The sequence below is a fragment of the Pseudobutyrivibrio xylanivorans DSM 14809 genome, from assembly GCF_900141825.1.
GTDB classification, from domain to species: domain Bacteria; phylum Bacillota; class Clostridia; order Lachnospirales; family Lachnospiraceae; genus Pseudobutyrivibrio; species Pseudobutyrivibrio xylanivorans.
This window is the reverse complement of sequence record NZ_FQYQ01000006.1, coordinates 1-57,671: the sequence shown is the minus strand read 5'-3', so window position 1 is coordinate 57,671 and position 57,671 is coordinate 1. Positions and strand designations below refer to the sequence as shown.

The window sequence follows — 57,671 nt, the reverse complement described above, 5'->3', positions numbered from 1 at the left end:
ATCTTGTCATAAGTATTAAGTCTTCTAATGTAATGATGTGCGTAAAGGCACATGAGCTTATTGCGGATAAGACTAGTCATCCACTTCATGTTGGTATCACAGAGGCAGGTACACTTAGAGCTGGTAATATCAAGAGTGCTGCAGGTCTTGCAATGATTCTTTCACAGGGGATTGGAGATACAATTCGTGTTTCTCTTACAGGTGCTCCTGTAGAGGAAATCAAGACAGCAAAGCTTATACTTCGTACACTTGGCTTACGTCAGGGTGGTATCGAGGTTGTATCTTGTCCTACATGTGGTCGTACTCAGATTGATTTAATTGGACTTGCAAACAAGGTTGAGACGATGGTAGAAGAGTTCTCAGATCTTAACATAAAGGTTGCAGTTATGGGTTGCGTTGTTAATGGACCTGGTGAAGCAAAGGAAGCAGACCTTGGTGTAGCCGGTGGTATTGGAGAAGGACTCCTTATCAAGCATGGCGAAATTATACGTAAGCTTCCTGAAAACCAGTTGCTTGAAGCGTTGCGAGATGAACTCATAAACTGGCCTCGTAACTAAGAAAAAATTCTTTATTATATTTTAATTATTTTACATCTTATATATTTAGATGAGCTAGTAGTAAACAATCTCTTAGATTTCTTAAGCGAACCGTTTTTAGGTGAGCGGAGAAATACTAAGGATTGTTTACGTAACTAGCGGTCTTTTTATTTGGAGAATTTGGTTATGGATCAAATGGGATTTTATGAAGTATTCCCAAATATGAATGCAGATAATGATTTGTCAACTGCCCTTAGTGATGCCACAATCACTAAGGTCAGTACAGGTCGTTCAAAAGACGATATTCGTATATACGTTACTTTCAACACACTTATTCCTAAGCGCCGTATTTGGAAATTAGAAAAGTCTATTAAGAAACAATTCTTTGCAAACAACGGTGTTTCCATTCGAATTTTGGAGGACTTTGATTTATCAAGTCAGTACACTCCAAAGAATTTAATTTCATCATATAATGACAGTATTTTAGAAGAGCTGGAAGCAAGAAGTGCTCTTCTTTTTAACATATATAAAAAAGCAGATTTGGATATTACAGAAGACGGAAATGTCAAGGTTACTATTGAAGATACAGTCATTGGTAGAGAGAAGGAGCATGAATTATTTGATTTGCTCCATAATATTTTATGCAATCGCTGCCATATGTCTGGTTCAATTTTCTTTGAATATAAAGAACCTGTTAAGAGTAAGTATCTTGAAAATGCTGAGCGTGAAATTGAGCAGAGAATAGCATCTATAACTGCCAAGACTGCCGCTGTAGAAGAATCAGAAGAACAGCCTGCAGAGGAAAAGGCAGAGGCTAAGGCAAATAATAAGAGCAAAGAAAAAGACAGTAAGTCTGAGAATCAGGAACCAGAAAAGAAATTTGTTCGTCCTCTTACAAAATCTGATGACCCAGATATCATTATGGGTTCTGAAATTGCAGAAGATGCTACACCTATGGAAGATATTAATGGTGAACTACTTGGCTCTATTGTTATAAAAGGTCAGCTTAATGCTCTTGAGTTTAGAGAGACTAAAAAGGGCGGCTACTTTGGTACTGGTACTATGACTGATTTTACAGATTCTATTTCTGTAAAATTCTGGTTTAGTGATGCTGATCAGGGTAGAGAGCTTGAGTCTAAGCTTAAAGTAGGTGGTTTCTACAAAGTTCAGGGTAAGTTGGATGAGGATACCTTCTCTAAAGAACTTACTGTCGGAAGAATTACTTGTATTCAGAAGATTAAAGATTTTAGAGTTGTTCGTCAGGATACAGCCGTAGAAAAGCGCGTTGAACTTCACTGCCACACAAAAATGTCTGAGTTTGATGGTGTATCAGAAATTACATCTATCATTTCCCGTGCGAAAGACTGGGGACACAAGGCACTTGCAATTACAGATCACGGTGTTGTTCAGGCTTTTTGTGATGCGGATCACATGAAGGGGCTTGGAGATTTTAAGGTTATTTACGGTTGTGAAATATATCTTGTTGATGATACTAAGCGTCCTGTTGTAAACGACAGAGGACAGTCACTTAGAGATACCTATGTTGTATTTGATATTGAGACAACAGGTCTTAATCCAAAGCGACATAAGATTATTGAAATCGGTGCTGTAAAGGTTGTCAATGGAGAAATTGTAGATAGATTTTCGGAGTTTGTTAATCCACAGGTGCCTATTTCATTTAAGACAACGTCACTTACATCTATAACAGATGATGATGTAATGAATGCTCCTCTTATTGATGAAATACTACCTAGATTTATGGAATTTTGTGAGGGTAGTATTCTTGTTGCACATAATGCGACATTTGATACCGGCTTCATTCGTTACAATTGTAAGAAGCTGGGGCTTCCATATGATTATACTCATGTAGATACAATGGAGGTGGCTAGATACCTGCATCCTAATATGGCTCGTTTTAATCTTGATGCTGTGTGTAAGGCAGAAAAGCTTGTTAATGAACATCATCATAGAGCTGTAGCAGATGCTGAGGTTACCGCTAAAATTTTCCTTAGATTTATAGAGAAGCTTGAAAATGAAAACACAACAAATCTTACTCAGCTAAATGAGAAGAGTAAATTGACTCCAGAACAGATTAAGAAGATGCGTGCTCATCACTGTATTGTTCTTGCTAAGAATGATTTAGGAAGAATTAATCTTTATAGATTGGTATCAGAGTCTCATCTTAATTATTTTGCAAGATATCCAAGGGTGCCAAAATCTCTTCTTACTGAGTGCAGAGAAGGTTTGATTATTGGTTCCGCCTGCGAGGCGGGTGAGCTTTATCAGGCTATCGTTGATGGTAGAGATGACACAGAAATAGCGCGTATTGCAAATTACTATGACTATTTGGAAATCCAGCCTGTAGGCAACAATGAATTTATGATTCATTCTGATAAGTACGAGGAGATAAATACTGTTGCAGATCTTCAGGATATCAATAAGCAGATAGTTGCACTTGGGGAAGAATATAAAAAGCCAGTTGTTGCCACCTGTGACGTTCATTTCCTCGACCCTCAGGACGAAGTATATCGTCGTATCATTATGGCCAATAAAGGTTTTGATGATGCAGATCAGCAGGCGCCACTTTATCTTCATTCTACAGATGAGATGCTGGATGAGTTTGCGTATCTGGGACTTGCAAAGGCTCATGAAGTAGTTATCGAAAATACGAATATGATTGCTGATATGTGTGAGTACATTCATCCGGTTCGTCCTGATAAATGTCCACCTGTCATCGAGCATTCAGAGGAAGATTTACGTCGAATCTGTGAAACAAGAGCCCATGAAGTTTATGGTCCCGAGCTTCCAGAAATAGTTTCAGCTCGTCTGGAGCGCGAGCTTAATTCAATTATTGGTAACGGATATTCCGTTATGTACATTATCGCTCAGAAGCTGGTATGGAAATCAAACGAGGATGGCTACCTTGTAGGTTCCCGTGGTTCCGTAGGTTCGTCATTTGCTGCTACAATGGCTGGTATCACAGAGGTTAATCCGCTTCCTCCTCATTACAGATGTCCTAACTGCTTCTATGTAGATTTTGACGGACCAGAGGTACAGGAAATCGTTAACCAAGGACTTTCTGGTGTAGATATGCCAGATAAGATTTGTCCTAAGTGCGGTAAGCCTTTGGCTAAGGATGGATTTGATATTCCTTTCGAAACATTCCTTGGATTCAAAGGAGATAAGGAGCCAGATATCGATTTGAATTTCTCAAACGAATATCAGTCAAAGGCTCATAAATATACAGAAGTTATTTTCGGTGAAGGACAGACCTTTAAAGCCGGTACTGTTTCTACACTTGCAGATAAGAATGCCGTTGGTTATGTTTTAAAGTATTTCGATAAACGAGATATTAGAAAGCGTCGTGCTGAAAATGAACGTATTGCCAAAGGTATTGAAGGTGTTAAATCCACAACCGGTCAGCATCCAGGTGGTGTAGTAGTTCTCCCAAATGGTGAGGATATATATTCATTTACACCTGTTCAGCATCCCGCTAACAAGGACACTGATATTGTTACAACGCACTTTGATTACCATAAAATCGATGCTAACCTTCTAAAGCTTGATATTTTAGGACATCTTGATCCTACTATGATTAAGCGACTTGAAGATTTGACAGGAATTAATGCTACAGAGATTCCTTTTGATGATAAGGATGTTATGTCTCTTTTCCAGAGCACAAAGGCTCTTGGTATCACACCAGATGACATTATGGGTACACCACTTGGAACGCTTGGCATCCCAGAATTCGGTACAGATTTTGCCATGCAGATGCTTGTTGAGGCTAAGCCTCAGTATTTTACAGACTTGGTTCGAATTGCAGGTCTTGCCCATGGTACAGATGTATGGCTTGGAAATGCGCAAGATCTGATTCTTAGTGGTACAGCCACAATCACTGAAGCTATCTGTACTCGAGATGATATCATGGTATATTTGATTCACAAGGGACTAGATCCAGCCGAGTCATTTACTATTATGGAGCGAGTTCGAAAAGGAATCGTTGCTAAGGGAAAATGTGATGAGTGGCCTACATATAAGGAGCATATGCAGGAGCATGGCGTGCCAGATTGGTACATTGAATCCTGCGAGAAGATTAAATACATGTTCCCTAAGGCTCATGCTGCTGCATACGTTATGATGGCTTGGCGTGTTGCTTATTGTAAGATTAATTACCCGCTCGCTTACTATGCAGCCTTCTTCTCAATCAGAGCTGGAGGTTTTGACTATGAGAAATGTTGTCAGGGTAAGGCTAGATGTGAGCAGGAGATTAAAAATCTTAAAGCTCAGTCAGATTTATCTGCTACAGATAAAGATGTATTAATAGCACTTCGTCTTGTTCAGGAAATGTATGCCCGTGGTTTTGATTTTTTACCTATGGACCTATACCAATCTGACTCAAGATACTTTAAAATAGTAGATGATAAGATACTTCCGCCGTTTAATTCACTTCCAGGAATGGGTGATAAGGCTGCAGAACAGTTACAGATTGCTGCTTCACAGGGAAAGTTTCTTTCATTGGATGATATAAAGGACAGAGGTAAGGTTTCTCAGACAATAATTGATAAAATGGTAGAACTTGGAGTTATCAAGGATTTACCACAGTCAAATCAGCTTTCAATCTTTGATTTTACTTAATGCATATGAGTAGGCTTTTTAGCCTGGGGAGGGCAGTAGAATGAAGATAGTCAGACGAATCATTATCGCTATAGTTGCAGTTGGAATAATTGCAGGAGCTGCTTATTACAAGTATATTAATAGTATTACTTACTTTAATGATACTGATGTAAATGGTAATACCATTGGAAATCTCTATGGTAATGGTTTATTCTGCGAGACTGATGGTGTTGTTTACTTTGCCAATCCTACAGACTACAACAGGATTTATAAAATGAATCCAGATGAGTCAGATATAGAGATTGTTGCAAATGATAGTGTTTATTTTCTTAATGCAGATTCTCATTATGTTTACTACAGTCGTCAGCAAAATAGAGATAACTCTCAATTTGGTTTTTTAAACGTTAATATTAACAGTTTATGCCGTTTGACTAAAAAAAATAATAAAGTGATTATTTTGGATGAGGCTGATTCTAGTGCATGTTCATTAGCAGGAAATAATATTGTTTATTTGAAATATGATGAAGATTTGACAACATTTACTCTTAACTCAGTTAAAATTGATGCCACCGAAGGACAGCAGTTAAGTAAACTTGCGATTGATCCTAGATGTATGGTTGGTGAGAGATTATACTTTTCTGGAGTGGAAAACGATCATAATCTTCACAGCATGAATATTCATTCTAAAGATATTGCATATGCTTCAGAGTTTAACTTATGGATGCCTATAATAAACAAAAGTGATTTGTATTTTATTGACTTGGATAGCAAACATAGAATTTGCAAAGCTACTCTTGGTAGCACAGATAAGACTGTACTCACGTCTTATCCTGCTCAAAGTTACAATATTGATGGAGTATATTTATACTATCAAAGCATGAAGGGAAATCCTGACGGCTTATATAGGGTAGATATGGCAACTGGAGCTGAAGAATTATTAGCAGAAGGCCAATTTAATAATATTAATATTACAAGTAAATACGTCTATTTTGCTGATTATTTTTCAGGTGATATATATCATTGCCCAGTTCGTGGTAATGGAGTTTCAAAATTTGAACCACCTATTTTACCACTAGATGATTGACAGACAACTTAGCACAAATGAAGGAGCAACATGAGAGACTTAAATGACATTAGAGTAGAGATTGACCAGGTAGACAAGGAGATTTTAAAGCTTTTTACACACCGAATGGAGTTAGCTTGTCAGGTGGCTGAATACAAGATAGCTACAGGAAAAAAGGTATATGATAAGGTCAGAGAGGATGAAAAGTTAGAAAAGCTTTCTTCCTACGTTGATGATGGATTTAGTCAGCAGGCGGTAAAAGAATTATATACTCAAATAATGTCTATAAGTCGTAAGAAGCAGTTTTCTATTCTTAGAGCTAATGGAATTAATTTCGATAGTGGATTTCAGCAGGTAGACGATTTTGATTTTTCGGAAGCAACTGTTTGTTTCCAAGGTGTTCAGGGGGCATATTCACAGCTAGCAATGCTTGCATTCTTTGACGATGAAATGAAAAGCAGTTTTCATGTTGATTTGTGGCGCGATGCAATGGAGGCTATTAGCAGAGGTGAAGCTGATTATGCTGTACTTCCTATCGAGAATAGCCTTGCTGGTTCTATAGAAGAGAATTTTGATTTGCTTTCAGAGTACAATGTGGCCATAATTGGTGAACAGATTTTAAAGGTTGACCATGCACTTCTTGGAGTTAAGGGCGCTAAAATTTCTGATATAAAAACAGTTTATTCCCATCCAAAGGCTATTGCTCAGTGTGATGAATATATTCGTACCCAACATATAGATTGGGATGTAAAGAACCTTAGAAACACAGCGATGAGTGCTCAAAAGATTCATGATGATGGAGATATCACTCAGGCTGCTATCGGAAGTACATATAATGCATTCCTCTATGATTTAGAGATTTTAGAGGAAGCTATTCAGGATGATAAAAATAACGAGACACGTTTTGTTATTGTTTCGAAAGATAAAAAATACCGAAAGAATGCTGACAAGATTAGTCTTTGCCTTGAGATTTCTCATAAGCCAGGAAGTCTGTACAGAATTCTTTCAAACCTCATGTTCAATGGAATTAATATGAATAGAATTGAATCTCGTCCAATTAAAGGGGTTAATTGGCAGTACAGATTCTTCATTGATATTGATGGTAATCTTAATGACGAGGCTGTTAGAAATGCATTAACTGGGCTCAAAGAAGAATGTGTGAGTCTTAGAGTGCTCGGAAATTACTAATATAATTTATAAGGGGTTTGTTATGAAGCTATTTGCAAGTATTTACATTGGGTCCTATGAGACCACAATGAAAATCTTTGAAATAGGTAAACAGCAGAAAAAGATAAAGACCATAGATACTATAAAGGCTCAGTCTGACATTATAAGAGATGTATTGAACTATGGTCGTATTCTGCCTGAAACTATAGATAAGCTTTGTCGAGTTTTAAATGATATGCGCAGAGCTATTGAGGGATACAAGGTGGATAGCTTTTCTGTTGTTGCAGGTCCTAATATCCGACAGGCGGATAATTCTTTGATTGTTTTGGAACAGGTCAAGGTTCAGACTGGTTTTTCCGTTAAGGTTATTTCTAATTCAGAACAGAGATTTCTTGGCTATCAGGCCGTTGCTGCTACAGATGATTTCGAAGAACTTATTAGCGATTCAGCTGTTCTTGTAGACATTGGTGGCGTTTCACTTCAGATTACTTTATTTTCAAAAGGAAAGATAATCACTACCCAGCATCTTTCTATGGGTACAGTTTCCCTTAGTGAAAACATTAAAAAGATAGGAATTGTTGTTTCATCCTTAGACCAGATATATGAGATGGTATATAAGGAATTGGAAGTCTTTAAAACGATGTTCCTTCGTGATATACAGCCTAAATATATGATTTTGCTTGGAAGTCAGATAGGTAATGCCATTGATAATGTAATAGGATTATCAAGTCAACTTACAAAGGTTGAAGATTATATTGTAAAGACGTTGGCTGAAACATTAAATCCGAAGAACGTGGTGGCACCGGGTGTTTCTGTATGTGATGGCATGGCATATCATTTTTGTTACGATAAAAAATGGCTTGTTGCAACACATGATTTTGACAATGACATTATTACTGCTGCATGGTCTATAGCTAAAAGATATGATAGTTATCAGCCTCATCTTAAAGCATTGTTTAAATTATCAGGTGAGATTTTTGATGCCATGAAAAAGTATCACGGTCTTGGAAAGCGCCAAAGGGTAATTATGCAATGCATAGCGATTTTACACGACTGCGGCAAATATATTTCTCTTGCAGAGGCTTCTGATTGTTCCTATACGATAATTATGTCATCAGAAATTCTTGGACTTAGTCATAAAGAAAGAGAGATTATAGCCACTACAGTTGCTTTTAATAGAAAGCCAGTAGAACCTTATGAGAATCTGTCGGACAGATTTACTACAGAAGAATATCTTTTGATTTTAAAGCTGCTTGCTATGCTTAAGGTGGCAAATGCACTTGATCGTTCCCATAAGCAAAAGATAAAAAATGTTTCAATTAGAGTCAAAGATAAAGAACTTGTGATTTCTATTGAAGCTAACAGTTCATTGGCGTTAGAAAAGGGCTTATTTAAAAAGAATGCAGATTTCTTCCAGGAGATTTTTTCAATAAAACCTGTGCTTAAAGAGAATAAGTAGTTCTAGGAGGAGCTATGGCGAAGATAAATATTTCAGACCCAAAATACTATGATAATCGTGAGCTTAGCTGGCTCAAATTTGAGAGAAGAGTTTTGAATGAAGCAACCAATAAAGAGTTGCCTATTTTAGAGCGCTTAAAATTTGTCAGCATTACTTCGTCAAATCTTGATGAATTCTTTATGGTCCGTGTTGCGTCCCTTAAGGATATGGAGCATGCTGGCTATACCAAACCTGATATTGCTGGAATGACTCCTACAGAACAGCTCATTGCTATTAATGAAAAGACCAGAGAGCTTGTTGATTTTCAATATAATACATTTAACAAATCTCTTTTACCTATTCTTAAGGATAAAGGGATTATAATTTATAAAAAATACGAAGATTTAAGTCAGGAACAACTTAAATACGTAGATTCATTCTTTATGCGTCAGGTTTATCCTGTTCTTACACCTATGGCATTTGATGCATCGCGTCCGTTTCCTCTTATCAGAAATAAGACTCTGAACATTGCCGCACTAATTGAAAAGAAAAAGGATTCTGTTGGTGCAGGAGCAGAAGGAGATGATGTGGAGTTCGCTACAGTTCAGGTTCCATCTGTTCTACCACGATTTGTCATGCTTCCATCTGATGAAAAATCTCATGACTGTTTTATTCTATTAGAGCAGATTATTGAGCGAAATATGGATAAGCTTTTCCTTAACTATAATGTGGTCGCAGCTTCTCCATATCGAATTATGAGGAATGCCGATTTCTCTATTGATGAGGAGGGTGCTGAGGATTTGCTCCTCGAGATTGAAAAGCAGATTAAGTCACGCCAATGGGGCGAAGTTATTCGCCTGGAGGTGGAGGCTTCTATTAATAAAAAGCTTCTTGCTATTCTAAAAAAGAATCTTGGCGTTAATGAGATTGATATATATAAAATAAATGGCCCTATAGACCTTACTTTTCTTATGAAGCTTTATGGAATTGAAGGGCACAGTGAACTTCGACTTCCTGTATTTAAACCACAGGATAATCCTAGACTTAGAGCGGGGGATAAGATTTTTGATGAAATAAAAAAGGGCGATATACTTTTACATCATCCTTATCAAACCTTTGATCCTGTGGTAGATTTTATTGCTCAGGCGGCATTTGATCCACAGGTACTTGCCATAAAGCAGACTCTTTATCGTGTAAGTGGTAATTCGCCGATCATTGCCAGTCTGGCCCATGCAGCCGAAAATGGAAAACAGGTAACAGTACTTGTTGAGCTAAAGGCCAGATTTGATGAAGAGAATAATATTATTTGGGCAAAGAAACTTGAGAAAGCTGGATGCCATGTAATCTACGGACTTGTTGGATTGAAAACTCATTGTAAGATTGCTCTTGTTGTCCGTCGTGAGGAAGACGGTATCAGAAGATATGTGCATCTTGGAACTGGCAACTATAATGATTCTACAGCAAAGCTTTATACTGACTGTGGAATGTTAACCTGCCGTGAATCCTATGGTGAGGATGCTACAGCTGTATTTAATATGCTTTCAGGTTATTCTGAGCCTGCAAGCTGGAATAAGCTGGTTCTTGCACCTTTATGGCTCAGAGATACATTTATAAATCTTATTGACAGGGAAATAAATAATGCAAAAGACGGAAGAGAAGCTGTAATTATTGCTAAAATGAATTCTCTTTGTGACAAGGGGATTATTGAAAAGCTCTATGAGGCAAGCAATGCTGGTGTAAAAATTCATCTTATTATCAGAGGTATATGCTGTCTTAGAACAGGAATTCCTGGTGTAAGTGAAAATATTCATGTATCTTCAATAGTTGGTACTTATCTGGAGCATGCCAGAATCTTTTATTTTTATAATAATGGTTTGGAAGATATCTACATGGGAAGTGCCGACTGGATGCCTAGAAATCTTGACCGTCGTGTAGAGATTATGTTTCCGGTAGAAGATGCAATTTTGAAATCACAGGTTAAGCATATTCTTGATGTTCAACTTGGTGATACTCTTAAAGCTTATGAGATGACAGAAGATGGTTCCTATGTTAGAATTAAACCTTCCAGAGGTAAAAAGCCAGTTGGTGCACAGGACACCTTCTGTAAAGAAGCTAAAAGAAGTAATGAGCCAGATATAGATTTCTTTAAGAAAAGGACATTTATACCAATTCTGGCTAATGAGGTTTTTGATGAGTAAGAAATTATTAGCCGTTGATATGGACGGTACACTTTTTAATGATGACAAAACTATTTCAAAGGAGAATCTTGAAGCTATTACAAAACTTTTAGATGCTGGTCATGCGTTTGCGTTTAACACTGGCAGACCAAATCACGCATTAAAAGAAATATTATCTGTATATGATGAGTTCAAAAGAGATGATGTATATATCCTCGGGCACCAGGGAATTATCGGTACTGAGATGAACAGTGATGAAGTACTATTCAGTGACTGTATGGCTGACAGTGATGCAATTGAAGTTATCACAGAAGTACTGAGATGTGGTTTCACCGTGGTAACATTTGATGCTTCACATATTTATACATTCAATGATAACTGGTTTATTGAAAGCTATAAGAAATTATCAGGAGAACAGCTTGTTTATCTTTCTAGTGTAGATGAGCTAAAAGGCAAGAATATAACAAAGCTTATTGCTATAGATTATGATCATCCTGAAAATCTCCAGGCTTTTAAGGATAATCATGCTGATGTTTATGATGACAGATTTGAGAGCTTTTTCTCACATTATGCTTTCCTTGAATATGTAAAGAAAGGTTCAGGAAAAGGTGATGGAGTTAAAAAGCTTGCTGAACGTTTGAATATTTCCATTTCTGATGTCGTTGCAGTTGGTGATGAGAGAAATGATATTAGCATGGTAGAGGTTGCTGGAGTAGGTGTTTCTATGGCAAACGGAAGAGAAGAACTTAAAGCGGTAGCCGATTATGTGACTGAAAATGATAATAATCACAGTGGTGTTGCTGAAGTTATTTATAAATTTTTTATTTAATATCAAAGAAACTGTTGACGACATTGGATTTCTATGTTAAATTACCTATGTTGTGAAAACAAAGTAGAGTATCCACTCTCACCTTAGCACTCAATGTCTGGTGACTCGGGTTTATATTTCACACAAACCTTGTTTGTGATGATTTATGGTGGATATTCTGTATCCACTATTTTTTTTATTTATTGGAGGTAGTACCATTAGCGATTTAATGATTAATGAGCAGATTCGCGATAAGGAAGTTCGTGTAATCAGCTCCGATGGGGAACAGCTTGGCATTATGTCAGCAAAGGAAGCTCAGAAGCTTGCAGATGACGAGGGCTTAGATCTCGTTAAGATTTCACCAAAGGCAAATCCACCAGTGTGCAAGATCGTAGATTACGGAAAATACCGTTATGAGCAGGCACGCCGTGAGAAGGAAGCCAAGAAAAAGCAGCACGTTGTTGAGGTTAAAGAGATTCGTATGTCTCCAAACATCGATGCTAATGATATGAACACTAAGGTAAATGCAGCAAAGAAATTCATCTCTAAGGGCGATAAGGTGAAGGTAACACTTCGTTTCCGCGGTCGTGAGATGGCTCACATGCAGTCTAGTAAGCACATCCTTGATGATTTTGCTGAGGCACTTTCTGATGTTGCAGTAGTGGAAAAGGCACCAAAGATTGAAGGCCGTTCTATGAGCCTGGTGCTTACAGAAAAGAAATCGTAATACAGGAGGAAAATTATCATGCCAAAGATGAAGACAAGAAGAGCAGCTGCAAAGCGCTTTAAGGTAACAGGAACAGGAAAGCTTAAGAGAAATAAGGCTTACAAGCGTCACATCTTAACCAAGAAGACAACAAAGAACAAGAGAAATCTTCGTCACGCTACAATTGTAGATGCTACAAACGTAAAGAACATGAAGAAAGTACTTCCATATCTCTAAGATTGAGTTGGAACAGTTATTTATTTGGTTAGGAGGAATTTAAAATGGCAAGAGTTAAAGGCGGATTAAACGCTAAGAAAAGACATAATAGAACATTAAAGTTAGCAAAGGGTTACAGAGGCGCTAGAAGCAAGCAGTATCGTGTTGCAAAGCAGTCAGTTATGCGTGCCCTTACATCTTCATATGCTGGTAGAAAGCAGAAGAAGAGACAGTTTAGACAGCTTTGGATCGCTCGTATCAATGCTGCAGCTCGTATCAATGGACTTTCATATTCTAAGTTCATGTACGGTCTTAAGCTTGCAGGTGTTGAGATGAACAGAAAGATGCTCGCAGAGCTCGCTGTTAACGATGCAGAAGGATTTGCAAAGCTCGTTGAAGTAGCAAAGGAAAAGGTTGCTGCCTAACATGCAAATTAAAAACACTCAATTGGATTTGTCCAATTGAGTGTTTTTTGTTTGCCACGACGCAGTCTCATCACCGAAGGTGATTATAATGACTGCGTCTTCCCGCTTTGCCGAAGACAATCCTGGATGGCTGTTTTTTTGTTGGGCTAGATAATATTTGTGATTTTATATAAAGACACTATTGATTTTTTGTCCAATATCACAAGTAATTCTCATTTATTTAAGTTTTTATATATAAAAATGCCCCTTTTCTTATATATATGTTTCTGTTATGCTTTTATCTAGTTAAAATTTTAATGTTTAACTGAAGGAGGATAAATATTATGGCAATTTTAGTTACAGGTGGAGCAGGCTTTATTGGTAGCCACACTTGCGTAGAGCTCCAGCAGGCGGGTTATGACGTTGTAGTTTATGATAATCTTTCAAACGCTTCAGAGAAGTCTTTAGAGAGAGTAGAGGCTATTACAGGTAAGCCAGTAAAGTTTTATAAGGGAGATATCTTAAATAGAGATAGATTAAACGAGGTATTCGAGAAGGAGCAGCTTGATTCATGTATTCATTTTGCAGGCCTTAAGGCTGTAGGTGAATCTGTTGCTAAGCCTTGGGAATACTATGAGAATAATATTGCAGGTACACTTACACTTGTTGATGTTATGCGTCAGCACGGTTGCAAGAATATTATTTTCTCTTCATCAGCTACAGTTTACGGAGATCCAGCTGAGATACCTATCACAGAGAACTGCCCTAAGGGACAGTGTACTAACCCATACGGTTGGACAAAGTCTATGCTTGAGCAGATTCTTTCAGATATGCAGAAGGCTGATCCAGAGTGGAATGTAGTTCTCCTTCGTTACTTTAATCCAATTGGAGCACATCCATCAGGAACAATGGGAGAGAACCCAAATGGCATTCCAAACAACCTTATGCCTTACATCACTCAGGTTGCTGTTGGCAAGCTTCCAGAGCTTGGTGTATTTGGTAATGATTATGATACTCCAGATGGTACTGGCGTACGTGATTACATCCACGTTGTTGATCTTGCCAAGGGTCATGTTAAGGCTCTCAAGAAGATTGAGGAGAATGCAGGTCTTAAGATTTACAACCTTGGTACAGGTGTAGGTTACTCAGTTCTTGATATTGTAAAGAATTTTGAGGAAGCTAACGACATCAAGATTCCTTATACAATCAAGCCACGTCGTGCTGGTGATATTGCTACATGCTATTCTGATGCTACTAAGGCTAAGGAGGAGCTTGGCTGGACAGCAGAGTACGGTATCAAGGAAATGTGTGCAGATTCTTGGAGATGGCAGAAGAATAATCCTAATGGATACGCAGACTAAAAAATAAATTAAAAAAGTGTTGACATAAGTCAATCTACATAGTATTATATGTCTTGTCGCTGAGGCAACAAGCCTTGCGACAGACAATATGGTTCCTTGGTCAAGCGGTTAAGACGTCGCCCTCTCACGGCGAAAACAGCGGTTCGATTCCGCTAGGAACTGCGAAAAAAGCACTCAGAATTCTGAGTGCTTTTTTGTTATATATTTACCAAATCAAATTTTCTAGTATATTCGGTTGGATAAGTTTTTCCTGTTTTATTTGTTAAAACGATTCTGTATAAATCTGCTGCAAATACATCATGGCAATCTATTTCTTCGGTAGGACTTGTAACTAAAGGACAAGAAGCTTTTTCTTTTATTTCTCCAAGATAATTTGATCCATTTTTACTAAATCCAAGCAATCTTAAATAATTGATATAACCCTGGGATTTTGCTTTATCAAAATCCTTTTGAGATATATTGAGGAGGATATGGCATAGTACTCTGCTAATTCGTGAGTATGCGATATTCTTGGTTTTTAATAAATTACAAAACTGGGTAAAAGAAACATAATCTTTTAGGTTGTTTCTGATTCTGTCTGCTAAGTCTGAAGAACAGTCTAAGTATTTTTCGTATTCTGCATCTGATATTAACTTATAGTGAAGAATAGAAGAGATATCATTACAACCCACAGGAGTTGATTTTTTGTAAATGACTTTTGTGTTTTCTGGAATGGCTACAACAAGTCCTGTTTCGGATATATGGGTTCGAATTGCTGACGCGGAACTTATTTCACCAGTTAGAGCTGTTTCGTTATAATCATTCCCCTGCCTTTTGATTATTGCAATATTGAGAGGAAGCTTGTTTTCGGATATATAACGACAGTATTCTAATCCTAGTATGTTATTTGGGCTAGAAATAAGGTCTGATGAAACATGTTTTTCAAGAGCCTTTGATCGTGCCGTGGCATAGCTTTCTCCGGCAGAGATAGCAGTATTAATTTCTTTATCTAATTCTCCGGAGTTTTCTAATTCTATTAGCTTCTTTGCGGACTCTTTAAATAAATTTGTATCATCTGATTCTGCACCAAACAAAATGGTGTCTACTATTCCGGTAGAGGCTAACAATTGCACGCCTGCAGCCGCAAATTCCTTTGCCGAAGAAGTTGCAAAAATTGTTGGTATTTCAAGGACAATATCTGCACCTGAAAATAAAGCTGCCTCAGCGCGAGTGTATTTATCAAAGCAGGCTATTTCGCCGCGCTGAGTAAAAAATCCAGACATAGCTACAATTACGGTGTCTGCACCAAGGGTGTTTTTTGCATAATCGATTTGATATTTATGACCATTGTGAAATGGGTTATATTCTGCAACAATTCCTACTACCATTTTGTTCCTCCGAAAAAACTTTTTCTTCACTTATTATACATTAAATTGGGGTTGAGAAGACAAATTTAAATGCTATAATATTATAGTTGCGAAAAACAGTATTTAAAGAAAGAAAAATTTATATAAGAAAGGAAATAGCTATTATGAAGATTTTAGTTATCAACTGTGGTAGTTCATCTCTTAAGTATCAGGTTATTGATTCAGAGAGCGAACAGGTACTTTGCAAGGGACTTTGCGAGAGAATTGGTATCGACGGACGTATCGTATACCAGAAGGAAGGTCTTGATAAAGAAATCACAGACATTCCTATGCCTACACACAAGGAAGCTGTTGCAGCTGTTATTGATGCAATCACAAATGCTAAGACAGGTGCTATTGCATCACTTGATGAGATTGATGCTGTAGGACACAGAGTCGTACACGGTGGTGAGAAGTTTGCTGCTTCTGCACTTATTACAGATGAAATGATTAAGGTTGTAGAGGAGTGCAACGATCTCGCTCCACTTCACAACCCAGCAAATATTATTGGTATTAACGCATGTCGTGAGCTTATGCCAGGTAAGCCACAGGTAGGTGTATTTGATACAGCCTTCCATCAGACAATGCCACAGGAAGCTTATATGTACGCAGTACCTTATAAGTATTATGAGCAGTATGGTGTTCGTCGTTATGGTTTCCACGGCACATCACACAGCTATGTATCGAAGAGAGTTTGCGAGTTTGCAAACGCTGATATTAACAACTCTAAGATTATCGTTTGCCATATCGGTAACGGTGCATCTTGCTGTGCTGTATTAAATGGAAAGTCTGTTGATACATCAATGGGTCTTTCTCCACTTGAGGGTCTTGTAATGGGTACTCGTTCAGGTGATATCGATCCTTCAGCTGTTGAATATATGGCTAAGAAGGAAGGTCTTGATTTTGCAGGCGTTATGAACGTTCTTAATAAGGAGTCAGGTGCTCTTGGTATTTCTGGTATTTCATCAGATTTCAGAGATCTTATTGCTGCTTCAGGCGAAGGCAATAAGAGAGCAAAGCTTGCTATGGATATGATTGCTTATCGTATCGCTAAGTATGTAGGTGCTTATGCAGCTGCTATGAACGGTGTAGATATGATTTGCTTCACAGCAGGTCTTGGAGAGAACAATGCAGGCCTTCGTCAGGCAGTATGTGATCACCTTGGATTCATGGGCGTTGAGCTTGATGCTTCAAGAAATGATGGTCCTTCAGAGGATAAGCTTATTTCTTCAGATTCTTCAAAGGTTAAGGTATTCGTTATCCCTACAAATGAAGAGGTTATGATTGCTAGAGATACAGCAGCTATCGTATCTGGAAAATAATTATTAAATTACGTCATAAATTTTGCAGAAAATGTTTGACAACTATATTTCTGCTATGTATAATTGACAAAGTGTGGATAGGAGATATTTATGAAGATTTCTATTAAGGATATTACTTCATTAACTGATGCAAGTAAGAAGTTCGCAGGATCATGCGATATAAAAGATTTTTCTTATCTTGGCAGTGAGTTTTCTATCAATCACATAGAGCCATTTGAAGTAGTTTTATCTATGATTGGAAATGGTAAGCTTCATATCACATTTGATACTGAAAGTACTATTTCAGGAGCGTGTGACAGATGCTTAACAGAAGTAACTTTTAAGGTTCCTGTTTCTGTTGATGAGACCATACAGGTCACTGATGGAGAGGTGGTTCCTGATGAGGAGCTTGGTCCTTACTCGTTCATTGATGGTGAGGACATTCTTGTAGATGAACTGATTTTAAACGAGATCTTAGTGAATTTCCCGGCAAAGATATTGTGCCAGGATGACTGCAAGGGTATTTGCCCTGTTTGCGGAAAGAATCGTAACATTGAAGCCTGTGGCTGCGATGATACAGTTTTAGATCCTAGAATGGCACAATTTTTAGATGTCTTTAATAGCTTTAAGGAGGTGAAATAGCATGTCTATTTGTCCAAAGAACAAATCTTCTAAGGGAAGAAGAGATAAAAGAAGAGCAAATTGGAAGATGAGCAACCCTACTCTTGTTAAGTGCAGCAAGTGCGGCGAGCTTATGGTACCACACAGAGTTTGCAAGAACTGTGGTTCATACAACAAAAAAGAAATCATTACAGTTGATTAATTCACGTATTGAATCGCCCCTCGTTTTATGCGAGGGGCTTTCTTTTTGGAGTCATTTCAAGTATACTTTTAACAGTATGTAAGAAAGGGATTGTTATGGGCGATTACACAGTAGTAGCACTTGATGCCATGGGCGGAGATAACGCTCCTTCAGAGATGGTAAAAGGTGCAGTAGATGCAGTAAATCTTAATAAAGAAGTTAAAGTCATTCTTGTTGGAAAGGAAGATGTAATAAAGGCTGAATTGCAGTCATATCAGTATCCAGCAGAACAGATAGAAATAAAAAATGCCACTGAGGTTATCGAGACAGCAGAGCATCCAGTAATGGCTATTAAGCGCAAGAAGGATTCTTCTATGGTAGTAGGCCTTCATCTTGTAAAGGACGGGGAAGCAGAAGCATTTGTTTCGGCAGGAAATTCAGGCGCATTACTTACAGGTGGTTTAGGTATTGTTGGCCGTATTCGTGGTATTGAAAGAGCTCCATTCGGTGCACTTTTCCCAGTCAAGACTGGCGTTGCACTTCTTGCAGATTCTGGAGCTAATGTTGACTGTAGAGCTAGTCATCTTGTACAGTTTGCGAAGATGGGTAGTATCTATATGGAAAAGGTAGTTGGTATTAAAAACCCTCGCGTAGCTATCGTAAATGTTGGCGCTGAAGAGGAAAAAGGTAATGCTCTTGTAAAAGAGACAATGCCATTATTAAAGGAATGCAAAGATATTAATTTCATTGGTAGTATAGAAGCCAGAGAAATTCCAAATGGCTATGCAGATGTTATTGTTTGCGATGGTTTTGTTGGAAATGTTATTTTAAAGCTTTATGAGGGATTGGCTGGCACACTTGTTTCTGTTATTAAGGGTGGTCTTATGAGTACACTTCGCTCTAAGATTGGTGCAGCACTTGCCCTTCCAGCACTTAAAAAGACTTTAAAGAGTTTTGATGCTACAGAGTACGGCGGTGCGCCACTTCTTGGTTTAAAGGGGCTTGTAGTTAAGACTCATGGAAGTGCAAAAGCTGGCGAGGTAAAGAACACTATTTTCCAGTGTCTTACTTTCAAAGAACAGAAAATAAACGAGCATATTCAGAATAATATAGTTATAGATAAAAAGGAGGACTAGAACATGGAATTCGATTTACTTAAGGAGATTATTGCAGAGGTATTAAATGTAGATACAGCTGAGATTAAGCCTGAAACAACATTTGTTGATGATTTAGGTGCTGATTCCCTTGATGTATTCCAGATTATTATGGGCGTTGAGGAGAAGCTTAACATCGAAGTTGACACAGATGCAGCTGAGAAACTTTCTACTGTTGGTGATGCTGTAGAGCTCATCAAGAAGACTGTTGCAGAGAAATAATTTAATTAGTGCTGGTGTCCAGCTGAGCTGGACACCATTTTAAACTCAGGAGGTGTTATTTTGAAAGATTTAAAAGAGTTTCAAAAGACAATCGGATATGAGTTTAGAGACGAAAGCTTATTACGTCAGGCGCTTACACACAGCTCATATGCTAACGAGCATCACATGAAAAAGCTCTCTGATAATGAGAGACTTGAGTTTCTTGGTGATGCTGTGCTTGAGATTGTATCGAGTGAGTTTTTGTATCTAAATTACACCGATTTAAATGAGGGGAAGCTTTCAAGGCTTAGAGCCAGCATTGTTTGTGAGCCTACCCTTGCTTATATCTGTAAGGAGATTAATCTTGGTGATTACGTTCTTCTTTCTAAGGGTGAAGACATGACAGGTGGACGAAATAGAAAATCTATCTTGTCAGATGCCTTCGAGGCTACTATCGGTGCCATCTTTTTAGATGGTGGTATGGAGCCTGCATCTAAATACATCCATCGATTTGTATTAAATGATATTGAACACAAGCAGCTGTTCTATGATAGCAAGACCCGTTTACAGGAGGTTGTGCAGGCTAATTTCAAGGAAGCCCTCACATATGAGCTTCTTTCTGAATCAGGTCCAGATCATGCAAAGCAGTTTGAGGTTCGTGCTATGGTTGGTAGCCGTACCTTAGGCACCGGCGTCGGCAGCACAAAAAAAGCCGCCGAACAGGAAGCTGCGTATGAGGGATTAATGCGTCTTCATAAGGAAGATTCTATTAAAATAATCTAGAATGAATAGATGAGCTGGTAGATATCAATCTCTGAGTGTTGCTGTAGGAGACGTGTTAGTCGACGAAAGCAATATCTCAGGATTGAGATCGTAACCAGCGGATTTAACTGGGGAGTAGAGAAAAATTTCAGGGAGAAAAAAATGTATTTAAAAAGTATAGAATTATATGGATTCAAGTCTTTTGCGCATAAGATGAAGTTTGAATTCCATAATGGAATCACCGGCATCGTTGGTCCTAACGGTTCCGGAAAATCAAACGTTGCTGACGCAGTTAGATGGGTTCTTGGTGAACAGTCTGCAAAGCAGCTTCGTGGTGCTTCTATGCAGGACGTTATCTTTGCCGGTACAGAAGCAAGAAAGCCGCTTTCATACGCTTATGTTGCACTTACCATGGACAATTCTGACCATGTGCTTCCGGTAGATTATGAAGAGGTTACAATTGCAAGACGAGTATATCGTTCAGGTGAGAGTGAGTATCTTTTAAATGGTACACCTTGCCGTCTTAAAGACGTTGCTGAGCTTTTCTATGATACTGGTGTAGGTAAGGAAGGTTACTCTATTATCGGACAGGGTCAGATTGAAAAGATTCTTTCTGGTAAGCCAGAAGATAGACGTGAGCTTTTTGATGAAGCTGTTGGTATCGTTAAATATAAAAAGAGAAAAGCAGCATCTGTTAAGAAGCTCGAAAACGAGCGTGAAAACTTAGTCCGTGTAAATGATATTTTATCTGAGCAGGAACGAAGAATCGGGCCACTTGAAAAGCAGTCAGAGGATGCTAAAAAATACCTTAAGTTAAAAGAGGACTTGAAAAAGCTTGATGTTAATGCATTCCTTTTAGAGGTTGACAGGCTCAACACAAATCTTGAAGAGGTTGAAAAGAATTCAAAGATTGCACAAGAGCAGTTAGAAGCAAGCAAGTCTTCACAGGAAGATATTCGTGTTAAATATGATGCCTTAGAACAGGAAATCACGGAGCTTGATGAAAAGATTGAAAGCTTAAAGCAACAGCAGTCTGATTCAACACTTCTTAAAGGAAAGCTTGAAAATGAGATTGCTCTTTTAGAGGAAAAGATTCGTTCAGCTAATGCTACAGACGAAAGTCTTTCAGCTCGTGTTGCAGAAATTGAAGCTGATAAGAAGGATAAGGAAGAACAGCTTACTGGCTTTAAATCTGAAAAAGAATCTCTTGATAAGACATTAGAAGAAGCCGTAGAACGTCTTAATTCTGTTAAAAGTAGCTATTCTGATTTACAGAATGCAATCGTTGCAAATAACGAGAAGATCGATGCTAACAACAAGGCTATTATGGAGCTTCTTAATAACAGAGCTTCTATTAAGTCTAAGGAGCAGCGTCTTGAGACAATGCTTGAGCAGACAAATATCCGTAAGGCAAAGCTTACTCAGCGACTTTTAGAGAGAAAGACTCGCGAGGAGGATCTTGATTCTGCTGTAGCAGTTGCAGAAGAAGAATTTAAAAATGCCCAGAGCCTTCTCTTAGAGCTTCAGGATAAGGATAAAGAGCTTTCTGAAAAAGCTGCAGAATGGAAAGAGAAAAATCGAAAGAATTTTGCTGATTTACAGGCCAAGAAGGATGAGTTTGCCAGAGTTCAGACACGTCTCGAGTCTGTTAAAAATATTGCTGAGCGTTACGAGGGTTATGGAAATTCTACTCGTAAGGTTATGGAACAGAAGGGTAAGATCAAAGGCATCGAAGGTGTTGTATCTGATCTAATCCATGTTGAAAAAAAATACGAGATGGCCATCGAGACAGCTCTTGGTGGAAACATTCAGAATATTGTTACAGCTGATGAGGCTTGTGCTAAGGAGCTTATTCGTTTCCTTAAGGATAATAAGCTTGGTAGAGCCACATTCCTTCCACTTACATCGGTAGATGGACGTGGCAATTTCAAAAAGACTGAGGTACTTAATGAAAAGGGAGTGCTTGGTCTTGCATCTGAGCTTGTCACATGTGACAGCAAATTCGATGGCGTTGTAGCTTACTTGCTTGGAAGAGTAGTTGTTACAGATAACATTGACTCAGCTATCGCACTTGCAAAGAAGAATAATTACAGCATTCATATAGTTACTGTAGATGGAGAGTATCTTGCTCCAGGTGGTTCCATGACAGGTGGACATTTCAAGAATAAATCAAATCTTCTTGGAAGAAACCGTGAAATCGAGGAGCTTGAGGAGAAGCTTGATGTTCTCTCTAAGGAAATGGATGATTTAAAGAAGCGTGCTGATGATATTGAGGCAGCCGCAGGCCTGCTTGAATCTGACAGAGAGGATAATACAGCAAAGCTAAATGAAGCAGCTATTGCACTTAATACAGCTAAGCTTGGCTTAGACCGTGCTAACGAGCAGAAGAAGGAAAGTCTTACAGCTTATGAAGGCCTTTCAAAGGAAAGTGAAGAGCTTGAGGCACAGCTTACTGAAATTGCTGCTGGCAAGAAGGAGATTGACTTCGAAAAGAAAGAATCTGAGGATAAAGAAGCTGAGCTTAAGGCTGAGATTCAGAAGCTTTCTGATGAAGTAGACGAGAAGACTTACATGGAGACATCTGTTAACAGAACAATGTCTGAGGTCCTCATCGAAGAGGCTAATGCCAGAAGCAATGTAGATTTCGTTCAGCAGAATATCGATCGTGTCACATCTGAAATTGAAAAGTGTGACAATGATATTGCTACTATCAAGGAAAATGCAAAATCTTCTAAGGAAGAGATTGAGACTAATACAAAGCGCATAGAAGAGATTAAGGCTACTATTTCTGCGTCTGATGATTCATTTGGGCAGCTTGAAACTGAAATCAAAGAAACTGTTGAGAAGCGTGAGAATCTTAATAATTCTCACAAGAATTTCTTCGAGCAGCGTCAGGAGATTTCAGATAGAATCTCAGAATTAGATAAGGAAATCTATCGTCTTGATTCACAGAAAGAGAAGATTAATGATTCGATTTCTTATCAGAATAACTACATGTGGAATGAGTATGAGCTTACTTACCACAATGCGGAAGAGCTGAAGGACCCTGAGCTTAATGACCTTGATCAGATGAAGAAGGATGCTAACAAGATAAAGAACTCTATCCGTGCAATGGGTAATGTTAATGTAAATGCCATTGAAGAGTTCAAAGAGCTTTCTGAAAGATATAACTTCCTCAAAGGACAGCATGATGACCTTGTTGAGGCAGAGGCTTCACTTGTTCGCATTATCGAAGAGCTTGATGAAGGTATGAGAAAGCAGTTTGCAGAAGGCTTTAAGGATATTCAGGTACAGTTTGACAAGGCATTCAAGGAACTCTTTGGAGGCGGTCACGGTACGTTGGAGCTTGTAGACAGTGAGGATCTTCTTGAAACAGGTATTATTATTAATGCCCAGCCACCAGGAAAGAAGCTTATCAATATGATGCAGATGTCCGGTGGTGAGAAATCACTTACAGCCATTGCATTGTTATTTGCGATTCAGAATCTTAAGCCATCACCTTTCTGTCTCCTTGATGAGATTGAGGCGGCTCTTGATGATGCAAATGTAGACAGGTTCGCAAATTACCTACATAAGCTCACAAAGAATACTCAGTTTATTGTTATCACACACCGTCGTGGTACAATGAATGCTGCTGATAGACTTTTCGGTATTACAATGCAAGAAAAGGGTGTATCAGCACTTGTTTCAGTAAATCTTATAGAATCACAGTTGGATGATTAGTTATGACAGAAAAAATACCATTTTGGAAACGTCTCGTTAAGGGACTTACAAAAACAAGAGATAATTTTATAAAATCCATGGATTATATTTTCAATGGATTTTCAAACATCGATGAGGATTTCTACGAGGAATTGGAAGAAGTCCTTATCATGGGCGACATTGGTGTGCGTACTACAGAAACTATCCTTGATGATCTAAGGGATGCAGTTAAGAAGGAGCACATCAAAGAGCCTGCAGAATGTAAGGAATTTCTTATTAATGAAATCAAAGAACAGATGTCTTTAGATGAGACAAGCTTTGACTTCGAAAAGAAGACGTCTGTTGTGCTTGTTATTGGAGTAAATGGAGTAGGAAAGACTACTACTATTGGAAAGCTTGCTGGTAAGCTTAAGGCCAACGGCAAGAAGGTTATGGTGGCTGGCGCCGATACGTTTAGAGCAGCGGCTTCAGATCAATTAAAGGAATGGGCTGATAGAGCAAACGTTGATTTCGTCGGAGGGCCTGAAGGTTCTGACCCGGCAGCGGTGGTTTATGATGCGGTTCATGCTGCAAAGGCTCGTGGCATTGATGTACTTTTAGTAGATACAGCTGGTCGTCTACATAATAAGAAAAACCTTATGAATGAACTTTCTAAGATTAATAGCACCATCACTAAGGAATTTCCAGAAGCTTACAGAGAAACACTTATTGTTCTTGATGGAACAACAGGTCAAAATGCTCTGGTTCAGGCTAAGGAATTTTCTGAGGTTACAGATATTTCTGGTATTGTTCTAACAAAACTTGATGGAACAGCAAAAGGAGGTATTGCAATTGCAATACAATCTGAGTTAAAATTACCGGTAAAATACATTGGTGTTGGAGAAACAATAGACGACTTAGAAAAGTTCAACGCAGACGAATTTGTTAATGCCTTGTTCTACGCTGAACAGTAAGCGTCAGTAAGGGAGAGAAAATGCTTACTTTAGACAAATTTGAAGAGGCCTCAAAGATTGTCACAGAGGTCACACACGAGACAAAACTTATTTACAGTGACTATTTCAGCGAGAAATCTGGTAACGATGTATATCTGAAGCCAGAAAATATGCAGCTTACAGGAGCTTATAAGCTTCGTGGTGCATATTACAAGATTAGCACTCTCACAGACGAAGAGAGAGCAAAGGGGCTTATTACTGCATCAGCTGGTAATCATGCCCAGGGTGTTGCTTACGCAGCTCAAAAATATGGTGTTAAGGCTACAATCGTAATGCCTACTACTACACCTCTCATTAAGGTTAATCGCACAAAGAGCTATGGTGCAGAAGTAGTTCTTCATGGTGATGTTTATGACGAGGCTTGTGATTATGCATATAAGCTTGCGGATGAGCATGGCTACACATTTATTCATCCTTTTGATGATTTAGCTGTAGCAACGGGACAGGGTACTATTGCAATGGAAATCTTTAAGGAACTTCCACTTGTAGAGTACATTTTAGTTCCAGTTGGTGGTGGCGGTCTTGCTACCGGTGTTTCTACACTTGCAAAGCTTCTTAATCCAAAGATTAAAGTAATAGGTGTTGAGCCTAGCGGAGCAGCTTCTTTACAGGCTTCATTTGATAAAGGAGCAGTTACAACACTTCCTTCTGTAAATACTATTGCAGATGGTACTGCGGTTAAGACTCCAGGTTCAAATATATTCCCATATCTTCAGGAGAATATAGATGAGATTATCACAGTTGATGATGATGAGCTTATCGTAGCCTTCCTTGATATGGTTGAAAATCATAAGATGATTGCTGAAAACTCAGGCCTTCTTACAGTTGCGGCTTTAAATCATCTTAATATTAAAGGTAAGAGAGTAGTTTCTGTTATCTCTGGTGGAAATATGGACGTTATTACAATGTCTTCTGTTGTACAGCAGGGTCTTATCTTCAGAGATAGAATCTTTACTGTATCAGTACTTCTTCCTGATAAGCCGGGTATGCTTGCAAAGGTTTCACAGGTTATAGCAGACAATCAGGGTAATGTAATCAAGCTTGAGCATAACCAGTTTGTTACTACAAATCGTTCAGCAGCTGTTGAGCTTCGTATTACACTTGAAGCTTTCGGTACAGATCACAAGGGACAGATTATTAAGGCTCTTGATGAAGGCGGATACAAACCTAAGATTGTTAGAACAAGTTTATAAAATCTTTTTTATGCAGTGTCAAGTAAAAGTACTTGACACTTGTTTATTTGTATAGTATATTAGTCTGCGGTGATAAAGGAGAGTCATGGAAGATAAGATTAAATCCGGATATTTATATGATTTCTACGGTGAGCTTCTCACAGAACGTCAGCGTAGTGTATATGAGATGAGTATCAATGAGGATTTATCTTTGTCTGAAATTGCTGATACTTTATCAATATCTCGACAGGCAGTTCATGATATCATCAAAAGATGTGATCATCAGCTTCAGGAGTACGAAGATAAGCTCCATTTGGTTGATAAATTCATGAACATTAGGGAAGATGTTTTAAAGATTAATAAGCTTACATCTTCAGAGCCTGGCAAAGATACTTTAGCTGAGATTTCCCGTTTATCGACATTGATTTTAGAGGAATTATAATATATGGCTTTTGACTCACTTTCAGAGAAGCTTCAGGGAGTATTTAAAAATCTCCGTAGCAAGGGTCGACTTTCAGAGGCAGATGTTAAGGCTGCTTTAAAGGAAGTAAAGATGGCATTGCTTGAAGCAGATGTTAATTTCAAAGTTGTAAAACAGTTTACAAACACTGTCACAGAAAGAGCTATCGGTTCAGATGTTATGAACGGCTTGAATCCTGGACAGATGGTTATAAAGATTGTAAACGAAGAGCTTATTAATCTTATGGGCTCAGAGGTTACAGACATTACTTATGGCACGGGCGGAGCTATTACCACTATCATGATGGTTGGTCTTCAGGGTGCCGGTAAAACTACCACTACAGCAAAGCTTGCTGGAAAGGTTAAGCAGCGCGGCAAGAAGCCACTTTTGGTTGCCTGCGATATATACAGACCTGCAGCTATTGAGCAGTTACAGATTAATGGTAAGAAGCAGGATGTTGAGGTATTCTCCTTAGGTGACAAGGAAAAGCCTGTAAAGATAGCCAAAGAGGCTATGGATTATGCTAAGAAGAATGGATTTGATGTAGTCATTTTCGATACAGCAGGTCGTCTTCATATAGATGAGGATATGATGAATGAGCTCGCAGCTATTAAGAGCAATATCGACATCCTCAACACTATTTTAGTAGTTGATGCCATGACAGGTCAGGATGCAGTTAATGTTTCACAGACCTTTGATGAAAAGATTGGTATCGACGGAGTTATCATCACAAAGCTTGATGGTGACACACGAGGTGGTGCAGCCCTTTCTATTAAGGCTGTTACAGGAAAGCCTATTTTATTTGCTGGTATGGGTGAAAAGCTTTCAGATTTAGAGCAGTTCCATCCAGACCGTATGGCAAGCCGAATCCTTGGAATGGGAGATGTTTTATCACTCATAGAAAAGGCTGAGGCAGAAATCGATAAGGATGCAGCTCTTGCACTTACAAAGAAAGTTAAGAAAGCATCATTTGATTTCAATGATTATCTCACTTCAATGGAGCAGATGAAGAAGCTTGGAGGGCTTACATCCATTCTTGGTATGATGCCAGGTATGAATGCTTCTCAGATGGCACAGCTTGAAAATGCAGTAGATGATAAAAAGCTTGCTCACATAGAAGCTATCATCCTTTCTATGACTCCGGCAGAGCGTGAGAATCCAAAATTACTAAATCCTAGCAGAAAGCACAGAATTGCTGCTGGAGCTGGTTTAGATATAGCAGAGGTTAATCGCTTCATTAAACAGTTTGAACAATCAAAGAAAATGATGAAGCAAATGCCGAATATGATGGGAAAAGGACGACGTGGAATGCGTTTTCCATTTTAACCGTTAGTAATTTATTAATTTATTGTTTTATTTAACAGGAGGAATTAAAAATGGCAGTAAAGATTAGATTAAAGAGAATGGGTCAGAAGAAGAGACCAATCTACAGAATCGTAGTAGCAGACGCTAGAGCACCACGTGATGGAAGAAACATCGATGAGATCGGTACATATGATCCAAATCAGGAGCCAGCTGAGGTAACAGTTGATACAGAGGCAGCTAAGAAGTGGATCGCTAATGGTGCAAAGCCAACTGAGACAGTTGCAAGACTTTTCAAGCAGGCTGGTGTTCAGTAATCATTCACAATCGAAAGGTAGAGGAATATAGTGATGAAAGAATTAGTTGAAGTAATTGCTAAGTCACTTGTAGACAATCCAGAAGAGGTTGTTGTTTCCGAGAAAGAAGACGCTAAGTCAATTGTTGTTGAGCTTCGCGTTGCACCTTCAGATATGGGAAAGGTTATTGGAAAACAGGGTAGAATCGCAAAGGCTATACGTGCGGTTGTTAAGGCTGCAGCCTCAAAGATTGACAAGAAGGTTATTGTTGACATTGTAGATGTTAACTAAATCAAATATGGACCCGAAGCAATTTGGGTCCATATATTTTGACAATATTGTTTATTTAGGGATACAATACTCTAATACTTTAGTCCATAAAAGCGATAAACTGTTAAACAAACCCCGTAAATTCACAGTTTCTTCACTTTTTGTATTTTTATTCACTGGTGTGAATAAAAATTGCTATTGAATACTTTAAAGTAATAAACTACAATAGCTTCTATGAACAAGGGCGTTCTTAAACCTTGTTTTTTTGTTACCTATAATGTCCGCGTGACACTTACATATGTTTTTTAGTTATGTTGTTTAACAAATATAAAGATGATTACAAACAGGTACAAAGTATTGGCATAGATGGCAAATTACGTACCGTTACATTTTATGAAGGAAGTTACTTCGAACTTCCTTATGATGAAAAGCAGTTCAAAAAAAATAAGCTTGTATGCGCTGGTTTTTCAATTTTGTTTTTACTTATATTTTTAGGAGCTGGTCTTATTAATCCAGATTCATCAAAAACAGCCTGGATTGTATTTCCGTATTTCTTCTTGTTCCTTCCTATAGGATTTAATCTTCTTGGTACTTTTAATTTACTTGGTCAAAAGTGCAGAATGGAAAAGGCAGGATATGAAGAGAGCATAATAAGATTAAAGAAGAGCTCCATGGCCATTATGATATTGGCTGCTGTAAATATAATTTTGGATTTAATATTTATATGTATTAATCATAATATAAATTTTGTTATAGAATTTTCTTATATTGTGATATTACTTTTGCTTATAGCTTCAGTTATTGCATTTGGTGTAAAATATGACAAAATGTTTGGAGGGGTAATTAGGAACTCCAATTAAAAAGTTAATTTGCTCCCGGGGATATATTTTGGGTGTAAATATAAATAATAGGAGGAATTCTTATGAAAAAGAAAAAGATTGTTTCACTCCTTCTTGTAGCTACTATGGCACTTTCAATGGTAGCATGTGGAAAGAGTGCAGACGAAGCTGGTAAGAAAGCCAGCGAAAACGGCGGTTCATCTTCTGATACTCCACTTGTAATCGGATGGGATGCTATGAGCCAGAAATTCAGCCCATTCTTCGCTGAATCACATCCAGATATGTATTTGGATGATAAGTGTGTACAGATTAGTCTTCTTAGTGTTGATCGTGCTGGTCAGTACATTCTAGAAGGTATTGACGGCTATAAGGCTGAGTACAATGGAACAGAGTACACATATTACACACCATCTGATATCAAAGTAAATGAAAACGAAGATGGTTCAGTTACTTATGATATCAAGATTAGAGATGATTTAAAGTTCTCTGATGGAGAGCCTGTTACTATCGATGATGTTATTTTCTCATACTATGTAGTATCAGATCCTACATATGATGGTCCTTCAACATTTGCTTCACTTCCTGTAAAGGGTATGGAAGAGTACAGAAGTGGTGTTTCTACACTTTCTACTCTTATTGCTGAGGCAGGTAAGGACAACACAGATTTCACTAACTTCACAGAAGAGCAGCAGAAGGCTTTCTGGGATGCAGTTGAGACAAAGGGTGCTGAGTTCACTCAGTCAATCGTTGATTATATGGTAGAAAATGCTGGCGTTGCTGAAGGAGATGTAACAGCTGCAGCTGCAGGTTGGGGCTTCGAGCTTCCAGCAGGCGCTACAACAGAGGATTTCTTCCTTGCAATTGGCGAGCAGTATGGTTGGAATTTCACATCTATGGATAAGGAAGCAGCTTCAGTAACAATCGCTGATTCATTCCCTGAGGACGTACTTGCAATGTCTACAACAGGTGTACAGACTGGTGAGTCTGCAGATCACATTGAAGGTATTGTTAAGACAGGTGATTATAGCATGACTGTTACTCTCACAGAGTTCTCTGCACCAGCTATCGAAAAGCTTGGAACAGTTATTGCTCCAATGCACTACTATGGCGACAAGTCACTTTATGATTATGACAATAACAAGTTCGGTTTCCCTAAGAATGATCTTTCAATTGTAAGAGAAAAGACTACTAAGCCACTTGGTGCTGGTCCTTACAAGTTTGTAGAGTACAAGAACAAGATTGCTTATCTTGAGGCTAACGAGAACTACTATCTTGGAGCTCCAAAGATTAAGTCTCTTCAGTTTAAGGAGACACAGGAGGCTGATAAGATTCCTGGTGTACTTCAGGGAACAATTGATCTTTCAGAGCCTTCAATCTCTAAGGCTGCAGTAGAGCAGATTTCTGGTGAGAACTCTAATGGAGAGCTTGCTGGTGATAAGCTTACAGCTACACTTGCAGATAACCTTGGTTATGGTTACATTGGTATGTGCGCTAAGAACGTTAAGGTTGGAAACGATGCTTCAACAGAGCAGTCTAAGAACCTTCGTAAGGCTATTGCAACAGTAATTGCTGCATACCGTGATGTAGTTATTGATTCATATTATGGAGAAGCTGCTGAGGTTATTCAGTATCCTATCTCTAATTCTTCTTGGGCAGCTCCACAGAAGTCTGACCCAGATTACGAAATCGCATTCTCTAAGGATGTAGATGGAAATCCAATTTACACAGAGGGAATGACAGATGATGAGAAGTACGATGCAGCTCTTAAGGCAGCTCTTGGTTACTTCGAGGCAGCTGGCTACACAGTTGCAGATGGCAAGCTTACAGCAGCTCCAGCTGGTGCAAAGCTTTCATACGAGGCTATGATTCCTGGTGGTGGAAATGGTGATCACCCAGCATTTGGTATTCTTACAGGTGCTAAGGAGCAGTTCGCTAAGATCGGTTTCGAGCTTGTAATTAACGACCTTGCTGATTCTTCAGTACTTTGGGATACACTTTCAGCTCAGAAGGCTGAAATCTGGTGTGCAGCTTGGGGTGCTACAGCTGATCCTGATATGTATCAAGTATATCACAGCCAGGGTGGTTCAGCTTACCAGTATGCTGTATACTCAGATGAGCTTGATGCTCTTATTGAGGATGCTAGAACAAGTGCAGATCAGTCTTACAGAAAGGCTGTTTATAAGGAATGTCTTGATTTCATCGTAGACTATGCTGTAGAAATTCCTACATATCAGAGACAGAACGGTGTTCTTTACTCTTCAGAGAGAGTTAATATTGATTCTCTTGTAAAGGATCCTACACCATTCTGGATTTGGATGGATGAACTCGCTACACTTGAGATGAATTAATTTAAGTCTTCTTTATTTCCTAGGGCTTGTGTATAATAGCCCTAGGAAATATTTTGCTTATTTTTTTAGATTAAAACTACCTTTAATAAATATATGAAAATAAAGGTATTTTATGATGGGATGGGTTATTGAATTTGGTAAAGGGCATTAGTCCTTTATTTGTCTCACCATAAAATATCTTTATTTATGAAATAAAGGGGAATAATAAAGAAAGGAATTTAGTGTCATGAAGAAATTTGTGATCAGACGATTATTATTATCAATCGTTATCTTGTTCTTCGTATCGATGATTATTTATGCAATCATGAGATGCATGCCTACATCCTTCGTAGAACAGAAAGCTATGGCTCTTTCACAGAAGCCGGGAGCTAAGAGCTACCAGGAGTGGCTCGACCAATTAAATGCAGCCTATGGTCTTGATGTAGGTATTGTCCAGGGATATCTTAAATGGTTTGTTAAGCTTATCACTCAGCGTGATTTTGGAGATAGCTGGTACTTTAACATGCCTGTACTTGAGAAGTTTTCTAGTGTAATTTGGTATTCATTTGCACTTTCACTTGCTTCATTCATCCTTGAGATTATTATTGCTATTCCTTTAGGTGTAATTGCTGCAAGAAAGCAATATTCAGGGGCAGATTATGCCATTACTGTATTTGCTCTTATAGGTATTTCACTTCCAAGCTTTTTCTTCGCAACAATTCTTAAATGGATTTTTGCAATTAAGCTCCAGTGGTTTGACCTTTATGGTATTGTAGGTCGTAATTATATGAATCTTTCTACAGGTGCAAAGATTCTTGATATGGCATATCATCTTGTGCTTCCTGCAATTACACTTACTATTGTTTCAGTAGGTTCTTTAATGCGTTATACACGTACTAACATGCTAGAAGTGCTTAATGCAGATTATATCCGTACAGCACGTGCTAAGGGTCTTTCTGAAAAGAGAGTTGTAAATCATCACGCTTTTAGAAACATTCTTATTCCTATCATTACTTTACTTGGTGGTACACTTCCAGGACTTTTTGGTGGTGCTATGATTACTGAAACATTGTTCCAGATTCCAGGTATCGGATATACATCATATCAGTGTATTATTCAGGGAGATATCCCATTTGTAATGTTCTATATGTTATTCTTTGCAATGCTTATTCTTTTGGGCAACCTTATTGCAGATATTCTTTATGCTGTAGTTGACCCACGAGTAAGAGTAAATTAAGGAGGAAAGTAACGTGAGCGAAGAGAAGAATTTAAATAATGAAGAGCTTGCACTTGATGATGCTAACCGCGTTCAGGTTCTTTCTCCTGGAATGATGGTTGCAAAGCGTTTCTTTAGAAACAAGCTTGCTATTACAGGTCTTATTATTATTGCCTGCATGTTTTTATTTGCATTTTTAGGTGGTGTAGTTGTTCCATATTCTCAGTCAGAGGTTTTTTACACATCTGAGGAGATGAAGAAGGATTATGCTGGTGCTACAGAAATTTCAGAGTACCAGGTTTTTGCAAATGAGGGAGAAGAGCTTCCAAAGGATATCAGCTCTAAGCTTATCCTTGCTCTTACAAAGAAGGAAGCTACTATCACAACACGAGATGGTTCTACATTTGCTTTAAATGAGCTTAATAACGATATTTTTGAAATTGCCAGTGCTGATGGTAGCAAGAGTCTTGCTTATGTATGCAAGCTTCAGGCATACTCTCCAGAAGGTGGTTTAGTAGAGTCTGGACTTACAGCTGCAATGGTTGCTGCTAGAGCAAATGATGAGTCAAGCTTTGAGTACAATGGCGCAACTTATACAGTAGAAGAGCATGGTTCAGGTGCAATGCTTAGAAATGCTGCTAGTGAGGATGTTGCCTATATTACTTCTTACAGCATTAATGCTGTAGAAAATGGTGTTATTATTTCGATTGATTTCAGAGAGGCAGTTGTAGCGGCTATTTCTAGCAAGGCAGATTCTTTTGAATTCGATGGAGAGGAATATCAGATTTCTAATAAGAATGGTCAGTATACAATTACTAAATACAAGAATACTAGTGTAATCAACCAGTTTGAGGCACCATCTTCAAAGCACTGGGTTGGTACAGATGGAAACGGAATGGACCTTCTTGCTCGCCTTATGTACGGTGGTCGTATTTCCCTTCTTATTGGTTTTGTAGTAGTAGCAATTGAGCTTTTCCTTGGAATTATTGTTGGTGGCTTCGCTGGTTACTTTGGTGGCTGGGTAGATACTCTTCTTATGAGACTTGTAGATATAATCTACTGTGTACCTTCAATGCCACTTTACCTTATCCTTGGTTCTATCATGGATTTCTATAAGGTAGATGCAGGAATACGTATTTTCTATCTTTGTATTGTAATGGGACTTATCGGTTGGGTAGGTATTGCCCGTATCATCAGAGGTCAGATTTTATCTCTTAGGGAACAGGAATTTATGACAGCTTGCGAGGCTTGTGGTATCAGCATTAGACGTCGTGTGTTCAAGCACCTTATTCCTAATGTTATCCCTCAGCTTGTAGTTTTCGCTTCTATGGATATTGGTGCTGTTATCCTTGCTGAGTCTACACTTTCATTCCTTGGACTTGGTGTTAAGTACCCAGCTGCTTCTTGGGGAAATATAATCAATGCTGTTAACGATTCATACGTTATGACAAACTACTTATTCGTATGGATTCCAGCTGGTATTCTTATTCTCCTTACAGTACTTGCATTTAACTTTATTGGTGACGGCCTTCGTGATGCTTTCGATCCAAAGATGAAGAGATAATAGAGGTGATAACATGGCAAAGAAAAATGTAAATTATATATCAGCCAAGGAATCCCGTAAGATTTCAAAAGAGAATCGAAAGATTACTAAGGAATTCGAGGCTAAGAGAAATAGAAAGCATATTCCAGAAGAGGAATATATTACAAAGATGAAGAACCCAGAGAACTGCGTAGAGTTCGATGATGTTCATACATACTTCTTTACTGATATCGGAACAGTAAAGGCTGTAGATGGTGTTTCATTTAATGTGCCACAGGGTAAGACTGTTGGTATCGTAGGTGAGTCTGGTTGTGGAAAATCAGTTACATCACTTTCTATGCTTCAGCTTGTACAGCGTCCACAGGGTCAGACAGTTTCAGGTGAAATTCGTTTCAACTCTGGTGACGAATGTGTCAATGTTGTAAATGCTCCAGCATCAAAGATGCAGGAACTTCGCGGAAACAAAATGGCTATGATTTTCCAGGAGCCAATGACAGCACTTAATCCTGTATTTAGAGTAGGTGCTCAGATTGACGAGGTTATCAAGCTTCATCGTCCAGAGATGAGCGATGAGGAGATTAAGAACCGTACAATCGAGATGCTTGGTATGGTTGGTATCGCCAATAAAGAAGGTGTTTACTCAATGTATCCACACGAACTTTCAGGTGGTATGAGACAGCGTATTTGTATCGCTATGGCACTTGCCTGCGAGCCAAAGCTTATCGTAGCTGACGAGCCTACAACAGCTCTTGATGTTACTATTCAGGCACAGATTCTTGACCTTCTTCGTGATCTTAAGGACAGAATCAACAGCTCAATCATGCTCATCACACACGACCTTGGTGTTGTAGCTGAGATGGCAGATTATGTTGTTGTTATGTATGCTGGTCGTGTAGTTGAAAAGGGTACTGCAAGAGAAATCTTCAAGGACCCACGTCATCCTTACACAATTGGTCTTATGAAATCTAAGCCAGTTGTTGGACAGAAGGTAGATGAGCTTTATTCTATTCCTGGTTCAGTACCAAACCCAGTTAATATGCCAGATTATTGTTATTTCAAAGATAGATGTGATATGTGTATGGAGTGCTGCAATGGCGAGTTCCCTGATGAATACTATATCTCAGATACACATATGGTAAGATGTTACAGATGCAAAGAGGAGGGTGAGAGACATGAGTAACGAGAAAGATTATATCTTAGAAGTCAATCACCTCAAGAAATACTTCCCTATAAAGGGTGGCTTCTTTGGCGGTGTAACAGGAAATGTAAAGGCTGTAGATGACGTTACTTTCAAAATTGAAAGAGGAACTACAATGGGTCTCGTAGGTGAGTCTGGTTGTGGTAAATCTACTACAGGTCGTACAATCCTTCGTCTTTTAGAGAAGACTGACGGTGAAGTTATTTTTAATGGCGAGGATGTAAATGCTAAGAGCAAAAAGGAACTTAGAGAACTCCGTACAAAGATGCAGATTGTTTTCCAGGATCCTTATTCATCACTTTCACCACGTCTTCCAATCGGTGAGATTATTGGTGAGGCAGTTAGAGAGCATGGTCTTGTTCCTGCTGCTGAATACGATGAATACATCTCAAAGATTATGAAGGAATGTGGTCTTCAGGAGCACCATAAGGATAGATATCCTCATGAGTTCTCAGGTGGACAGAGACAGCGTGTATGTATCGCTCGTGCACTTGCGCTTAATCCTGATTTTATCGTATGTGATGAACCAGTATCTGCTCTTGATGTTTCTATTCAGGCGCAGGTAATCAACCTTCTTAGAAAACTTCAGAAGGATAGAGGACTTACATACTTATTTATTTCACATGACCTTTCTGTAGTAGAGCATATCTCAGATACAGTTGGTGTTATGTACCTTGGCGGACTTGTTGAGACAGGTAAGACAGAGGATATATTTGACAATCCTCTTCATCCTTACACAAAGGCTCTTTTCTCAGCTATCCCAATGCCTGACCCAGACCTTAAAAAGGATAGAGTAATTCTTGAAGGAGATATTCCTTCCCCTGCTAATCCTCCTAAGGGATGTAAGTTCCATACACGTTGTTCTGAGTGTATGGGCATTTGTAAGGAAGTTGCTCCAGAGCCAAAGGATATGGGTAACGGACATGTTGTAAGATGTCACTTATATGATGATAAATAATTATGAATGATTTTGGATATTTAAGAATGATTATATCTTCTGATTCATCAGAAGTATTACAGCATGCTTTCAAGTCTCTCAGCAATGAGGGACTTGAAGTCTATGTGCAGGATTTAAAAAATAAATTTCATCTGGCTAACGAAAGCTTGGTAGAAAAGAGCACATTTTTACTTATTCCAGCGGCAGATTGGGACTTCGCTGTAGAGATTCTTACCAGTGTGGGCCTTGAGGAATATATTACAGAATGCGTTATTCCAGAGGGGGCAAAATCTGAACTTGATATTGCTGTTGAAAAGTATTACAAAAAGCGAAAATGGACTTATATCGAAGCAGGTGTTATTATCGTGGTAGCACTTTTATATTTTTTATTTAAGATTTTTACTAATTAGGAGGCTTTTTTGGAAGAATTATTTCAGGTTGGTTCAATAACACAGACTCACGGTATTAAAGGAGAGGTAAAGGTATTCCCTCTCACAGATGATATTTCCCGATTTAAGGGCATGAAGCATCTTCTTTTGGATGGCGGCAAGGATGGCTATATAGAGCTTGAGGTAGAGAATGCTCGTCCACAGAAGAATCTTGTTATTCTTAAGTTTAAGGGTATTGATAATATCAACGATATCGAAAAATATAAGGGCAAGGGTCTTTACGTTACAAAAGAAAATCGCGTAGAGCTTAAGAAAGATGAGTATTTTATTGCAGATTTAATTGGCTGTGATGTATATACAGATGATAATCCTGATGAGAAGTTTGGCGAGATTTCAGACGTAATGGAAACTGGTGCAAATGATGTCTACGATATTGAACTTGTGAATGGAGGAAATGTTCTTCTTCCTGCTATCAAGGACTGTATTTTGAAGGTAGATGTGGATGCACGTCGAGTAGATATACATTTATTGAAGGGATTGATGGATTAGCATGAAGTATTATATTTTAACCCTTTTCCCAGAAATGATAGAGGATGCCTTAAATACCAGTATTTTAGGTCGTGCCAAGAATGCTGGTGCAATATCTTTTGAGGCAGTTAACATTCGAGATTACACTCTTGATAAGCATAAAAAAGTAGATGATTATCCTTATGGTGGTGGTGCAGGCATGGTTATGCAGGCTCAGCCTATTTATGATGCCTATAAGGCTATCTGTGAGAAGGCGGGTCATAAGGTTCATTGTATTTACCTTACTCCCCAGGGACAGCTTTTTAAGCAGCAGAACGCTAAAGAGCTTGCTCTCAAAGAAGATATTTGCTTATTATGTGGCCACTATGAAGGCATTGATGAACGTGTATTAGAGGAAATTGTTGATGAGTACTATTCAATCGGCGATTATGTTCTTACAGGTGGTGAGCTTCCATCCCTTGTAATGATAGATGCAATTTCTCGTATGGTGCCTGGTGTTCTTACAAACTCTGAGTCAGGAGAGGATGAATCATTAGAGAACAACTTACTTGAATATCCTCAGTATTCACGACCAGAGACATGGAATGAAAGAAAGGTTCCGCCTATTTTACTTTCAGGTGACCATGCAAAGGTAGACGCATGGAGAAAAGAACAGTCAATCCTTAGAACAAAGGAAAGACGTCCAGATTTATATGCGAAATATTTAGAATCTAATGTTGATAAATAGCACAATCCGTGTTATTATACTAGAGTTGCTAAAAGAAGAGATGGTCCGCTGATTTGCAATAGGGCACTTCAAGAACGTCGCGAGTTTAGGAGGAAATAAAATGAACGCAAACGAGATTATTAGAAACATCGAAGCTGCTGAGCTTAAGTCAGAGCTTCCTGAGTTCCAGGTTGGAGACACAGTTAAGGTTTACGGTCGTATCGTTGAGGGTAACCGTACTCGTACACAGGTTTTCGAGGGTACAGTTATTAAGAGACAGGGCGGCAGCAACCGTGAGACATTCACAGTTCGTAAGTCATCAAACGGTGTTGGTGTAGAGAAGACTTGGCCACTCCACAGCCCTAACGTTGAGAAGATCGAAGTAGTTCGTAAGGGTAAGGTTCGTAGAGCTAAGCTTTACTACCTCAGAGATCTTACAGGTAAGAAGGCTAAGGTTAAGGAGAGAATCTAATCTCGAAATTTTGAGAACAGTCACGAAATGTGGCTGTTCTTTTACTTTTAATGGAAATTATTTCAAAAGTGCGGTAAAATTATCCTATATATTAAAAAGGGATTTTATATGTTTTTATCAAATAGAAAGTTTTCAAATAGAAAAATATTTAAGAAAAAAGACGGTCTTAATTTCAGAAGAAGACGTAGAAAAATAGATTTTGATAAGGTTAGATATATTCTGATTTTTGCTTTGGAATTAGCTCTTGTTATTGCCTTAGCCTATGGCGTGGTAATTTCTTTTGGAAAACAGGTAGAATGTGCTAATGCATCTATGGAGCCTACCTACCAAACATCCGATATATTACTTGTAAACACTATTGCTTACAAGATATCTAAACCTCAGCAGTCAGATGTTATCGCATTTAAACCAAAATCAAATGTAAACGCCAGTTATAGTGTAAAGAGAGTAATTGCCACACCCGGTGATACTATATACATTAATAATGGTCGTATCTACATAAATGATGAGCTTTACAAAGAGAATCTTGAAGTAGAGCGAATCGAAAATCCTGGCATAGCAGCCACTCCGATTACTCTTATGGATGATCAGTATTTTGTTCTTGGAGACAACCGTAATTCATCCGAGGATTCAAGATATGAAAGTGTGGGCTTTGTAGCCAGTGCAGATATTTTAGGAAGGGTATGGATGAAGTATCCATTCTAGAGGTGATTTATGGAATTTCAATGGTATCCAGGGCACATGACGAAAGCAAAACGTCAGATGCAGGAAGATATTAAACTTATAGATTTAGTAATAGAGGTTATCGATGCTCGTTGTCCGGTTTCCAGCCGCAATCCTGATATAAATGGACTAGCGAATGGCAAGCTAAGACTTATTCTTTTAAATAAGTCAGATTTAGCAGATAAGAGCGTTAATCAAAAATGGAAAGACTATTTTAAAGAACAGGGTTTTTACTGCGTAGAGCTTGATTCCCGTGATAGAAAAAACATGAAAGGCGTTCAGGCTACACTTGATGAGGTCTGCGCAGCTAAATTTGAGAGAGATAGAAAACGTGGAATTAAGAACAGGCCTGTAAGAGCCATGGTTGTGGGTATTCCAAATGTTGGAAAATCTACTTTTATTAATTCATTTGCTGGTAGAGCAGTTGCTAAGACTGGCAATAAGCCTGGCGTTACAAAAGGAAAGCAATGGATTAAGCTTAACAAATCAGTTGAGCTTTTAGATACTCCAGGTATCCTTTGGCCAAAATTTGAAGATAACACAGTAGGTCTTCACTTAGCATTTATCGGTTCTATTAATGATGCAATCATTGAGACTAGAGAACTTTCTTTGGAGCTTGCTGATTTCCTTAAGGAAAATTATCCAGGAATATTAAACAAGCGTTATGAGATTAATGAAGAAGCAGTTAATCATGAGATAATTTCAGAGATTGCAGCTAAAAGAAACTTTGTTAAAAAGGGCTCAGAGCTTGATTTTGATAAGGCAGCTGCAGTTTTAATTGATGAATTTAGAAATGGAAGCTTAGGAAATATATCACTTGAAAGGCCATAAAAATGAACAACGCAATTGATTTTAACGAAGAAGAACAAATAAAAAAGGATATTGAAAGAGCTAGAAGAAACGTTAATAATTCTCCATCTGAAACAAAACCATCTCGTACAAAGGGTGAAGTATTTGAAGAAGAGGAAGAGCCTATAACAAAGGCTGTAGTATTTCGTGAAATACTTAGCGTAATAATCAACGTATTAGTATGTTTCTTAGTAGTCTTTTTGATTACTCAGTTTATAGGACAGAGAACAGTCGTAAGCGGTTCTTCTATGGAGGACACACTTACAGATGGTGATAATCTTATTGTAGATAAAATCAGCTATAGAATTCATAATCCAGAACGCTTTGACGTTGTTGTTTTCCCTTATAAGTACGAGGAAGATACTTATTATATCAAGCGTGTCATTGGACTTCCTGGTGAATGGGTATATATTGACGGCTCTGGAAATATCTATATCAATGATGAGCTTCTTGAGGAAAGCTATGGTACAGAGATTATTCTCAATGCAGGGCTTGCTAACACAGATATTCTTCTTGGACCTGATGAATATTTTGTTCTTGGTGATAATCGTAACAACAGTACAGATTCAAGATTTGAAGCTGTTGGAAATATAAAGGGAGATGATATTGTAGGTAAGGCTTGGCTTAGGGTTTATCCTTTCAAGAACTTTGGCCTTGTAGACAATATTGAATAATCATGGCGGAAAAGAAGATTACTGATATTCAAAAAGAATATAAGGAAGCTGATATTAATCTTCTTCCTGATTTTATTCAGGAGTACATTAATGATGGTAGACCAGGAGTCTCTAAGATTATTGGTCAGGCTCAAAAGAAGATGGAAAAGCTTCGTGTAGAAAAAGAGCGAATCGAACGCCTTAAGGAATACGAATATAAATACTGGGAGCAGTATGACTTCATCGGAGGGATTGATGAGGTTGGAAGAGGACCATTGGCAGGACCTGTTGTTACCGCTTGTGTTATTCTTCCAAAGGATTGCGACATTCTTTACATTAATGATTCTAAAAAGCTTTCTGCTACAAAGCGAGAGGAACTTTATGAGGAAATAATGGAGAAGGCGGTTTCAGTTGGTATCGGAGCTGCATCTGAATCGCGTATAGATGAGATTAACATCTTACAGGCTACTTATGAAGCTATGAGACAGGCTATCGAGGAAAGCAAGGTAGAACCTCAGATGTTACTTAATGATGCTGTCACAATACCACAGGTTAAGATTTCGCAGGTGCCTATTATAAAGGGCGATGCTAAATCTATTTCTATTGGCGCGGCTAGTATTATTGCCAAGGTCACAAGAGATAGAATGATGGTTGAATACGACAGTATTTATCCTGAATACCATTTTGCAAATAACAAAGGTTATGGTTCTGCAGAGCATATAGAAGCTCTTAAAAAATATGGTCCATGTCCTATACATAGAAAATCTTTTATCGGAAACTTTGTTTAAGTTTTGCTGGGGTGAGTTATGAACATCAATACTGGGCTTAATCCATATGGTGGAAGCTATAATATTAATGCTGCCGATACCACAAAGATGAGCCAGAGTCAGTCTCTTACAGGATCTGTTACAGATAACCTGAAAGAGGGAGAGATTTTCGAAGGCTCTGTCAATTCTATTGATAATGGCAAGGTTACTATTGGACTTGCCAATGGTCAGACTATGACTGCTCGTCTGGATTCTGGCGTTAGCCTTGTGCCTGGTCAGTCTGTTTTCTTTCAGGTAAAGAGCAATGATGGAAATTTAGTTCAGATTCGTCCCGTTTCTTTGAATAGCCTTGATGCAAATCCAACACTTCTAAAGGCTCTTGATATGGCGAATATTGCTGTAAATGAGAGGACCATTAATATGGTCAATTCTTTGATGCAAAATTCTCTTTCAATTAATCCTGAAAATTTGACAGTTATGAATAGAGCAATGCTTAATAATCCTCAGGTGGATCCACAGACTCTTGTCACAATGGCTAAATACGGTCTGGAATTATCGCCTGAGAATATTTCTATGTTCCAAAACTATGCAAATGATAAAGCTGCTCTTGCAAATAATTTTGATATTATATCAGAGATGCTACCAGAGCTTATGTCTTCTGATGAGGTATCAGCTGGTGATGTAATAAATCTTAATAATCAGCTACGAGCTATATTTGTTGATGTGGCTGAAGATGTTACTGTACCAAACAATAACATAGAAGCACAAGGGCAGATTACTGAAGAACAGACAGTTCAACAAAATGCCCAGGAATCTCAGCAGGTTCAAAATTTTAATGCCAGTGGTAATGAGGGAATAAATCATTCGGTGATTGGCTCACAGCAGAATTCAGTTGCCACTGAAAATTTGAATCAGCTTCAAGGTCAGGTTATTGCAGAGGTTATATCTGAGGAACAAGCAACAGAAACTGTTGAAGTTTCCAAAGAATCTAACGCTCAGCAACAGACGCAAGTCGTAGAAAATCAGGTTAAGGAAGCAGTTATTCAGGAGAATATAGGAACCCAAACACTTAATAGTTTTGCTGGTGAGAAACAAATTGCTTCTTTTAATACAATTTTAAGTACCATGCCAGATTTTCCTAAGGATAATCTTGAAATCTTCGGCGAAGATGGTACATTAAAGGCCGATGCCAACATAAAAGAAGTCTTTCGGGAAATTTCAGATTATTTAAATGATCATCCTGATATTCCAAAAGAGACATTAAATGATATAATAAAAGCTCCGCTTTATAAGGGACTATTAAAAAATCTCATTGCAGATAGTTTTACTATGGAGCCAAAGGATGTTACTAAGGCTGGTCAGCTATCAAAATTATACGAAAGAGTTTTAAAGCAAACAGATGCTTTAGAAAAGCTGATTTCCAACTTTAGCCATAGAGCTGCTGAGACCATAAAGAATCAGACTACTGAAATAAGGCAAAACATTAACTTCATGAATAATGCAAATGAAATGTATAACTTTGTACAAATTCCATTGAAAATGTACAATCAGAATACAGATAGTATGTTGTATGTTCGTCAGAATAAAAAAAGTAGTTATGAAGAAGGTGAAGAAATAACAGCATTTCTTCATTTCGATATGGAGAATCTTGGTCCTACAGATGTCTTTATATCTTTAAAAGAAATGAAGGTAGGTTGTAAGTGGAATCTTGCTGATGAGTCAGCTTTAAAGCTTATAGAGGATAATATTGATATCCTGACTGAAAGACTTGCAGCAAAGGGGTTCACATGCACATCTGAAATGACTTGTGGTGAGCCTAAAACAAGCTTTGTGGAGGATTTCTTAGGCGCTCCAAAGGTAGAAACAGAAAATACAAATAAAGATGGTATAGTTCATAGGTACAGCTTTGATATGAGAGCATAATCTTGAGGACTTATTATGGCTGAGGAAAAGACATTCGATAAAAACAAAACAGCGGTGGCACTTTCCTATGAAGCTGGTGATTCTGCGCCTAAAATTCTTGCTTCGGGCAAAGGATATGTTGCAGAGCAGATAATAGAGGAAGCAAAAAAAGCTGATGTTCCATTTTATCAGGATAATGAACTTGCCCAGACTTTGAGTAAGTTAAACATAGGAGATGCAATTCCTCCTGAGTTGTATGAGGTTGTTGCGGAGATTTTGGTCTTTGTAAACGACATGGAAAAGCTTAAAGCTAAGCTTGGAAGATAGTAAGAGTAAATGAATAATAGAAGACAGGGTAATGATTTTGAGAGCCTTGCTGCAGATTATCTTCGTCGAAACGGTATGCGCATTCTTGAACAGAATTTTTATTGTAAAATGGGTGAGTTAGACATCGTTGCACGAGACGGAGAATATCTTGTTTTTGTAGAAGTGAAATATCGTAAAAACAGAAGAACAGGTTCTGCGGCTGAGGCTGTAAATTTTAATAAAATGAGAAAAATCTCACGATGTGCAGATGTTTATATGATGCAAAAAAGAGTGAGTGAAAATACAAGTGTTAGGTTTGATGTTATAGCAATAGAGGAAGGACATTTAACGCATTTTAAAAATGCATTTGAGTATATACCAATATGTTAAATTCAAGTCATAAAATTAAACAGGTAATGGAAGGCTCGCCAGCGCATTTGGCAGGTCTTGTGCCTGGAGATATTATTACAAAAATAAATAATGTTGAGCTGGTAGATATCTTTGATTATCACTATTATTCTGATGATGCAGATATCACAGTTGAGCTTCTTCATGAAGATGGCAGCACAGGTGTTGTTGTTGTAAAAAAAGAAGAAGGAGAGGATCTTGGAGTTATCTTTTGCAATGGTCTTATGGATGACTATAAATCCTGTTCAAATAAATGTGCATTTTGCTTTATAGACCAAATGCCACCAGGTATGAGAGAGACATTATACTTTAAGGATGACGATACACGTCTTTCGTTCTTACAGGGAAATTACGTTACTCTCACAAATATGAAGATGGCGGATTTAGATAGAATTATAGCTTATAAGCTTGGACCAATTAATATTTCTGTTCATGCGACAAATCCAGAACTTAGAATGAAGCTTTTACATAATCGATTCGCAGGAGATATTTTAGATAAGATCAGAAAGCTTTACGAAGCTGAGATTCCTATGAATGCACAGGTTGTTTCATGTCCTGGATTAAATGATGGTCCTGAGCTTGACAGAACAATTGGTGATTTGCTCCAATTTGCTCCTGTTATGAGTTCTATGTCAGTTGTTCCAGTTGGAATTACCAAGTTCAGAGATGGATTATTTCCTCTTCGAACATACACAGCTGAGGAAGCCGGTGCTGTTATTGATCAGATTGAAAAATGGCAGCAGATTGCTATGGAAAAGGTAGGCAATCATTTCGTTCAGGCATCTGACGAATGGTATATTTTGGCTGGACGTCCACTTCCAGAAGCAGATAGATATGATGGCTTTATTCAGCTTGAGAATGGTGTCGGAATGCTTCGTCTTTTAAAGGAAGAAGTTTTGGACGCTCTTGAGGATATCAAAAAGCCTTTATTTATGAAACGTCGTAAAGTCACCATTGCTACCGGAAAGCTTGCGGCTCCATTCATGAAGGAGCTTGGAGAATTAATAACAGAAAAGTTTAACAGAGTTACTGTTGAAGTTGTTCCAATTACAAATGATTTCTTCGGTGAAGAGATTACTGTATCTGGTCTTATTACAGGTCAGGATTTAATTGCCCAACTTAAGGATATAGATTTAGGAGACAATCTTCTTTTATCATGCACGATGCTACGTGCACAGGAAGAAGTATTTCTTGATGATATAACACTTTCAGAGCTGGAGTCAGCTTTACAAGTAAAGACCCGTATTGTACAATCAGACGGGCGAGATTTAGTACTCGCGATAATAGGAAAAGAGAGGTAAATTATGGCTAGACCAGTCGTTGCTATAGTAGGACGTCCAAATGTTGGAAAGTCCACATTATTTAATGCACTTGCAGGAGAACGTATTTCTATCGTTAAGGATACTCCTGGTGTTACAAGAGATAGAATTTATGCCGATGTTTCATGGCTTAATTATGATTTTACAATGATTGATACAGGTGGTATCGAGCCAGATTCAAAGGATATTATTCTTTCACAGATGCGTGAGCAGGCGCAGATTGCTATCGATACAGCTGATGTAATCATTTTCCTTGTAGATGTTAAGCAGGGATTACAGGACAGCGATTCTAAGGTGGCAGATATGCTTCGTCGTTCTCATAAGCCAGTTATCCTTGTTGTAAATAAGGTAGATAGCTTTGAACGTGATATGGCAGATGTTTACGAGTTTTATAATCTTGGAATTGGTGATCCAGTTCCAGTATCTGCATCAAGCCGTCTTGGCTTTGGTGATATGCTTGATAAAGTAGTAGAGTACTTCCCAGAGCAGTCGGGAGAGGAGGAAGAGGACGATACTCCTAAGATTGCTGTTATTGGTAAGCCTAACGTAGGAAAATCATCACTTATCAATAAGCTTTGCGGTGAAGAGCGTGTTATAGTTTCAGATATCGCAGGTACTACCAGAGATGCGGTAGATACAAGAGTTCGTTATAACCACAAGGATTATATTTTCATCGATACAGCAGGCCTTCGTCGTAAGAGCAAAATCAAAGAGGATCTTGAGAGATATTCAATTGTTCGTGCCGTAGCTTCAGTAGAAAAGGCTGATGTTGTTATTATTATGATTGATGCAACAGAAGGTGTTACTGAGCAGGATGCGAAGATTGCCGGTATTGCTCATGAGCGTGGAAAGGGTATAATTATTTGTGTAAATAAGTGGGATGCCATTGAAAAGAATGACAAGACCATGAAAGAACATGAAACAAAGATTCGCCAGATTCTTTCATTTATGCCTTACGCGTCAATTCTTTTCATCTCTGTTAAGAGCGGACAGCGTCTTGGAAAGATTTACGAGACAATCGATGCTGTTATCGAGAACAATTCAATGCGTATTGCTACTGGTGTACTTAATGAAATTGTTTCTGAGGCAGTTGCTCTTCAGCAACCTCCTACAGATAAGGGCAAGAGACTAAAGATTTTCTATACTACACAGGTAGCAGTTAAGCCACCTACATTCGTTATTTTCGTAAACGAGAAGTATTTGATGCACTTCTCTTATGTACGATATCTTGAGAATAGAATCAGAGATGCATTTGGCTTCGAAGGTACATCTCTGAAATTTATAATTAGAGAGAGAAAGGAAAACGAATAATGATTATTGGGAGAATTATTGCTGTATTAATTGGTTACTGCTTTGGAATGATTCTAATGGGGTATTTTATTGGAAAATCAAAGCACATTGATCTTACTAAGGTAGGCAGCGGTAATGTTGGTTCTACAAACACGATGCGTAATTTAGGTGTGCCTGCAGGTCTTATTACATTGCTTTGGGACTGCTTCAAGTGTGTAGTAGCATGCTTTGTTGTCTGGCTTACTTATCACAGATTTTTTGATGATGTAAGTATCTATATGGTTTATGCAGGACTTGGTACAGTTTTAGGACATGATTTTCCTTGCTATATGCATTTTAAAGGCGGTAAGGGTGTAGCTTCTACACTTGGATTTATTATTGCATTATTCCCTATGGGACTTCCTATTCCAGCAGTAGTTTTCATAGCTCTTGTAGCTCTTACAAGATATGTGTCTTTAGGCTCAATCATTGGATGTCTTTCCTTTGCAATAGAGATGCTAGTAGGTGCATATTTCGGTTTAGTACCTTTTGAAGGCTCAGAATTGGTAGAAGTTCTTGTAATTTGCTGCTTTGTATCAGGGCTTGCAATTCTTCTTCACCACGCAAACATTAAGCGTCTAATCAACGGAAATGAAAATAAGTTTTCTTTCCATCCAGAAACAAGAGCATAGTAATTAAGTAAGCAAGCTGGTAGATAACAAGCTATTATATTTCTTAAGCGAAGCTTTCTTCAGCTGAGCGGAGAAATCATAATGCTTGTTATCGTGACCAGCGTAATTTTTATAAAGACTAGAGGTATTTTATGGCTAGAATTAGTGTTTTAGGAGCAGGCAGCTGGGGTATTGCCCTGGCTGTCATGCTTAATAAGAATGGACATGAGGTAAAGGTTTGGTCACACAGACAATCGCAGGTAGACCAGATGAATGACACTCATACCAGCGATAAGATTAAGGGTGTAAAGCTCCCAGAGTCTATGATTTTTACAGCAGACATCGAGGATGCTGCAAAAACTGCAGATGTAGTTCTTATGGCTGTTCCTTCAAAGGCTACAAGAGAGACTGCAGAAAAGATTAAACCATTTGTAAATGATAATCAGATTTTTATTACAGTTACAAAGGGTATTGAAGAGGAGACTCTTTTCACCCAGACTGAAATTTTGGAAGATGTCTTAGGTTCTGACAAACGTATATGCGTATTATCCGGTCCAAGTCATGCAGAAGAGGTTGTAGTATTTAAGCCAACTCTTGTAGTTGCTGGTTCTACTGACAGACAGACATCTCTTTTTGTACAAAATCTTTTCATGAACAAATATTTCAGAGTATATTCTTCGCCAGACGTAAAAGGCATCGAGGTGGGGGCAGCACTTAAGAATGTCATTGCACTTGCTGCTGGTATGTCTGATGGACTAGGCTTTGGTGATAATGCAAAAGCAGCACTTATTACACGTGGTATCAAGGAGATATCAGCACTTGCAGTTGCAATGGGCGGTCAAGCCGAGACACTTGCTGGTCTTACTGGTGTTGGTGATCTTATTGTAACTTGCTCATCAATGCATTCCCGAAACAGAATGGCAGGCTTTTATATTGGACAGGGAATGTCAAAAGATGATGCCATGGAAAAGGTAGCCATGGTTGTAGAAGGCGTTTATTCTGCAAAGGCAGCAAAGAAGCTTGCTGAAAAATATAATATAGAAATGCCAATCGTTGATGTCGTTAATGCTGTTTTATTTGATGGAATGGCTGCGAAAGATGCAGTTTATGAATTAATGACACGTTCTAAAAAAGATGAGACAAGCGATATGGAATGGTAATGATTAAGGAGTTCTGCAAAAAGCAGAGCTCTTTTTTTTTACAAATTTTGAGAGCTTCTAAATTTAAACATGGATGGTGCATATTTACTAAATTAGTATGTAGGAATTGAGTCATTTATACAAAATATGATGCATATGCAACATTCTATTTGATATATGCACCAATAGGAGATACTATAATTTCGACATATGAAAAAGGGGAAAGTGCATATGTAACATCGGCCGAGTGCATTTTTGCCATTACTATAATATTTGAAGGAGAGAATATGAAAAGGAAAAGATTGGTAGGGTTTTTATGTAATTTGTTAAGTGTATCTTTATTACTTTGTAATGTTGCAACCAATGCAGACATAGTTTTTGCGGAAGGCTCTGCAACTAATGAAATTATTGTCGAAGAGCAAAATAAAGATGAAAATGTTGAGTTTACTAATCCTGATGAAGAAATAATTGAGGAAGAAAAATCGGATGAAAGAGATGTAAATGAAGAGAAAAAATCTGATATTACTGATTTAGAAAATGAGAATGAGGGTGCTCAAACTTCTGATGAAGAAAAATTCATTTCTGATACAGAAGAATCTGAAGAAGATCAGATAACAGACGACAAGGATGATGAAGATTATATTGACAATTATAAAAACAATATTGGCGAATTGTCTTATTCTGGTGATGGTAATTGGGAATACACAGAAGATGGTTTGATGAGTGATGCTCTTGGAAAGGGTGATTGTTTTGCTTTTTCAAAAACGCATGGTAAAAATTTCGTATATTCAACTGATATTAAATTTCTAGAAAACCAATTGGCAGCTGCTTTACTTTTTAGAAGCAATGGAACTGCAGATAATAAAGAGAGTTATGTTGTAAACCTGGATGCTTCAAATCATAAATGCAAATTTTTTAGATGGCAACGTAATGATGCCCTTCAATTAATTGATGAGAAGTCAATTACTGCGACATCGGAGGAGACCTACACATTAAAGGTTGTAGCATGTGATTCATGGATTCTTTATTTTGTGAATGATGAGCTTGTTGCTAGTTTGGGAGATTATTATTTACAACCTGGGGATTTAGGGCAGGATACTTTCATTGATGAAGGTGTTTTTGGACTTCTAAACTGGAATAGTAAAGTTATTTTCCAAAACACATATTATAGAGAGCTTAATAATTATTTCTCACCATTGTTGAAGGATATTTCTGTAAAATCTGATAACGGAACTATCTCTGATAAAGCAAGATTTCTTTCGACTGAACCAATGATGCTTCAATATGTAAATAATGATGCTTCTGAAGTAAAAATCGAATTAGAGAAGATGTGTCCAGATGCATCCATAGAAATAAAAAATGAAGATGGTGATTTATTCTCCGTTGGTGAATCTATTCCTATTGAAACAGGCATAAATTATATTACTGTAAAATCTACAATAAAAGATGATGATGGATTTGATGCTTCTGTTGTGTACAGACTTAATATTCATCGCTTCAAAAATGATGTTGAATACTACAATGAAGTGTATAGAGATCAGTATCACTATTCAGTAAAAGAAGGATGGGCAAATGATCCTAATGGCTTAGTGTATTATAAAGGCACTTACCATATGTTCTATCAGTTTTTTGATGATATTAAATGGGGGCCAATGCACTGGGCACATGCTACAAGTAAGGATTTACTTCATTGGCAGGAAGAACCTATTGCATTTTATCCAGATGCTAATGGCGCAATGTTCTCTGGCTGTATAGTTGTTGATGATAATAACACTTCAGGTCTATTTGACTCTAATGAAGGCGGTTTGGTGGCACTTATAACTGCTGATGGCAATGGACAAAGAATAAAACTGGCTTATAGCGAGGATGAAGGTAGGACCTGGAAAAAGCTTGATAAAGTTGCACTTGATTGGTCAAATGATCCCTTACATTCAAGAGACTTTAGAGATCCAAAGGTATTTAGATGGGAAAATAAATGGTTCATGGTAATTGCTGGTGGACCACTTAGAATATATTCATCTGACAATCTAATAGACTGGACTTGTGAATCTACCTATGGGGATTTACATACAGAATGTCCTGATATGTATCCAGTGAAAGCTTCTGATGGAACTCTTAAATGGGTATTATCACGAGGTGGTCGATTCTATAAAGTTGGTGATTTTAGAAACCTTGATGGATGCTGGACTTTTATTCCTGATGATGAATATAAGGATAGCGACGGTATTATGAACTTCGGTAGAGATTCATACGCAGCTATGACATATTATATTCAGGACTTTGGTACTGCTGCAAATCCAGATATTCCTGAAATAGTAGAGCTTAATTGGATGAATACCTGGGATGATTATTGCAATCAAATCGCTTCAAAAGTTGGTCAGGATTTTAATGGTACTTTCAATCTTAATTTAAAGCTTGGATTGGAAAAGACTGATGCCGGTTATGCTTTGACTCAGACTCCTATCAATGAATATAAAAAGCTTAGAGAAACAACAAATAAGCTACACATAAAAAATCTAAAGCTTAAAGATAGTGCGGATACTTTAAAAGATTTTAATGGAGACACATATGAGATAATTGCCAGATTTAAACCTGCTAAGAATGCCACTAAGGTCGGATTTAAGTTAAGAAAAGGTAGCAATGAAGAAACGATTGTCGCATATGATTTTAATGATCAGAAGTTATATATCGATAGAAGTAATTCAGGGGTAATTATTAGTAACAAATTTTCAGAAGTATGCTCTCAAAATATGTCCTTAAACGGAGATGGAAGTCTTGATTTACATATTTTTGTAGACAAAGCAAGTGTTGAAGTATTTTCTGCTGATAATAAAGTTTGTGGTGCTGCACAGATTTTTGCTAATCCTTTTAGTCAGGGAATAGAGGTGTTTGCAGAAAGCGGCGAAATTAATGCAGATATCGATATTTATCCAATAAAAAGTATTTGGAATGATAAGAAAGAAGTTAAGGATGTATATGCCATAAGCTCTATGTTCCCTTCAAAGACAAGGATGAACTGTGGCGAAAAGACAAAGATTGATGCATATATTCTTCCTGTTAATGCAAATCAAAAAATAAATTGGACTATTAAATCTGGCGAGGGTGTTATTCAATTGTCAGATGATGGAAAAGTAGAGGCTATTAAGAAGGGCACGGCTGTTGTGTCTGCTACTAGTGAAGAAAATCCAGAACTTTCAAAAGAATTTACCATAGAGGTATACGAAAATAACTTTAAAACAAATGTAAAAGATTTTGTAAATCTTTCTGGAAATTGGACTGTTGATGACGAAACTCTTACAGTTTCTAATGTATGCCAAAATGATTATTACATGGTAAAAGATAAGATTAATGGTGACTATACTATGAAGACAAAAATCAATTTTACAAAAGGATTGATTAACATCTTTCTAGTTTCGCCTAACATGAATCCTCTAGAAGGTGAAGGTGGCTATACAATTCAATTTGCACCAGATAATAAGGTTATTCGTTTCTTCAGGTTTGGTCGTGATGATATGTTTAGAGGTCAATTAAAGGCACCAATTGGAGATGGTAAATATCATAATCTTGAAATTAAAAAGAAGAATAATAATATTTCTGTTTTTGTAGATGATGTGAATAGTCTTGATTACACTTTAGAGGATGCTAACGATTTAGAGGAAGGATATGTTGGACTTGGACTTTGGGATGGTGAATTAAATGTTCAAACCTTCTATGTAGATTCCAAGGATACAGAAAAGCCTGCTGAGGATAAGCCTGCTACTCCTTCTACAAATGACAATAAATTAGATATTTCAGCATCAAATAGTGGAAGCTCATCTGGTTCATCAAATTCAAATAGAGCCTCTAATACTACTTCAAATAATGGACAGACGCAGGTGAAAATTGCAGATGAGCCTGTGGCACAGGCTCTACCTAAACAAGAAGCTACAAATAAAATAAGTACTAAAAATTCTTCGAAAAAGCCTTCAGAAAAAGAAGAACAGGCTGCTACTGAAGATATTTCCACTAAGGATAATTCCTTTGAAGAAAAAGCCTCAGAAGAAATACAGGATGAAACTGTACCTAAGGCAGCAGTTGAGACAGAAAATGATTCTGCTACTGAGTCTATAGCCGAAGAAAGTACTTCTAATAATGCAGTAATTGCTATTTTATGTGTACTTGGTATTTTACTTGCCTGTGGACTAGTAATACTGATGATTAGAAAGAAGAAAATGTAATAATTTCTCGGGCAGTCCTCTGTATTGGGGACTGCCTGATTTTATACAGACTGATTTTTTATTATTTCAAAGCCCAGTTTCATTGCTTTATCTGGGATATCAGGTTTTGCGATTTTATCAAGTAGGAAAGTAGCCCCTTCAATTCCACAGTCTCTGTAATAGAAATGTACTGTAGTGAGACTAGGAGAAAGGATGGAAGATGACTTGCTTTCCCCAAAGCCGGCAACAGCAATATCGCCAGGAATCTTTATTTTATTTTCGTTTAGGTATTTGATAGCACCTAAAGCTATAGTATCTGTAGCGCACAAAATAGCATCAATATTTTTATTCTGGCTAAGTAGAGCCTTAGCATTTTCATAGCCATTATCCATGTAGAATGAGCCGGTCTTGATGAGCTTGGCAGGAAGCTTGATATTGTGTTTTTCCAGGGCATCAAGAAAGCCTTTCCTTCTATTTACACCTACAGCAATATCTTTTTCAGTAACACCAATGTAGCCAATATTTTTATGACCTTTATTTATGATGTAATCTGTTAATTCGTATGCTGCTGTGTAATCATCATGGAATATACAGGTGGAAATATCAGTCTGTTGTCCTAAGACTACATATGGGATTGTAAGGTCTTTTAGGACTTTTTTATGCTTAGGTGTAAGTGTAGTTCCAAGGAGGATGATGCCATCAACAATGTTCTGTTTGAATGTATTAATAAATTCTATTTCCTTTTCATCATGGTTATCTGTGTTGGCCAAAAGCATTTTATAGCCCTTTTCATTAAGGACCTCGCCAATACCAGCCACAACCTGTGAAATGGAATCCGAATCAATCTTAGGGATAATAACCCCGATAATCTTGGTTTTCTTGGTTCTGAGAGTTTGAGCCTGGGTAGATGGAATATATCCAGTCTCATCTATTACTTTTGCGATTGCCTGGCGCTTTTCCTCACTTAGGTATCCATTGTTTAGGTATCTGGAAACTGTTGCTGGGGATACGCCTGCAAGTTTTGCTATTTGATTAATATTCATGGGGTTCTCCTAAAATATTATTGAAATCGTTTTCACTAATATTATATTTGTTAGACAGGTCTAAATCAATTTTTGTAAGGATAATTAGGCTTTTATAGATTATTTTGTGAAAAACATATAAAAAATATATGAAATCGTTATCACACATTACTAATAGGAATTTTGCCTTAATAGTTATATAATGTCACCAAGATGTGAAATCGATTTCATAAGTGAGATTAATCGATTTTATTGTATATTCATTAAAGGAAAAACAGAAAGGGAAAAACATGGATTACAGATCGTGTGCAAGCCAGATCTACGAACAGATTGGCGGAAAGGATAATTTAATCTCAGCTGCACATTGTGCAACTAGGCTTAGATTAGTAATTGCTGACAACAGCAAGGTTAATGTACCAGCATTAGAGGAGATAGATGGAGTTAAGGGTGTATTTGATGCATCAGGTCAGCTTCAGCTTATCATCGGTACAGGTACAGTTAATAAAGTTTATGATGAATTTATTGATATAGCCGGTATCGAGGCATCTACAAAGGAAGAGCTTAAGCAGGTTGCTGCAAGCAAGGCACCATGGTGGAAGCGAGCTATCAAGACTCTTGGCGATATCTTTATCCCAATCATTCCAGCTATCGTAGCAACAGGACTTTTAAACGGTTTACTTGGTGGCCTTGTGCAGATTTGGCCATCAATGGCAGATTCATATTTCTATAATCTTGTAAATATGTTCTCAAATACTTCACTTACATTCTTACCAATTCTTATAGCTATTTCAGCAGCTAAGATTTTTGGAGGAAATATCTACCTTGGCGCAGTAATCGGTATGATAATGATTCACCCAAGTCTTGTTAATGCTTGGACAGTAGCAAGCGGTGCTGAGACAACTACACTTTGGTCTTGGTTTGGTGCTTGGAACATTGCAAATGTTGGTTATCAGGGACATGTTATTCCTATCATTCTTTCTGTTTGGTTAATGTGTACTATCGAAAAGAAATTACATAAGATTGTTCCAGAAATGTTTGATCTTTTTGTAACACCACTTTGTTCAGTACTTATTGCAGGTTTCATCGCTATGACATTCGTTGGACCTATTTTTGCTCAGGTTGAAACATGGGTTCTTTCAGGAGCTAAGGCACTTATCGCTATTCCATTTGGTGTTGGTGCATTCCTTATGGGTGGTTTTTATGCTCCAACAGTACTTGCTGGTGCTCACCACATGTACAATGCAATCGAGATGATGATGCTTTCTGATAATGGTATGAATATCTGGATGCCTATCGCTACAGCAGCTAATGTAGCACAGGGTGCAGCTGCTCTTGCAGTATCATTAAAGACTAAAAACAAAAAGACAAAGGCAATGGCTCTTCCAGCTTCGCTTTCAGCTTTTATGGGTATTACAGAACCTGCTATCTTCGGTGTTAATATTCGTTACGGAAAGCCATTTATCGCTGGTATGATTGGTGGTGCCGCAGGTGCTTGTGTAGCATCTATCATGGGTGTTTATGCTACAGCAAACGGTATCACAGGTTTATTTGGACTTCTTATCGTTACTGATTGTTTACCAGGATATTTGCTTACATTTGCAGTTGCATCTGTTGTAGCATTTGCAGCATCTTGGATTCTTTATAAGGATGAGGAGAAGACTCCTTCAGTTGTTGTAGAAACAAAGTCTGATATTAATGTAGAGGCGGATTCAGTATATTCTCCTCTTAAGGGAGAGATTATTCCTCTTACAGAGGCTCCTGATAAGGTATTCGCAAGCGAGGCACTTGGAAAGGGCGTTGCAATTAATCCAGCAGAGGGTAAGGTTGTTGCTCCTTTCAATGGAACTGTTGCTATGCTTTATGATACAAAGCATGCTATTGGTCTTGTAAGTGATGATGGCATTGAGGTTCTTATTCACATCGGTCTTGATACCGTTAAATTAAATGGAGAACACTTTAAAGCACACGTTGCTCAGGGCGACAAGGTTGCTTGTGGACAGACTCTTGTAACATTTGATATGGATGCTATTACAAAGGCTGGTTATCCACTTGTTACACCAGTTATTATTTCTAATACACAGAAGTTTGCTGAGGTTAGTGCTATCAAGATAGGTACTACTGATTTCAGTGAGAAGGTTTTAAAAGTAACAAAATAAAAGGTGTTTATTAGATGAGTATAAAAGAAAATAAATATTTAACTCCTAGATTTCATCTTTTTCCTATTTCAGGCTGGCTTAATGACCCTAATGGTCTTTGCCAGCTTGATGGTGTACATCACATATTTTTCCAGTATTCACCAGATGATCCTAAGGGCGGTGAAAAGGACTGGGGTCATTACTCCACAAAGGATTTCATTAATTATGATTTCACAGGAGTATTCATGAAGCCTGATAGGCCTGAGGATGCAAGTGGTGTTTATTCGGGATGCGCCTATGTAGAAGACAATAAAATGTATCTTTATTACACAGGCAACGTAAAGCATGCTGGAGATTACGACTATATTCTAGAGGGAAGAGAGAGTAATACCATTTTAGTAACTAGCGAGGACGGAATAGATGCTAGCGAAAAAAGAGTATTACTGAGAAGTGAGGATTATCCAGATAATCTTACTCTTCATGTTCGAGACCCTAAGGTTTGGTATCAGGATGACTATTACTACATGACTCTTGGGGCAAGAAAAAAGAGTGATGAAGGATGCGTTATTTTATTTAAATCCAAGGATAAGATTAATTGGAATTTTAGTCATTTTATAGAGTTTGAAAAATTTGGTTATATGTGGGAATGTCCTGACTTATTTTATGTAGATGGTAAACAGTTCTTGTCAGTATCTCCTCAGGGCTTGGAGGCGAAAGAGTATTCTTTCCAAAATATTTACCAGGCTGGTTATTTTAATGCAAAAAAGGATTTATTGGCTGATGGCAAGGGCTTAGGCGAATTTACAGAATGGGATTATGGTTTTGATTTTTATGCTCCACAGACTTATGTAGACGAAAACAAAAGAACAATCCTAATTGCATGGATGGGTATGCCTGATGCGGAATATGGTCATGATATTTCAATAGATGATGGATGGCAGCATATGTTGTCATTGCCAAGGAAATTAGTCTATGATAGCAATTCTGGGAAATTGCTTCAGCAGCCAATTGCTGAAATCATGGATCTAAGAGAAGAAAAAATTGATATCAAAAACATTGCTGACATTGATTCATATGAATTAAATATGTCGGAGTTTGGTCAGGATGATTTTACTATTCAGTTTAATAATGGTTTTGATGTTAAATACAATAAGCTAACAAATGACTTAGTATTTTCTTTTACAGACAAGAATTTGGGAAGTAATAGAACATATAGAAAACTAAAGTTAGCTGAGGGCGAGAAAATAGAAAACATGAAGATTTATGTAGATACTTGTAGTATAGAAATCTTCATTAATGACGGTCTTTATACATTTACTACAAAGTATTTTAAGGCGAAGGAAATTAAGAATACACTTGCTATAGATGGAAGTATTGGAAATATAGAAGCCTATAGTCTTAAGTCTTTTAATGTAGATATAAAATAGGTTTATTAGTTTTTGTATCAGTAGGACCTGGACGACCAATAAAAGAGATGGGAATATTTTTCCTATCTCTTTTTTGTATATTTAGAATATTAAATTTTTTCTATAGATTTATTCTTAAAATAGGTTAAAATATTAGGCAGTGAATTTTGTGACTTAAATGGGATTTTATGGAGCATTCCTGTTAGGGTAAAAATATCAGGTTTGTAAAAAATGAGTGCCTCTCATAGAATAATGATTGTTAACTTGCCGGTTAATAAAAATCATTGTTCAAAGGAGACACCCACAAATGAATTGTAAGCAGAATGAGAGAATCAATCAAGTAAAAGAATCAACTTTGGTAGTTGGAATTGATATAGGAAGTACTACACATTATGCCAGAGCCTTTGATTGGAGAGGCATTGAACTAGGTAAAGTTTTTAAGTTTAGCAACAGTCGAGAAGG

The 57,671-nt window shown here is 37.8% G+C and carries 50 protein-coding genes, 1 tRNA gene and 1 pseudogene (1 of these 52 running past the window's edge); 50 read left to right on the top strand and 2 right to left on the bottom strand.

Going from position 1 to position 57,671, the window contains the following annotated elements; genetic code table 11:
* The 12 genes from ispG to BUA88_RS05995 form a co-directional block, all read left to right on the top strand.
* A protein-coding gene (ispG, locus tag BUA88_RS06050; RefSeq protein WP_072914276.1) for a flavodoxin-dependent (E)-4-hydroxy-3-methylbut-2-enyl-diphosphate synthase crosses the window boundary here: on the top strand, window positions 1–557 show its 3' portion. The gene continues 496 nt to the left of window position 1, outside the view; only the last 557 of its 1,053 coding nucleotides appear in the window; its start codon lies beyond the left edge, outside the window; it ends in the stop codon at window positions 555–557.
* Window positions 558–722: 165 nt separating this feature from the next.
* Entirely contained in the window at window positions 723–5,171 is a 4,449-nt protein-coding gene (locus BUA88_RS06045; protein ID WP_072914271.1) for a PolC-type DNA polymerase III, read from the top strand.
* Between the two features lie 40 nt (window positions 5,172–5,211).
* Window positions 5,212–6,234, top strand: a complete 1,023-nt coding sequence (locus tag BUA88_RS06040; protein ID WP_072914267.1) for a DUF5050 domain-containing protein — start codon at window positions 5,212–5,214, stop codon at window positions 6,232–6,234.
* A gap of 30 nt (window positions 6,235–6,264) precedes the next feature.
* Window positions 6,265–7,401: a prephenate dehydratase gene (gene pheA / locus BUA88_RS06035; protein ID WP_072914263.1), complete on the top strand. Its 1,137-nt coding sequence runs from the start codon at window positions 6,265–6,267 to the stop codon at window positions 7,399–7,401.
* A gap of 22 nt (window positions 7,402–7,423) precedes the next feature.
* Window positions 7,424–8,839 carry a Ppx/GppA phosphatase family protein gene (locus BUA88_RS06030; RefSeq protein WP_072914260.1) on the top strand — a complete coding sequence of 472 codons (1,416 nt, stop codon included), beginning with the start codon at window positions 7,424–7,426 and terminating at the stop codon, window positions 8,837–8,839.
* A gap of 14 nt (window positions 8,840–8,853) precedes the next feature.
* The gene (locus BUA88_RS06025; protein WP_072914256.1) at window positions 8,854–11,016 is read left to right on the top strand and encodes an RNA degradosome polyphosphate kinase; all 2,163 of its coding nucleotides are present in this window, start codon (window positions 8,854–8,856) and stop codon (window positions 11,014–11,016) included.
* Window positions 11,009–11,824, top strand: coding sequence for a Cof-type HAD-IIB family hydrolase (locus BUA88_RS06020; RefSeq protein WP_072914252.1), 816 nt, complete (start codon window positions 11,009–11,011; stop codon window positions 11,822–11,824). The genes BUA88_RS06025 and BUA88_RS06020 overlap by 8 nt, the downstream gene beginning before the upstream one ends.
* Window positions 11,825–12,032: 208 nt before the next feature.
* Complete coding sequence (gene infC / locus BUA88_RS06015; RefSeq protein ID WP_072914247.1) at window positions 12,033–12,530, top strand: translation initiation factor IF-3; 498 nt, start codon at window positions 12,033–12,035, stop codon at window positions 12,528–12,530.
* Between the two features lie 18 nt (window positions 12,531–12,548).
* Complete coding sequence (gene rpmI, locus BUA88_RS06010; RefSeq protein WP_015549855.1) at window positions 12,549–12,746, top strand: 50S ribosomal protein L35; 198 nt, start codon at window positions 12,549–12,551, stop codon at window positions 12,744–12,746.
* A 44-nt stretch (window positions 12,747–12,790) separates the two neighbouring features.
* A complete protein-coding gene (rplT, locus tag BUA88_RS06005; protein WP_015549854.1) occupies window positions 12,791–13,150 on the top strand; it encodes a 50S ribosomal protein L20 in 360 nt (119 codons plus the stop codon).
* A gap of 323 nt (window positions 13,151–13,473) precedes the next feature.
* Window positions 13,474–14,490 carry a UDP-glucose 4-epimerase GalE gene (gene galE, locus BUA88_RS06000; RefSeq protein ID WP_072914242.1) on the top strand — a complete coding sequence of 339 codons (1,017 nt, stop codon included), beginning with the start codon at window positions 13,474–13,476 and terminating at the stop codon, window positions 14,488–14,490.
* Window positions 14,491–14,580: 90 nt separating this feature from the next.
* A tRNA-Glu gene (locus BUA88_RS05995) sits at window positions 14,581–14,652 on the top strand.
* A gap of 35 nt (window positions 14,653–14,687) precedes the next feature.
* Here the strand turns inward: BUA88_RS05995 and BUA88_RS05990 are convergent.
* Complete coding sequence (locus BUA88_RS05990; protein ID WP_072914238.1) at window positions 14,688–15,857, bottom strand: tRNA(Met) cytidine acetate ligase; 1,170 nt, start codon at window positions 15,855–15,857, stop codon at window positions 14,688–14,690.
* Window positions 15,858–16,000: 143 nt separating this feature from the next.
* Here BUA88_RS05990 and BUA88_RS05985 point away from each other — a divergent pair, with 143 nt between their 5' ends.
* From BUA88_RS05985 to BUA88_RS05815, 35 genes are all read left to right on the top strand, one after another.
* Window positions 16,001–17,197, top strand: a complete 1,197-nt coding sequence (locus BUA88_RS05985; protein ID WP_072914235.1) for an acetate/propionate family kinase — start codon at window positions 16,001–16,003, stop codon at window positions 17,195–17,197.
* A gap of 90 nt (window positions 17,198–17,287) precedes the next feature.
* Window positions 17,288–17,818, top strand: coding sequence for a YceD family protein (locus BUA88_RS05980; RefSeq protein WP_072914230.1), 531 nt, complete (start codon window positions 17,288–17,290; stop codon window positions 17,816–17,818).
* Between the two features lies 1 nt (window position 17,819).
* Complete coding sequence (gene rpmF / locus BUA88_RS05975; protein ID WP_028236148.1) at window positions 17,820–17,999, top strand: 50S ribosomal protein L32; 180 nt, start codon at window positions 17,820–17,822, stop codon at window positions 17,997–17,999.
* 95 nt (window positions 18,000–18,094) lie between these two features.
* A complete protein-coding gene (gene plsX, locus BUA88_RS05970) occupies window positions 18,095–19,114 on the top strand; it encodes a phosphate acyltransferase PlsX (protein ID WP_072914226.1) in 1,020 nt (339 codons plus the stop codon).
* A gap of 3 nt (window positions 19,115–19,117) precedes the next feature.
* A complete protein-coding gene (gene acpP, locus BUA88_RS05965; RefSeq protein ID WP_015549845.1) occupies window positions 19,118–19,354 on the top strand; it encodes an acyl carrier protein in 237 nt (78 codons plus the stop codon).
* Window positions 19,355–19,414: 60 nt separating this feature from the next.
* Entirely contained in the window at window positions 19,415–20,116 is a 702-nt protein-coding gene (gene rnc / locus BUA88_RS05960) for a ribonuclease III (protein WP_072914219.1), read from the top strand.
* 141 nt (window positions 20,117–20,257) lie between these two features.
* Window positions 20,258–23,818: a chromosome segregation protein SMC gene (gene smc, locus BUA88_RS05955; RefSeq protein ID WP_072914214.1), complete on the top strand. Its 3,561-nt coding sequence runs from the start codon at window positions 20,258–20,260 to the stop codon at window positions 23,816–23,818.
* A gap of 2 nt (window positions 23,819–23,820) precedes the next feature.
* Window positions 23,821–24,750 carry a signal recognition particle-docking protein FtsY gene (gene ftsY, locus BUA88_RS05950; RefSeq protein ID WP_072914210.1) on the top strand — a complete coding sequence of 310 codons (930 nt, stop codon included), beginning with the start codon at window positions 23,821–23,823 and terminating at the stop codon, window positions 24,748–24,750.
* Window positions 24,751–24,770: 20 nt separating this feature from the next.
* Window positions 24,771–25,982 (top strand): threonine ammonia-lyase, encoded by a 1,212-nt coding sequence (gene ilvA / locus BUA88_RS05945; RefSeq protein WP_072914206.1) that lies wholly within the window; start codon window positions 24,771–24,773, stop codon window positions 25,980–25,982.
* An 85-nt stretch (window positions 25,983–26,067) separates the two neighbouring features.
* Window positions 26,068–26,403, top strand: a complete 336-nt coding sequence (gene ylxM, locus BUA88_RS05940; RefSeq protein ID WP_072914202.1) for a YlxM family DNA-binding protein — start codon at window positions 26,068–26,070, stop codon at window positions 26,401–26,403.
* Window positions 26,404–26,406: 3 nt separating this feature from the next.
* Window positions 26,407–27,747: a signal recognition particle protein gene (gene ffh, locus BUA88_RS05935; protein WP_072914198.1), complete on the top strand. Its 1,341-nt coding sequence runs from the start codon at window positions 26,407–26,409 to the stop codon at window positions 27,745–27,747.
* Window positions 27,748–27,797: 50 nt separating this feature from the next.
* Complete coding sequence (rpsP, locus tag BUA88_RS05930) at window positions 27,798–28,040, top strand: 30S ribosomal protein S16 (RefSeq protein WP_028246986.1); 243 nt, start codon at window positions 27,798–27,800, stop codon at window positions 28,038–28,040.
* 33 nt (window positions 28,041–28,073) lie between these two features.
* Window positions 28,074–28,310 carry a KH domain-containing protein gene (locus tag BUA88_RS05925; protein WP_028246987.1) on the top strand — a complete coding sequence of 79 codons (237 nt, stop codon included), beginning with the start codon at window positions 28,074–28,076 and terminating at the stop codon, window positions 28,308–28,310.
* A gap of 290 nt (window positions 28,311–28,600) precedes the next feature.
* Window positions 28,601–29,149 (top strand): hypothetical protein, encoded by a 549-nt coding sequence (locus BUA88_RS05920; protein WP_072914194.1) that lies wholly within the window; start codon window positions 28,601–28,603, stop codon window positions 29,147–29,149.
* A 62-nt stretch (window positions 29,150–29,211) separates the two neighbouring features.
* Entirely contained in the window at window positions 29,212–31,476 is a 2,265-nt protein-coding gene (locus BUA88_RS05915; RefSeq protein ID WP_072914190.1) for an ABC transporter substrate-binding protein, read from the top strand.
* A gap of 226 nt (window positions 31,477–31,702) precedes the next feature.
* Window positions 31,703–32,692, top strand: coding sequence for an ABC transporter permease (locus tag BUA88_RS05910; protein ID WP_072914185.1), 990 nt, complete (start codon window positions 31,703–31,705; stop codon window positions 32,690–32,692).
* Between the two features lie 13 nt (window positions 32,693–32,705).
* Window positions 32,706–34,235 carry an ABC transporter permease gene (locus BUA88_RS05905; protein ID WP_072914181.1) on the top strand — a complete coding sequence of 510 codons (1,530 nt, stop codon included), beginning with the start codon at window positions 32,706–32,708 and terminating at the stop codon, window positions 34,233–34,235.
* A 13-nt stretch (window positions 34,236–34,248) separates the two neighbouring features.
* On the top strand, window positions 34,249–35,394 hold the full coding sequence (locus BUA88_RS05900; RefSeq protein ID WP_072914176.1) for an ABC transporter ATP-binding protein: 1,146 nt from the start codon (window positions 34,249–34,251) through the stop codon (window positions 35,392–35,394).
* Entirely contained in the window at window positions 35,387–36,370 is a 984-nt protein-coding gene (locus BUA88_RS05895) for an ABC transporter ATP-binding protein (RefSeq protein ID WP_072914171.1), read from the top strand. Before BUA88_RS05900 ends, BUA88_RS05895 begins: the two co-directional genes overlap by 8 nt.
* Before the next feature lie 2 nt (window positions 36,371–36,372).
* Entirely contained in the window at window positions 36,373–36,759 is a 387-nt protein-coding gene (locus tag BUA88_RS05890; RefSeq protein ID WP_072914168.1) for a hypothetical protein, read from the top strand.
* 9 nt (window positions 36,760–36,768) lie between these two features.
* Window positions 36,769–37,287: a ribosome maturation factor RimM gene (gene rimM, locus BUA88_RS05885; RefSeq protein ID WP_072914164.1), complete on the top strand. Its 519-nt coding sequence runs from the start codon at window positions 36,769–36,771 to the stop codon at window positions 37,285–37,287.
* A 1-nt stretch (window position 37,288) separates the two neighbouring features.
* A complete protein-coding gene (gene trmD / locus BUA88_RS05880; protein ID WP_072914160.1) occupies window positions 37,289–37,993 on the top strand; it encodes a tRNA (guanosine(37)-N1)-methyltransferase TrmD in 705 nt (234 codons plus the stop codon).
* A gap of 100 nt (window positions 37,994–38,093) precedes the next feature.
* The gene (rplS, locus tag BUA88_RS05875; RefSeq protein ID WP_072914156.1) at window positions 38,094–38,444 is read left to right on the top strand and encodes a 50S ribosomal protein L19; all 351 of its coding nucleotides are present in this window, start codon (window positions 38,094–38,096) and stop codon (window positions 38,442–38,444) included.
* A gap of 108 nt (window positions 38,445–38,552) precedes the next feature.
* Window positions 38,553–39,149 carry a signal peptidase I gene (gene lepB / locus BUA88_RS05870; RefSeq protein WP_083572418.1) on the top strand — a complete coding sequence of 199 codons (597 nt, stop codon included), beginning with the start codon at window positions 38,553–38,555 and terminating at the stop codon, window positions 39,147–39,149.
* A gap of 9 nt (window positions 39,150–39,158) precedes the next feature.
* The gene (gene ylqF / locus BUA88_RS05865) at window positions 39,159–39,998 is read left to right on the top strand and encodes a ribosome biogenesis GTPase YlqF (RefSeq protein WP_072914151.1); all 840 of its coding nucleotides are present in this window, start codon (window positions 39,159–39,161) and stop codon (window positions 39,996–39,998) included.
* 170 nt (window positions 39,999–40,168) lie between these two features.
* Window positions 40,169–40,690 carry a signal peptidase I gene (gene lepB / locus BUA88_RS05860; RefSeq protein WP_083572425.1) on the top strand — a complete coding sequence of 174 codons (522 nt, stop codon included), beginning with the start codon at window positions 40,169–40,171 and terminating at the stop codon, window positions 40,688–40,690.
* Window positions 40,691–40,692: 2 nt separating this feature from the next.
* The gene (locus BUA88_RS05855) at window positions 40,693–41,457 is read left to right on the top strand and encodes a ribonuclease HII (RefSeq protein ID WP_072914146.1); all 765 of its coding nucleotides are present in this window, start codon (window positions 40,693–40,695) and stop codon (window positions 41,455–41,457) included.
* An 18-nt stretch (window positions 41,458–41,475) separates the two neighbouring features.
* Window positions 41,476–43,359, top strand: coding sequence for a flagellar hook-length control protein FliK (locus BUA88_RS05850; RefSeq protein ID WP_072914142.1), 1,884 nt, complete (start codon window positions 41,476–41,478; stop codon window positions 43,357–43,359).
* A 15-nt stretch (window positions 43,360–43,374) separates the two neighbouring features.
* Window positions 43,375–43,665: an EscU/YscU/HrcU family type III secretion system export apparatus switch protein gene (locus BUA88_RS05845; protein ID WP_072914139.1), complete on the top strand. Its 291-nt coding sequence runs from the start codon at window positions 43,375–43,377 to the stop codon at window positions 43,663–43,665.
* A gap of 9 nt (window positions 43,666–43,674) precedes the next feature.
* Window positions 43,675–44,034, top strand: coding sequence for a YraN family protein (locus BUA88_RS05840; protein WP_072914135.1), 360 nt, complete (start codon window positions 43,675–43,677; stop codon window positions 44,032–44,034).
* Window positions 44,028–45,353 (top strand): DUF512 domain-containing protein, encoded by a 1,326-nt coding sequence (locus BUA88_RS05835; protein ID WP_072914130.1) that lies wholly within the window; start codon window positions 44,028–44,030, stop codon window positions 45,351–45,353. The genes BUA88_RS05840 and BUA88_RS05835 overlap by 7 nt, the downstream gene beginning before the upstream one ends.
* A gap of 3 nt (window positions 45,354–45,356) precedes the next feature.
* Complete coding sequence (gene der / locus BUA88_RS05830; RefSeq protein ID WP_072914126.1) at window positions 45,357–46,682, top strand: ribosome biogenesis GTPase Der; 1,326 nt, start codon at window positions 45,357–45,359, stop codon at window positions 46,680–46,682.
* On the top strand, window positions 46,682–47,332 hold the full coding sequence (locus BUA88_RS05825) for a glycerol-3-phosphate acyltransferase (protein WP_072914122.1): 651 nt from the start codon (window positions 46,682–46,684) through the stop codon (window positions 47,330–47,332). Before der ends, BUA88_RS05825 begins: the two co-directional genes overlap by 1 nt.
* Before the next feature lie 131 nt (window positions 47,333–47,463).
* Window positions 47,464–48,471, top strand: a complete 1,008-nt coding sequence (locus BUA88_RS05820; RefSeq protein ID WP_072914118.1) for an NAD(P)H-dependent glycerol-3-phosphate dehydrogenase — start codon at window positions 47,464–47,466, stop codon at window positions 48,469–48,471.
* A 266-nt stretch (window positions 48,472–48,737) separates the two neighbouring features.
* The gene (locus tag BUA88_RS05815; protein ID WP_072914114.1) at window positions 48,738–52,667 is read left to right on the top strand and encodes a GH32 C-terminal domain-containing protein; all 3,930 of its coding nucleotides are present in this window, start codon (window positions 48,738–48,740) and stop codon (window positions 52,665–52,667) included.
* Between the two features lie 41 nt (window positions 52,668–52,708).
* On the opposite strand, the gene BUA88_RS05810 is transcribed toward BUA88_RS05815, so the two are convergent.
* Window positions 52,709–53,689: a LacI family DNA-binding transcriptional regulator gene (locus BUA88_RS05810; RefSeq protein WP_072914109.1), complete on the bottom strand. Its 981-nt coding sequence runs from the start codon at window positions 53,687–53,689 to the stop codon at window positions 52,709–52,711.
* Window positions 53,690–53,958: 269 nt separating this feature from the next.
* On the opposite strand from BUA88_RS05810, the gene BUA88_RS05805 reads away from it, so the two are divergent.
* From BUA88_RS05805 to BUA88_RS16710, 3 genes and pseudogenes are all read left to right on the top strand, one after another.
* A complete protein-coding gene (locus BUA88_RS05805) occupies window positions 53,959–55,824 on the top strand; it encodes a PTS sucrose transporter subunit IIABC (protein WP_072914104.1) in 1,866 nt (621 codons plus the stop codon).
* Window positions 55,825–55,838: 14 nt separating this feature from the next.
* Complete coding sequence (locus tag BUA88_RS05800; RefSeq protein ID WP_072914099.1) at window positions 55,839–57,230, top strand: glycoside hydrolase family 32 protein; 1,392 nt, start codon at window positions 55,839–55,841, stop codon at window positions 57,228–57,230.
* Between the two features lie 286 nt (window positions 57,231–57,516).
* Window positions 57,517–57,671: pseudogene (locus BUA88_RS16710) on the top strand (IS110 family transposase); the annotation flags it as partial.

Excerpts from the sequence above, each read along its gene's own strand:
- rplS (WP_072914156.1), top strand. The coding sequence starts at position 38,094 with ATGAACGCAAACGAGATTATTAGAAACATCGAAGCTGCTGAGCTTAAG.
- BUA88_RS05890 (WP_072914168.1), top strand. The coding sequence starts at position 36,373 with ATGAATGATTTTGGATATTTAAGAATGATTATATCTTCTGATTCATCA.
- acpP (WP_015549845.1), top strand. The coding sequence starts at position 19,118 with ATGGAATTCGATTTACTTAAGGAGATTATTGCAGAGGTATTAAATGTA.
- BUA88_RS05900 (WP_072914176.1), top strand. The coding sequence starts at position 34,249 with ATGGCAAAGAAAAATGTAAATTATATATCAGCCAAGGAATCCCGTAAG.
- smc (WP_072914214.1), top strand. The coding sequence starts at position 20,258 with ATGTATTTAAAAAGTATAGAATTATATGGATTCAAGTCTTTTGCGCAT.
- rpmI (WP_015549855.1), top strand. The coding sequence starts at position 12,549 with ATGCCAAAGATGAAGACAAGAAGAGCAGCTGCAAAGCGCTTTAAGGTA.
- der (WP_072914126.1), top strand. The coding sequence starts at position 45,357 with ATGGCTAGACCAGTCGTTGCTATAGTAGGACGTCCAAATGTTGGAAAG.
- BUA88_RS05805 (WP_072914104.1), top strand. The coding sequence starts at position 53,959 with ATGGATTACAGATCGTGTGCAAGCCAGATCTACGAACAGATTGGCGGA.
- trmD (WP_072914160.1), top strand. The coding sequence starts at position 37,289 with ATGAAGTATTATATTTTAACCCTTTTCCCAGAAATGATAGAGGATGCC.
- BUA88_RS05835 (WP_072914130.1), top strand. The coding sequence starts at position 44,028 with ATGTTAAATTCAAGTCATAAAATTAAACAGGTAATGGAAGGCTCGCCA.
- BUA88_RS05920 (WP_072914194.1), top strand. The coding sequence starts at position 28,601 with ATGTTGTTTAACAAATATAAAGATGATTACAAACAGGTACAAAGTATT.
- BUA88_RS05845 (WP_072914139.1), top strand. The coding sequence starts at position 43,375 with ATGGCTGAGGAAAAGACATTCGATAAAAACAAAACAGCGGTGGCACTT.
- BUA88_RS05895 (WP_072914171.1), top strand. The coding sequence starts at position 35,387 with ATGAGTAACGAGAAAGATTATATCTTAGAAGTCAATCACCTCAAGAAA.
- ylxM (WP_072914202.1), top strand. The coding sequence starts at position 26,068 with ATGGAAGATAAGATTAAATCCGGATATTTATATGATTTCTACGGTGAG.
- rplT (WP_015549854.1), top strand. The coding sequence starts at position 12,791 with ATGGCAAGAGTTAAAGGCGGATTAAACGCTAAGAAAAGACATAATAGA.
- BUA88_RS05840 (WP_072914135.1), top strand. The coding sequence starts at position 43,675 with ATGAATAATAGAAGACAGGGTAATGATTTTGAGAGCCTTGCTGCAGAT.
- pheA (WP_072914263.1), top strand. The coding sequence starts at position 6,265 with ATGAGAGACTTAAATGACATTAGAGTAGAGATTGACCAGGTAGACAAG.
- BUA88_RS05800 (WP_072914099.1), top strand. The coding sequence starts at position 55,839 with ATGAGTATAAAAGAAAATAAATATTTAACTCCTAGATTTCATCTTTTT.
- BUA88_RS06040 (WP_072914267.1), top strand. The coding sequence starts at position 5,212 with ATGAAGATAGTCAGACGAATCATTATCGCTATAGTTGCAGTTGGAATA.
- rpmF (WP_028236148.1), top strand. The coding sequence starts at position 17,820 with ATGTCTATTTGTCCAAAGAACAAATCTTCTAAGGGAAGAAGAGATAAA.
- ilvA (WP_072914206.1), top strand. The coding sequence starts at position 24,771 with ATGCTTACTTTAGACAAATTTGAAGAGGCCTCAAAGATTGTCACAGAG.
- BUA88_RS05855 (WP_072914146.1), top strand. The coding sequence starts at position 40,693 with ATGGCGGAAAAGAAGATTACTGATATTCAAAAAGAATATAAGGAAGCT.
- lepB (WP_083572418.1), top strand. The coding sequence starts at position 38,553 with ATGTTTTTATCAAATAGAAAGTTTTCAAATAGAAAAATATTTAAGAAA.
- rpsP (WP_028246986.1), top strand. The coding sequence starts at position 27,798 with ATGGCAGTAAAGATTAGATTAAAGAGAATGGGTCAGAAGAAGAGACCA.
- BUA88_RS05915 (WP_072914190.1), top strand. The coding sequence starts at position 29,212 with ATGAAAAAGAAAAAGATTGTTTCACTCCTTCTTGTAGCTACTATGGCA.
- BUA88_RS05815 (WP_072914114.1), top strand. The coding sequence starts at position 48,738 with ATGAAAAGGAAAAGATTGGTAGGGTTTTTATGTAATTTGTTAAGTGTA.
- BUA88_RS05850 (WP_072914142.1), top strand. The coding sequence starts at position 41,476 with ATGAACATCAATACTGGGCTTAATCCATATGGTGGAAGCTATAATATT.
- ffh (WP_072914198.1), top strand. The coding sequence starts at position 26,407 with ATGGCTTTTGACTCACTTTCAGAGAAGCTTCAGGGAGTATTTAAAAAT.
- BUA88_RS05910 (WP_072914185.1), top strand. The coding sequence starts at position 31,703 with ATGAAGAAATTTGTGATCAGACGATTATTATTATCAATCGTTATCTTG.
- BUA88_RS05925 (WP_028246987.1), top strand. The coding sequence starts at position 28,074 with ATGAAAGAATTAGTTGAAGTAATTGCTAAGTCACTTGTAGACAATCCA.
- galE (WP_072914242.1), top strand. The coding sequence starts at position 13,474 with ATGGCAATTTTAGTTACAGGTGGAGCAGGCTTTATTGGTAGCCACACT.
- BUA88_RS05825 (WP_072914122.1), top strand. The coding sequence starts at position 46,682 with ATGATTATTGGGAGAATTATTGCTGTATTAATTGGTTACTGCTTTGGA.
- BUA88_RS05980 (WP_072914230.1), top strand. The coding sequence starts at position 17,288 with ATGAAGATTTCTATTAAGGATATTACTTCATTAACTGATGCAAGTAAG.
- BUA88_RS05990 (WP_072914238.1), bottom strand. The coding sequence starts at position 15,857 with ATGGTAGTAGGAATTGTTGCAGAATATAACCCATTTCACAATGGTCAT.
- BUA88_RS05810 (WP_072914109.1), bottom strand. The coding sequence starts at position 53,689 with ATGAATATTAATCAAATAGCAAAACTTGCAGGCGTATCCCCAGCAACA.
- BUA88_RS05985 (WP_072914235.1), top strand. The coding sequence starts at position 16,001 with ATGAAGATTTTAGTTATCAACTGTGGTAGTTCATCTCTTAAGTATCAG.
- BUA88_RS06045 (WP_072914271.1), top strand. The coding sequence starts at position 723 with ATGGATCAAATGGGATTTTATGAAGTATTCCCAAATATGAATGCAGAT.
- BUA88_RS06020 (WP_072914252.1), top strand. The coding sequence starts at position 11,009 with ATGAGTAAGAAATTATTAGCCGTTGATATGGACGGTACACTTTTTAAT.
- BUA88_RS06030 (WP_072914260.1), top strand. The coding sequence starts at position 7,424 with ATGAAGCTATTTGCAAGTATTTACATTGGGTCCTATGAGACCACAATG.
- BUA88_RS06025 (WP_072914256.1), top strand. The coding sequence starts at position 8,854 with ATGGCGAAGATAAATATTTCAGACCCAAAATACTATGATAATCGTGAG.
- ftsY (WP_072914210.1), top strand. The coding sequence starts at position 23,821 with ATGACAGAAAAAATACCATTTTGGAAACGTCTCGTTAAGGGACTTACA.
- ylqF (WP_072914151.1), top strand. The coding sequence starts at position 39,159 with ATGGAATTTCAATGGTATCCAGGGCACATGACGAAAGCAAAACGTCAG.
- plsX (WP_072914226.1), top strand. The coding sequence starts at position 18,095 with ATGGGCGATTACACAGTAGTAGCACTTGATGCCATGGGCGGAGATAAC.
- infC (WP_072914247.1), top strand. The coding sequence starts at position 12,033 with ATGATTAATGAGCAGATTCGCGATAAGGAAGTTCGTGTAATCAGCTCC.
- BUA88_RS05820 (WP_072914118.1), top strand. The coding sequence starts at position 47,464 with ATGGCTAGAATTAGTGTTTTAGGAGCAGGCAGCTGGGGTATTGCCCTG.